The organism is bacterium (genome assembly GCA_021158245.1).
In the GTDB taxonomy this organism is placed as follows: Bacteria; Zhuqueibacterota; QNDG01; order QNDG01; family QNDG01; genus QNDG01.
The window spans coordinates 1-56,316 of record JAGGVB010000181.1 but is presented as its reverse complement, the minus strand read 5'-3'; the positions used below and the strand labels follow the sequence as shown (position 1 = coordinate 56,316).

The window sequence follows — 56,316 nt, the reverse complement described above, 5'->3', positions numbered from 1 at the left end:
AGATTTCTCTTGGCTTTTGCACTCACTGAACCGCACCGTTATACCCCTATATTTTTTGACGATAGCCAAAAAGAAGTTGATTTTTAGTATCGATAGTATTAACGTATTACGACAAGGGCTTTAATAAGGAGATTGAAAATGGAAGCAGTAAAAATTTCACCCAAATTTCAAGTCGTAATACCTAAGAATGTGAGAGAATCATTAAAGTTGCTTCCTGGCCAACGAATGCAAGTCATGCAATATGAAGACAGAATTGAACTTATCCCCGTTAGAAAGATAACTGATATGAAGGGTTTTTTAAAAGGAATTGACATCAATTTCGAAAGAGAAGGGGATAGAGTGTGAATATTGTAGATTCATCTGGGTGGCTTGAGTATTTCTCTGGTGGTAAAAATGCAAGTCAGTTTGAAGAACCACTTTCAAATGTAGAGTCATTAATTGTTCCCTCAATTACTATCTATGAGGTATTCAAAGTCATTCTTCGTGAAAAAGATGAAAATAGTGCACTTCAAGGTATTGCTTTAATGAAACAAGGGCAAATTGTTGATCTAACATTAGAAATTGCAATGTCCGCAGCTGTTATTAGTTTAAGAAATAAAATCCCAATGGCAGATAGTATTATTCTGGCAACAGCAAATAAATTTGAAGCTATAGTTTGGACACAAGATAATGATTTTCAAAATATGCCAAGAGTAAATTATTTTGCCAAGTAGATAAAGGGCTGGCATATCCCCATGGCTGCTGCCGGATGCGGCTGTAACGGTTTTTTCCCATTTTTCATCTGCTTTTGACGGTTTTCGCCGTCCATGAAAAGAATAACTGTGCGGACATTATCGTACCTTTATTCTTACATCAAACATGGCTTCTGGATGGCATTAGTTGGCCGCACCTCAGAGCCAAATGTTAGCAAAATAATTATACTTGACTTTTTTGTTTTTGTTGTATATACTTTGGATATACTGCTAATTGTCTAAAGAGGAAATATTATGATTACTAAAATACAAAAATGGGGTAATAGCCAGGGAGTTCGTTTTCCTAAAGATATTCTTCGTAAAGTACACGTAGCAATCGGTGATGATGTAGATATTTCTATACATAATGGTAAAATTGTTGTAAAACCGACAACTGTAAATCGTGGAAAATATAAATTAAAAAGTCTTCTTTCTCAAATGCCTGAAGACTATAGGCCAGAAGAAATTGATTGGGGCAAACCAGTTGGAGGAGAAGTTTGGTAATGGAACAATATATACCGAAAAAGGGAGATTTTATCGCCTTAACATTTGATCCTCAATCCGGACATGAACAAAAAGGCAGAAGGCCTGCTCTTGTAGTTTCTAATACAATCTTCAATCAAAAAACGGGACTTTCATTTGTTTGTCCAATAACAAACACCAATCGTAATATCCCTTTACATGTTAAAATTCCTGAAGATGGTATTATCTCAGGTGTTATTATGGTAGATCAGATGAAATCAGTTGATTACAGATCAAGAAAGGTAAAATTTATAGATAAAGCACCTATAGGAGTACTAAATGAAGCACTCTCTATTCTTGATGCAATTATTTATGATGAATAATTGCTAACCCAAAAATGCACTAAATGAAAACGCTTGCTTCTATTTTCACTTTTCAATTCGGCCAACGCATGTTAAGGGCGTTGATGTCAATTGCTTCAATTGGGTGTAGTGCTTTCTTTCAAGTTCATTCTTTTCCGGTGTTCCGTTTGGTTGTCGGTTGTTTTTACTGGTGATTTTGCAGTTATTTTTGCATATGGTAATTGCGAATAGGAGGAGTGATGTCTTACCAAAAAATCACTATAGGGATTCTTATTTCTGCGGTTTTCTTCACTGGGTGTTTCCATCTTGTTTCGAAGAAGAGGTTTTTATTGCCAACTGACTGTGTTGCAGTCACAAATATCGTCAAGTCAAACACACTGAAGATTCAGAAAAAGCCCAATAGCAAAATTGAGACATTACAATTTGCGGATGCCATAATTGAAAACAAAGGGACGAAAAAAGAAAATAAATGTCTCTGCCAGGCTGTGTGTTTCCGCGTGTCTCAGCTGGCCACACAAGCCTGGGAAGATAATGTGTTCCGAACGTATGAGGTCAAGCGCATACGAACCGGCTGGAATACAGACGGTCCCTATGAGTTTTTTTCAGACAGGGAACTAAACGGCGAGATCGGTGACCTTGAAATACCAGCAGAAAAAATAGTAGTTGAGAAAAGAAACGGTGATAAAGCGACCTCACCCAAAGATCTAACCATCGAGGACAGTTGGTATGAAATTACCTTCACCAACAACCTGGTACTATTCTTTCAGGTCAAAGAAGGGGAAAACGGCGTTTATCCGGCAGGTTTTCTAACTTTACGAAGTAAGATGAAAAACGGGGATAAGAATACAGAGAAACCTTTCCTATTGGAAATGAAAAAGACCCTATCCGGTATTGCCGAGCTGCCTTTTAAAGGGATCATCGTAGAAAAGGTCGGCACTATAAAATAACAATGCCTTCCACCGGACGGCTAACTGCGGGGTTTATGGGTTATAAGGTTAATGAATAAATTACAACTTTCCCCTTGACAAGTACGTAGTCTATGTGTTAAATTTATACGTACAAAGAGGAGGTTAGCATGAATTCAAAATTGACATTACAACTTGATCATGATGTGATTGAAAAAGCAAAACATTACGCTCAATTGAAAAAACAAAGTTTATCAGGACTAGTTCAGAATTATTTTACTTATTTGACAGAGAGTCAAAATATTGATGATATTGAAGTATCACAAAATATAAAAGAGATTTCAGGTGTCATTCAATTAGAAGACAATTATGATTCAAAGTCAGAGTATAAAAAACATATTATGGAAAAATATTCATAATGCACAAAATATTTTTAGACTCAGATATAATTTTGGATGTATTGGCTCAAAGAAAACCATTTTATAACTCCGCAGCGAAATTATTTACCTTAATTGATCAAGAACAAATATTAGCTTTTACATCTCCAATTGTTTTTTCTAATATTCATTATATCCTTACCAAAAAAACTTCTAATGAATATGCTCTTCAGAGTCTTCGCAAATTAAAATCATTAATATCAATCTTGCCTGTTACTGAAAAAATTATCGAATTAGCTTTAGATTCCAACTTTACTGATTTTGAAGATGCTATTCAATATTATACTGCAAAAGCAAATGAAATAAAGTTTCTTATTACAAGAAACACTCAAGATTATAAAAAGAGTAAAATCCCTATTTGTACTGCCGAAGAATATTTGAAAATATGGGCATCAAAGCCGGAATAAATAATACCTTATAACCATCGCATGAACTCGGATAAACCCGCTTGTCACAGCCCTTGCATGGCAAGGCCAGTGTCAATTCAGGTTTACCGATTATGCTATGCCCTTAGATGTGTTTTTGATTAGAATTATAATTTTATGCGTATTCCGGCCGAAGGTTGCCATGTACTCGGGTGAAAGCTGCTGCCTGATTTATAAATAAACCCGCCTAATTTTGATAATTTCCTTGACATTCATGTAAAAAATGTTAATACTTTATAAAATTAGTGACAATTTTGTCATATTATTGTCAATTGGATAGTGCAGTCAAAACATCTGTTTCAAAAAGGTAGAGAGAGAAAAATGAGAAAGTGTTTTGCAGCATGTCTGATAATTTTAACATTGCTTGGTGCAAGGGGAAATTTATTTTCGCAGGAATCGGTAAGCCAGACAATCACAATCAGAATTATACCGGTTCGCAGCAGCGCAGTACTGACAGGGACTCAGTATTTTGAAGAGATGATCAGAGGACGGAATATCTCTTATAATACTTTATCAAACAAGGTTACTGTTTCTTTTCCGCAAGCAGGTGCTGTGAAGTTATCAGAAGAGGAATTGGCATCAGAAAGGCCTGTTGCCAGAGATTTTAACAACTTTTCACAAATCGGAATGGCAAATCTGAAAAAAGGCAGAGGTACAAGTGTTCCGCTGCTGTTCACGCTTTTAGATAATAATTAAATGTTTATTAAAAGTTTGTTGGAATTTATTAGAGAACTCTTCATGGGAATGTAGCTGCGGAATTGCCTTCTCAGGAGGTTTTTCTTCGCCGGGGTTTTCTGCCTCGGCTGCATCAAAATACACAAACCTGCCATTGTGATTCCGGCTTGCCCAAAGAAACAATTTTCTGAATTCGTGCACAATTCAGAAAATTGCAGCGGTTATATGAACATATTTAATTGATAAACATCAATTTCTTTAATACGGGCCATGGCTTTATCATTTGTAATCAGGGCAGGTGATGAGTACTGCATGGAAATTGCCGCTTGAATCATATCCGGCAAAGGAAGATTATACGCTGCTTTTAAAGCACCTGCAAGTTCACCTGCTTTATATGAAAAATCAACTATTGTAATATTTTTAAACCTGTGCAGTGCATTGCGGCACCTGTCGGCTAAATCCGGCCGGTTAAGAGATAATGGCTTAACAATAATTTCAGCAACAGTAACAGGTGTTATTACAGCTTTAAAAATATTATTTTCAATCTGTTCAATAATATATTCGGCAATCAGGCCATATCGGGGATGATCTTCAAACAGATAAATAAAGACAGTGGTATCAATCACTACACCGTCCCGTTTTTGCAGACCTTCGGGGATTTTCATCGGCGCGTATTCCATTCATTTCTTAATTTATTAATATAAGCTGCAGCATCAGTTCCGTCATTAAGTTCCCGGGTAATACCGCGGAGTGATTGTGAACCTATAGGTTCGACAATTATACAATCCCGGTCAGCTGTTACATTAACTTTCTGATTAGGTTTTAATCCGATACGTTTTCTTTCCTTTGCCGGAATTACAATTTGATATCGCGCACCGACAGTTGCAATAGACATAACAGCCTCCTGATTATTTCATACGATATTTAATAAATCATATATAATCTATGTAAATCATACAAATTAATCAAGCGTTTTTACATAAAATCTGGCACCCCCCCAAAAAAAATACCGGCTGCTGAGGGGCTGTATCAAAAGTCGATTTGAAGTCATTACGAGGAGCAAAGCGACATGGCAATCTCAGGAATTGAGCACGAATTGAAGAGATTGCTTCGCAAAAAGACGCTCGCAATGACAGGGTTAGGGCTTTTGACACAGCCCCCTACATCGCATTTTCGGGCGGAGATTTGCAGATGCCGGTAATCCTTCTGCTTAATACTAAAACAAACCGGAGAGTCATTCAATAATATCCTGCTTAATGTTTCTTAACAATAGAAAATTTATCAATTACCGAATTATCCTGAGTTAAAGCTTTTATATTAAGAGTGTCTCCTGAAACCTCAACGAGAACATAGTGCAATCCGCTGTAGCTTGTATCAATAAACCAGCCTGTGCCGGCTTTATCTAAGGGAGCGCCTGCACCGCCGGTAACTATCTGGCATCTGCCCTGGTAGGGTAAACTTCCATAGGAATCCACACCTTCTGTAAAAGAGATATTCCGGTTAATGGGAATTGTCCTCTGATAGTTGTGAGTATGTCCGTTGAAAATTAAATCCACACCGTAATCATCAAATGCTTTCCACCATGTGCCGAAGTATTTATCCATTTCACCTTCGTGAGACGGGCTTGTATAAAAAGGCCTGTGGAACCATACAAATTTCCATTTTACGGATTTATTGTTTTCCAGTGTTCTTATGAGCCATTTGTATTGAGTTGAATCTTGTGCATCTTCACTGTTCAGGCAGATAAAAATTACTTTTCCGAAATGGAATGAATAATAAAAGTCATCATTATCGGAATTTCCTGGAAAAGTAAACAGATTTAAATAATTATCATTATGAGGGTCTCCGTAATATTCATGATTTCCTGGTGTGTGATAAACGAGGTTCTGGCTCAAATATTTTTTACCGTAATTAAACCAGTTATCCCATTTTTGGATACTTCCCCCTTTTGAAACTATGTCGCCAACAAATATTGAAAAATCCGAAGGGCAAACAGCAGACGATAAGCTATGCCAGTCATTCAGATGGGTTCTGCTGTCTCCGAGAACAGTAAAGGTAAAATGCTTATTTCCAGATGCAGCTGCAGTAATAAATTTTTTTCTGTCAGCCCAGTGCCTTTGGAAAGAGTTATATATTGAATAGTAAATTGATGTGTCAGGAAGCAAATCCGGAAAAGTATAACTAAAAAGGTTTAAATGATAATGGGAATTAACTTTTCCGCAAAATGTTCCTTTGCCGAATGTCTCAGTATATCCCCACTTAATACTGTCGGTTTGTCCCGGGCTTCGCCATGTTATTGTCAGCCCTTTAAGAGGTGAATTTTTTGAACCGAAATGGATTTGGCCCAAAGTATCTCCTGGAGCGTCAGTCCTGGCATTAAGGGAGCATGCAATGGATAGAAAAATAAAAATGGCTGCTGTTTTTCTCATTGTAAAATATCCTTTTTTGTAAATTTAATCGGTTGAGTAATATGTGAATAATGATGTATTATTGTATGAATTATTTAGTCATTTGTCAATAAAATTTTAAATAAAATGAACTTCTGACAGAGTCAGCGGCTGCTTTGTCAGTGCTACACAGTATAAAGTAAATTGAATCAATCCCCCCTGTACAAATAGCGTGCCAGATTTCATTAAAGCTTGACAATATGAGGGTGATGCTGTATATTAAACGTGTTGTTAATACATATTTCATATGCCTTAAACAAAAGTTGAGATGAAGAAAATATTGATAATATTATCCGGATATGAAAAATTATACAGTACTGCAATGCTTGGTGAATATGAATCTGTGAGCAAGATTAAGAGAAATCAGTGCTTATTTTTTATTTTAAAAGCCGAAGGTTTCGGAGATGAATAAAAAACCTGAAATTGCAGGCATAATACCAGCACGATATGGTTCCACGAGGCTTCAGGGCAAACCTCTAGTTGATATAGGCGGTAAGCCAATGATAGTCAGGGTGCTGGATCAGGTAAGGAAATCAAAGTACCTGTCTCGGGTTATTGTTGCTACTGATGATGAGCGGATTATTGCTGCTGTTGAGCAGGCAGGAGGCGAAGCAGTTATGACGCCTTCGGATCTTCCGTCGGGAACTGACAGAGCAGCATATATTGCGCGTGAAAGAGAAGCGGATATTTTTGTAAACATACAGGGTGATGAACCGTTTATTTCCCCTGCTGATATTGACCGGGTCGCTATGATTCTAGTTAATGATTCAGATGCTGATATGGGTACACTTGTAAAAAGAATTCAATTAAGTTCAGAGCTGAATGACACTAATACAGTCAAAGTAATTACAGACAAGAACAGCAGGGCGCTTTATTTTTCCAGAAGCCCCATACCATTCTACAGGGACTGCCGGGATGTATCGAAACAGATTAAAGAATATAAGTATTTAAAACATATAGGAATATATAGCTATCGCAGAGAATTTTTAATCAGATTGAGTGAGATCGGACCTTCTTCATTGGAAATGACTGAAAAGCTTGAGCAGTTAAGGGTTCTGGAGAACGGTTTTACAATAAAAGTTGCAGAAACAAACAATGAACCCTTAAGTGTGGATACTCCTGAAGATCTCAGCAGGGCCCGAGAATATCTGGATGTGAATTAAACGAGGAGGGGATAGTTGTCCAATAAAACAGTAAAGACGATATTTATTACAGGTGGAGTAGTTTCATCTCTCGGAAAAGGGATTGCTTCATCATCACTCGGGCTGCTTCTTAAACAGCGGGGGCTTCGGGTTACAATTCTTAAGCTGGATCCTTACCTTAATGTTGATCCTGGAACGCTAAGCCCGTACCAGCACGGAGAGGTTTTTGTAACTGAGGACGGAGCTGAAACTGATCTTGATTTGGGGCATTACGAACGTTTCCTTGATATTAACCTGAGTCAGAACAACAATTCCACAACAGGCAGGATTTACCATAATGTTATAGAAAGAGAGCGCAAAGGCGAATATCTTGGGAAAACTGTTCAGGTAGTTCCTCACATTACAGATGAAATAAGAAAAGCAATAGACAGAGCTGCATCTTCTGTTGAGGATTTGGATGTCCTGATTGTAGAATTGGGAGGTACGGTAGGTGATATTGAAGGGCTTCATTTTCTTGAAGCAATCAGACAGTATAAACTTGACAAGGGCAGAGATAATGTAATTAACTTACATCTGACTCTTGTCCCATACATAAAAACAAGCGGTGAGATTAAAACAAAACCTACTCAGCACAGTGTTCAGAAGCTGAGAGAGATTGGTATCCAGCCGGATATAATCCTTTGCAGAACAGAGCGTGCTTTGCCGGATGAAGCAAGGCGCAAAATAGGGCTTTTCTGCAATGTTAGTAGCGAGGCTGTTATAGAAGCAAGGGATGCCGAATCTATTTACGAAGTTCCTGTTCTTTTTGAAGAGGAGGGGTTGGCAAAACAGGTTATTGACCTTCTGAAACTTAATCAAAAGGAAGTTGACCTTAAAGAGCTTAAAGACCTGATTTTTCATATCAAGCATCCTGAAAAAAAAGTAAGAATAGCTGTTACCGGAAAATATGTTGAATTGAGAGATGCATATAAAAGTATAATTGAATCCTTTATTCACGCAGGCGTGGCAAATAAGGCGGTTGTGGAACTTTTATGGGTGGATTCGGAAGAAGTTGAACACGGCAAAGCGGAAGATTTACTGAAAGATGTATCAGGTCTGTTAGTTCCCGGAGGCTTTGGAGACAGAGGGATTGAAGGGAAGATAAGTGCAATCAAGTATGCAAGAGAGAATGATCTCCCTTTCTTCGGAATTTGTCTCGGCCTTCAATGTGCTGTTATTGAATTCGCGAGGTCAGTTTGCGGGCTTGAGCATGCAAACAGCCGGGAGTTTAATCCGAATTGTGATGAATTTGTTATAGATTTTATGGAAGAGCAGGTCGGAGTTACACGCAAGGGCGGAACAATGCGGCTTGGCGCGTATCCGTGCGTATTAAAAGAGGGTACACTTGCCCGCTCAATTTATCAGGTACCGCAGATAAGCGAGCGTCACAGGCATAGATTTGAAGTTAACAATAATTATAGAGACTGTCTTGAAAAACATGGGATGGTAATAAGCGGAACCTCACCTGATAACATGCTTGTTGAGATGGTTGAACTGCCTTCAAAACGGTGGTTTCTTGCAGGACAGTTTCATCCGGAGTTTAAAACCAGGGCATTAAGAGCGCATCCGCTTTTTAAATCTTTTGTAAAAGCGGCTCTTGATTATCAGGAAGAGACAAAGTAAAAGGGGAATAGATGAGAACTATTAAAATTGATTCATTTGAAATAGGAGGCGGAAATCCCCTTGCATTAATTGCAGGGCCTTGTGTAATAGAAGAGGAAAGCCTTGTGTTATCCACTGCGGAAAAGATAAAGAAAATTGCATCAAAGTATGATATGCCGCTGATTTTCAAATCATCTTTTCTTAAGGATAACAGATCTTCAACTGATAGTTATCAGGGCCCGGGGCTTGATAAGGGGTTGAAAATACTTGATAAGGTAAAGAGAGAGGTAGGCATTCCTGTTCTTTCAGATGTACATCAGGAGAGTCAGGTAAAGCCTGCAGCTGAGGTTCTGGATGTAATTCAGATACCGGCTTATCTTTCAATGCAGACAAGTTTGAGTGTCGCAGCAGCAAAAACAGGTAAGGTGATTAATGTTAAAAAGGGACAGTTCCTCCATCCTGAAGATATGAAAAATATAATCGGTAAGATTGAAGGAGAAGGAAACAGCAACATTATGCTGACTGAAAGAGGCGCGTGCTTCGGCTACAGGAATTTAGTTGTTGATATGCGCTCTTTTCAGATAATGCGCAGCTTCGGCTATCCGGTTGTATTTGATCCCACACATTCAATACGTATTTACGGAATATCAAGTGCGGATGCAAGAGGAGGAGCCCCGCAGTTTGTGCCAGGCCTGTCCAGGGCTGCTGTAGCAGCAGGTATTGATGTGATTTTTATTGAAACTCATCCTGACTGTAAAAATGCCTTGTGTGATGCTGCAAGTATGTGGCCCCTCAATCTTCTGGATCATCTGCTGTCTCAGATTGTTGAAATTGACAAGGTGAGGCGGAGCCAGCAGGAAATATTTCTTAAAATATAAAACGGAGAGAGATTGAACCCCCTGCGAATCAGAAAAAAGTTCTTGAAAATTAAAGTTCTGGCAATGGATGTTGACGGAGTACTGACTGACGGCGGTATAATTCTGGGCAGTGGCGGAAATGAGTACAAAAGCTTTAATGTCCAGGACGGGATGGGAATTACTCTTGCCCGAATGGCCGGGCTTAAAACCGCTATAATAACCGGAAGGTCATCTGATTCAGTTACGAAGCGAGCAGGAGAACTGAAATTTGACGCTTTGTTCCAGGGTGCAAAGAGAAAGAGAGACGCATTCCGGAAAATGAAGCAGCAGTTCGGTGTTTCATCTGAAGAGGTCTGCTATATAGGCGATGACCTCCTGGATTTGGAAGTAATCAGGCTTGCAGGTGTGGGAGTTGCAGTTGCAGATGCAAGAGACTATGTTAAGAGAGAAGCCGATTTTGTAACAAAGGCTTCAGGAGGAAGAGGAGCGATAAGAGAAGTTGTCGAGAAAATTTTAAAAATTCAGAAAAAATGGCAGCGTACATCTTCCGGGTTTTAAATATCAGGGCGAATAAGTATTTGTAAATTTAAATTAATAATATTTCAGGAGGATTAATGAAGATTTTTGTTGATTCTGCAGATATAGATCAGATAAAAGAGGCAAAGGCTCTTGGATTGGCTGACGGAGTTACTACTAACCCTACTTTAATTATGAAATCCGGAAGAGGGCTGGAAGAGGCAATACGGGATATCGTAAAAATTGTAGAGGGGCCTGTTCTTGCGGAAGTTATTAGTCGGGACAGAGAGGGCATTGTCAAAGAGGGAAGAGAGTTTGCAGGCTGGGGAGAAAATGTGGTAGTAAAGATTCCAATAACCACACAGGGACTGGAAGCAGTAAGAATATTAAGTGGGGAAGGAATTAAAACAGCTTTTACACTTATTTTTTCAGCAACCCAGGCAATCCTTGCTGCAAAAGCAGGAGCAGACTATATCTGCCCCTTTGTTGGAAGAATTGATGATATGTCAAGCAGCGGTATGGATCTGATAAGTGAGATTGTTGAGATATACTCAAATTATCTTGATATTTCTACAGAGGTTATTGTGGCAAGTGTGCGCAGCCCAAACCATGTTGTTGAGAGCGGGCTCCTCGGGGCATACGGAGTTACAGTCCCTCTTAAAGTTATAAAACAGATGGCAGAACATCCTCTTACTGATATCGGAATAAAACGATTTCTTGATGATTGGGAAAAAGCAAAGGCGGACTTGAAGTGACGATTATTGAGACCGGGAAAAATGTCGTAAGAATCGAAGCTGATGCAGTAAAGGGCCTGATTAACAGTATTGATGAGAATTTCCGGAAAGCGGTGGAAATCCTCTTAAACTGCAAAGGCCGTGTGATAATTACAGGTATCGGCAAGTCTGGAATCATTGCAAACAAGATTGCATCCACTATGACCAGTACAGGCACAGTTGCATTTTTTCTTCACCCTGCCGAGGGAGTACATGGTGATCTTGGTGCGGTTCTTAAAGGTGATGTAGTGATATGTATATCAAAAAGCGGTAATACAGAAGAGATTATGCGGATTATGCCTATGTTCAAGCGCCAGGGCGTGCCGATTATTACTCTTACAGGCAACATGAATTCCGAGATAGCAAGACGAAGCGATATTGTCCTTAATGTCAGCGTAAAAGAGGAAGCCTGCCCCTTTGACCTTGTACCTTCTGCAAGTACTACAGCCACTCTCGTAATGGGAGATGCCCTTGCTCTTGCCCTTTTTCAGGAACGCGGGTTCAGTGTGGAAGATTTTGCCATGTATCACCCGGGCGGGAATATAGGTAAGAATCTTCTTCTGAGGGTTGATGATGTAATGCGTACCGGCAATGATATCCCTTTTGTAGCTGAAGAAGATACACTGACACATGTCATTCTTACTATTACATCAAAGCGCCTGGGCGCTGCCTGTGTGATTAATAAAGAAAATAATTTATGCGGGATTATTACTGACGGGGATTTAAGGCGGCTAATTGAACAGAATCATGATATCTGGCATCTCAAGGCAAAGGATATTATGAGCAGGAATCCCATCTGTATATCTTCAGGTGTACTTGCTGCAAAAGCTCTTAATGTGCTGGAAGGCAATTCAATAAATGTACTGATTGTTACAGATGGAGATGATAATCCGGTCGGCATGGTCCACATTCATGATTTATTGAAAGCGGGATTAGCTTAGCATGAGGAGTGTCAGACAAAAATTTTCGCAAGCAGTCATTTTTATTCTGCTTACTGTACTATCTGCTGTGGTTTCAGTAGGATGCAGTAAAAAGAGCGAATCTGATGTCTCGACCATTTCAGAAAAAAGAATTCCTGTTCAGGAAGGGTGGAATTCACGGCTCTATGTTACAAGGGAGGGAAACAGGCAGGCTGTTGTCTGGTACGGTCATATGGTTAAGTATGATTCCACTGCATATGTGGATTTTGACAGGAAAATCAAAGTGGATTTTTATAACAGGGACGGCAGCCATGTATCCCGCTTGTCCTCTGCAGGAGGAAGATATAACGAAGATACTGAGGATGTTATGGCTATCGGCAGTGTTATTGTAAAATCAGACAGCGGGATTACTCTTTATACCGAGAGGCTTAGGTGGGATAACAGAAAAGGAAAGATAATTTCCGATACACTTGTTATGATAACAACTCCTCAGGCAGACACAATATGGGGTGTGGGATTTGAATCGAATGCGGATTTGAGCAGAAGAGTAATTACAAAACCGTGGGGTGTGGGCAACAGGCGTGTGGATTTAAGCAGGGTTGAAAAAGAGTTTGCCAAACCTGAAAATGCAGATACTTCAGCCGGTGTTTTAAAACGGGAACAATCGGAATGAGGCCGAAAATGGTTGCCCGTGTATTTAATTTTATTGTTCTTTCTCTTATTTTAACATCAGGTTCTGTTTCCATTGCACAGCAAAGGCAAGGCAGCAATAGCGACAGGATAAAACTTGTTTCAGCAGACAGCCTTGTAAGTATCACAAAAGGTAAAGAGACAATAACCATCTTAACTGGTAAAGTAAAACTAATTCAGGGGGAAGCCCTGATTACTTGTGATAATGCAAGGTTTAATGACAAGAAACAGACTGCTGAACTTAAGAATAATGTCACAATATTTGACGGAGAAAGAACTCTGAAAGCTGATTTTGTTTTCTATAACGGTATAACACACGTGGAAACAGCGAGAGGCAATGCCGAGCTTCTAATGGGAAGCAAAAAGCTGAGTACTCCATACCTTGAATATAATCAGGAAGATAAGGTTGTAAGCGTTTATGATACTGTTACAATTAAGGATATAATTAAGGGCATTATTCTTTCCGGCAGAAAGGCAAAGTATTATAGAGAAAAGAAATATGCTTCGCTGTGGGGGGGGGTAAATGTCGTAAAAACGGATTCAGCTGCCGGCGATACAATCCTGATTAATGGAAAAAGTGCAGAAGCTTGGGAGGATAAAAAACAGATTGTTATTTCTGACAGTGTAAGTATCATAAGAAATAATTTGAGAGCTGTATGCGGCAGTGCATGTTACACAGATGACCCGCCTTCTTTAAAGCTTTCTGAGAAACCTGTTGTGTGGGTGGAGAATCAACGCCTTAAAGGAGAAGAGATTTTACTCAGACTTAAAGGCCTTTCTTTTCAGGGCGGTGTGGTTACAGGCAATGCTGAAATAACTGTTAAAGATTCAATTTCCGAAAAGAATGATTTTATGAGCGGAGATACGATATTTATAGAGGCTGAGAACGATACTATTCAAAAACTGGACATTCGGCATCAGGCGGTCAGCATCTACCATGTGACTGATAAAGAGGGTGAACCGGGGGTTAACAATGTAACAGGTGACAGGATTGAGCTCTATTTTGATTCAAAGCAGAAACTGGAGCGGGTACTGATTTTAAGCAGTCCGGGAGTATGTTCGGGAAAATATTCTCCGGAAGCTGCAGGCAGCAGAAAGATCAGTACAAAAGCGATTAAAAAGATGAAGAAACGGGAGAAAGTTTTTTAGGGAGCGTAGTTTTTTGGTGAATAATTGTTATATTGTTGTATGAAGAATTTTTATCGGAAGTAATCAATTTTGGAATTAAGTGTGGAACATAAAGAGAAAACAGATAAGCAAACTATACGGACTGAAAATATCGTAAAGATTTACAGAGGGAAGCGTGTTGTAAACCGGGTGTCCATTGAAGTAAATCCAAACGAGATTGTCGGCCTTCTTGGCCCGAACGGAGCAGGTAAAACAACAACGTTCTACATGATAACAGGTATGATTCGTCCCAACGAGGGCAGGGTATTTTATAAAGGCATGGATATAACAAATCTGCCAATGTACAAGAGAGCGAGAATGGGCATTGGCTATCTGCCCCAGGAAGCATCGGTTTTTCGGAAACTGACAGTTGAAGAGAATATTATGGCTGTTCTTGAGACTTTAAAAATAGATAAAGAAGAACGGGCAGAAAGGCTCAGGCAGCTTCTTGAGGATCTTTCCATAACACACATTGCATCGCAAAAAGCCTATACCCTGTCAGGTGGAGAAAGACGCAGGGTTGAAATTGCAAGGGCACTGGTGACAAGGCCTGATTATATGCTTCTTGATGAACCATTTGCCGGTATTGATCCAATTGCAATTGAAGATATTAAAAATATTGTAATACACTTAAAAGATAAAGGTATTGGCGTCTTAATAACGGATCATAATGTTTATGAAACTCTTTCAATAACAGACAGGTCATACCTCCTTTACGAAGGCAGGATCCTGAAAGCCGGATCTTCCGAATCACTTGCTGAGGATGATGAAGCAAGAAGGATATACCTTGGGAAAGAATTTAAACTGAACAGGTAACAGGCAAACGGAGTAGAATAGTTTATGATTCAAATGAGCCAACGGCTCTATTTACAGCAGAAACAGAGCCCTCAACAAGTTTTATTGTCATCCCTTTTACAGCTTCCTGTTCTAAGGCTTGAGCAGCGTATTACACAGGAGCTTGAGCTGAATCCTCTGTTGGAAGAAGATCTTGATATTGAAGAAATTGTTGATATGAATGAGGATACTGAAGAAAAGGAAGATTCAGAAGAAGAGGAACCCGAAGAAGAGGAAATTGACTGGGATGAGATACTTAATGATGAAGATAACTATGAAATCAAGTCTCCGAGAGAACGCCCGGATGAAGAACAGAACAGAATAGAGCCCTCTCCGGTTACTTTTATGGATTATCTTATGGACCAGCTCTATCTTGCGCCTCTTGACGATAAAGGCAAAGAGATAGGAAAATACATACTCTGGTGCCTTGATGATGACGGTTATCTTGTATGCGATATTGAAGCAATAGCCGAAAATTTTGAAATAACTCCGGACAAGGTTGAAAAAGTCCTTAGCGTTATTCAAAAATTTGATCCTCCGGGAATTGCTGCACGAAATCTTCAGGAGTGTCTGCTGATTCAGCTCAGGGAAAAGAAGGATGCAGATGAACTTGCAATAAAGATGGTTGCTGAATATTTTGAAGATTTTACGAATAAAAGATTTGAAAAGATTTCCAAAAAACTTGAAATTCCTTTAAATGAAGTTAAAAGGATAATGGATTTTGTCGCCAAATTAAACCCCAAACCAGGGTATAGATATATTTCTGAATCTGAAAGTTATATAATACCTGACGTTATAGTTAAGAAAGAAGACGGTAAATTTACAATTTCATTAAATGATTATAATATTCCACGGCTCAGGATAAATAATACTTACAAAAATCTGCTGAGGGATAAAAAGAATGTAAGCAAAGATACGCGTGATTATATACGCCAGAAACTGGAGTCTGCAAGATGGCTGATTAATTCGATTTATCAGCGGCGTTCTACAATCCTGCGTGTCATGGAATCAATCCTTAATCATCAGAGAGCGTTTTTTGATAAGGGCAAAGAATATCTGCGGCCAATGATTCTTAAGGACATTGCAGAGGAAGTAGGTCTTGATATTTCAACTGTCAGCAGGGTTACGAGCGGTAAGTATGTACAGACGGATTTTGGTATCTTTGAACTGAAATATTTTTTCAGTGAACGCCTTGAGACCGATTCAGGTGAAAGTGTATCAAATAAACTTATAAAGTCGAGAATTAAGGAGATAATTGAAAAAGAAAATCCTAAAAAACCTTTTAATGACCAAAAAATATCAGAGATGTTAAAAGAAGACGGATACAGAGTAGCACGGAGAACAGTTGCTAAATACAGAGAGCAGATGATGATACCTGTTGCCCGGTTGAGAAGAAAAATTTAAACTGAAAGCAGGAGGAAGTTATGGTATTAAAGAAAAGAACATTCAATGTAGGGGGAGAAGAAGTTGAGCTTCCTATGGCATTTAACAGAAAAAACGGAGTTATTGCAGTACTGATAATTATCGGATTAATTCTTCTGTTTTCGGGATTTTATACTGTCGGGCCGGATGAACAGGGGGTGATTCAGAGATTTGGCAAATATACAAGAACAACTGAATCCGGCCTGCATATGAAAATGCCTTTTGGAGTTGAAAGCGTCAGAAAAGTAAAGGTAAAATATGTGTTTAAGGAGGAGTTCGGATTCCGTACACTTAAAGCAGGAGTACGTACAATCTATTCTAACAAACAGTATACAGATGAATCCTTAATGCTGACAGGTGATTTGAACCTTGCAGTTGTAGAGTGGATTGTTCAGTTTAAAGTTAAAGATGCAAGAGATTATATCTTTAATGTAAGGAACGCAGATGAAACTCTGAGAGATATTTCCGAAGCTGTTATGAGAGAAGTGGTGGGTGATCATAGTGTTACGGAAGTATTAACGACAGGCAGGATAGATATTGCAAACAAAGTTGAGGAGCGGTTACAGTCAATACTTGATTATTATAAATCAGGTATTAATATTGTAACTGTAAAACTGCAGGATGTTAACCCTCCAGATATTGTAAAGCCTGCATTTAATGATGTTAATGAAGCAAGGCAGGAAAAAGAGAGAATGATTAATCAGGCATGGCAGGCGTATAACAAAGCGATACCTCAGGCTAAAGGTGAGGCAAAACAGAGAATTCAGGCGGCAGAGGGGTATGCTTTGAATAGAATTAACCGGGCACAGGGAGATGCTGCTAATTTCATTGCTGTTTGGAAAGCCTACAGGAATGCAAAAGATGTAACACGTAAAAGACTTTACCTTGAAACTTTAACTGAGGTCCTGCCCCGTGTTAATAAAAAATATATTATTGATATAGACCAAAAAGGTATATTGCCCTTCCTTGACTTACAGAAGGAACAGAAAGGGGGAGTAAAATGAAGAAGAGAAATATTATACTCACAGTAGCAGGAATTATTTTCCTTCTGGTTCTTTTTAATGGGTTCTACACTGTTTCTGAAACTCAGCAGGTAGTTATTACACAGTTCGGCAAACCCATAGGCGGTGCAGTTACAGAAGCAGGGCTGCACTGGAAGTCCCCTTTTATACAGGATGCTCATTTTTTTGAAAAGAGAGTTATGGCATGGGACGGCGATCCGAATCAGATTCCCACAAAAGATAAAAAATACATCTGGGTTGATCTTACGGCAAGATGGAGCATTATAAATCCGTTGACTTTTCTGCAGTCTGTAGGCAATGAAACAGGTGCTCACGGCAGGCTTGATGATATAATTGATGCGGTAACCAGAGATTTCGTGTCTGATAATTTATTAGTTGAAATCGTACGGAATTCAAATCGTGAATTTGAGGCTAATGATACTGAATTACTTGGTGATTCCACTATGACTGTCAGCTCTATAAATTTGGGAAGAGATGTTATAACAAGAAAGATATTCGAGAATGCAAAAGAGCAGGTTGAAAAATACGGCATTAAACTTGTAGATGTAAGGATTCAGAGAATCAATTATGTTGAGCAGGTAAGGAAAAAGGTGTATGAGAGAATGATCTCTGAGCGCAAACGTATTGCAGAGAGATACCGTTCAGAAGGTATGGGGCAGATGGCAGAGATTCAGGGATTAAGAGAAAAAGAGATGCAGAGAATTACTTCGGAAGCATACAAAAAGGCAAAGGAGATTCAGGGAGATGCAGATGCAAAGGCAACAAAAATTTATGCTAGGGCATATAATTCCGATCCCGATTTTTTTGCATTTCTGAGAACTCTTGAAACTTACAAAACATCAATTGATTCGGCTTCAACACTAATTTTGACGACAAAGTCGGATTATTTTAAGTATCTGAAGAGAATTAAATAAAAAGAAATAGCGGAATTTTGAAAAATTGTCAGAGTTTTTCCAGTACAGGGAACAAATTTTTAAAGGTTTCGTACTTATAGAGAACATATTATAATAAAAAAGCAGAGAATTCTATGGAAACAGTTTTTCATGCAACAACAATACTAGGTGTAAAAAAAGGAGCAACTGTAGCAATCGGAGGCGACGGCCAGGTTACATTCGGCGATTATGTCATGAAAGAGAAGGCTCTCAAAGTCAGAAAGCTTTATAATGATACTATGGTTGCAGGATTTGCAGGAGCTGCAGCAGATGCATTTGCTCTTTTTGACAGATTTGAAAAGGCAATTGAACAGTGGAACGGCAATCTGCCGAGAGCAGCAGTGGAACTTGCAAAAGAGTGGCGGACTGACAAGTATCTTAGGCAGCTTGAAGCTCTTCTTGCGGTTGCTGACAAGAAAAATATGCTGATAATTTCCGGAACCGGTGATGTAATTGAGCCTGATGATAACATAGTTGCAATTGGTTCAGGAGGGCCATATGCTCTTGCTGCTGCTAGAGCACTTGTTAAATACAGTGAGCTTGACGCTGAGGAACTTGTCCGTGAGTCGCTGAAAATCGCATCAAAGATATGCATATATACAAATGATAAAATTAATGTGGAAGTTTTATAACAGAAGGGTTTTATATTGAAAAGGCAGAATAAGGATAATGCAAATTTCTGTATGACTCCGAGAGAGATTGTTGCAGAACTTGACAAATACATAATTGGCCAGGATAACGCCAAAAAGATGGTTGCAATAGCCCTGAGAAACCGCTGGAGAAGACAGCAGGTAAAAGATGACCTTCGTGATGAGATTATGCCTAACAATATAATCCTTATAGGCCCTACAGGAGTGGGTAAAACAGAGATAGCACGCAGGCTTGCAAGGCTGGCAGGTGCACCTTTTATCAAAGTAGAAGCATCAAAATTTACCGAAGTGGGATATGTCGGAAGGGATGTTGAATCAATTATCCGTGATCTGACTGATTTTGCAGTTTCTATGGTAAAGGAAGAACACACACTTAAGGTACAGGGCAAGGCAAAGGAGGCTGCTGAGGAGAGGCTGCTTGATATACTTTTTCCGACAGATAATACAGCCGATGAAAAAGCAATAGATTTCTCAAAGGATGTTTTTTCAGAAGAGAATTCTGAAAGGAAGGATGAGGAAAGATTCAGCAGAACCAGGGAAAAGTTAAAAAAACAGCTTGAAGAAGGAAAACTTGAGAATAGAACAGTAGAAATTACTACTAATTTTGATTCACACCCCATGATGCAGATATTTTCTCCAATAGGCATTGAAGAGATGGGCCTCAACATTCAGGACCTCTTTGGAGGCATGATGCCGAAGAAGAGGAAAAAGAAGAAAATGAAAGTTGCAGAGGCGCGGCAGGTGCTGATTGCAGAGGAGACTCAAAAGCTGATAGATATGGAGAAGGTAATTGAAGATGCCATCTCGAGGGTGGAGCAGTCCGGCATAGTCTTCCTTGATGAAATCGATAAAATAGCAGGAGAAGAGGACGGCAGCGGAATAGATGTTTCAAGGCAGGGCGTACAGAGAGATATTCTGCCTGTTGTTGAAGGTACCAATGTAGTGACAAAATATGGAATGGTTCGTACGGATCATGTGCTCTTTATTGCATCGGGTGCATTCCATGTATCCAAACCGTCAGATCTTATTCCCGAGCTTCAGGGCAGATTCCCAATACGTGTTGAGCTTGATACACTTTCAACGGAAGATTTTATTCGTATTTTAACAGAACCTGAAAATGCCCTTGTCAAACAGTATACTGCATTAATTGAAACTGAGGGAGTAAAGGTCGTTTTTACGAGGGGTGCTATAAAAGAGATTGCAAGAACCGCAACAAAAGTAAATGAAAGGGCGGAAAATATAGGGGCGAGAAGGCTTCAGACTATTATGAGTACGCTTCTTGAGGAGATACTCTTTAATATCCCTGATGAAAATATGAAGAGCGTTAAGCTTGCTGCTGAAGATGTGAAAAAGTGCCTGAGCGATATTGTAGAAGATGTAGACCTTTCAAAGTATATTCTTTAATTAAAGATTGCTTGACTTTTTAAAATAAAAGAGTTAATATCATCTCAAATGAATTGGAGTGTTCCCTTAAAGGGAAACGTTAAAAAATAATATGGAGGAGGTATGAAGAAGGATTTTCTTGCGATTACTGATCTTACAACGGAAGAAATTCATGAAATGTTTAAGCTTGCAATTGATATTAAGACAAAGCTGAAAAAAGGCCAGTTTTTTCACGTGCTTGAAGGCCAGACCCTGGCAATGATTTTTCAGAAACCGTCTGCAAGAACAAGGGTTTCATTTGAAGTAGGTATGTTCCAGCTTGGCGGGCATGCACTGTATCTTTCCCCCAATGATATAGGGATAGGTAAACGTGAAGCTGTAAAAGATATTGCTCAGGTGTTTTCAAGATACAATGATGGAATTATGGCCAGGCTTTTCGGGCATGAACATATTATTGAGCTTGCTGAGAATGCGACTATTCCTGTTATTAACGGTTTGACTGATCTTCTTCATCCATGTCAGGTTATGGGCGATATGCTGACAGTTCTTGAGCACAGGGGTAATTTTGACGGATTAAAACTTGCATTTGTGGGTGACGGAAACAATCTTGCAAATTCATGGATTAATATGGCTGCACGTATTCCTATGACTTTAAATCTTGCAATCCCGGAAGGGTATGATCCTGACCAGAAAATTCTTGCAGATGGCAGGAAAGCGGGAATCAGCGAGATTAACATAATTCGTGACCCTCTTGATGCGGTAAAAGATGCTGATGTAATTTATACGGATGTCTGGGCAAGTATGGGGCAGGAGAAAGAAGCTGAAAAGCGTAAAAAGGTGTTCGCTGCTTTTCAGGTGAACCAGAAACTTGTTGATCTGGCAAAGGATGATGTAAAGGTTATGCACTGCCTGCCAGCTCACAGAGGCGACGAAATTACAGATGAAGTTGTTGACGGAATTCATTCTATTGTATTTGATGAGGCAGAGAACAGGCTTCACATGCAGAAAGCAATAATGGTTGCTTTAATGAAAAAATAAAGGTTGTCTATTATTTTAATTGAAAAATACAATCGGGATTTAAGCGGGTGGTGGGATAAATTTGTATGGAAAGCAAATAACGGTACTCTGTTCCACACCCGCAGATTCCTTTCATACCACGATGAAGGAAAATTTCAGGATCACTCATTAATCTTTTCCGAGGGTAGCACGGCTTGCGCTCTCTTTCCTGCTGCTTTACGTGTAATTGACGGTAAAAGAGTGCTTTCTTCACACTGCGGAGCTTCTTACGGAGGCTTTGTGTATGATGAAAAAACGTCGATACGTACTGCTTTTGACCTCGTTGAATCTTTGCTGGAACATGCTGAAAAAGAGAAGATTGACAGAATTGAGATGACTCTGCCTCCTCTTATATACCTTGCACGGCCGAGTAACTATATTGATTTTGCCCTTTATAAAAACGGATTTATATATAAAAAACGAGAAGTTTCAAGTGTAATCCCTCTGGATTTCAACACCGGGGATATTTACCAACAGTTTAAACCTGAAGCCCGCACAGCAACAAGAAGATCACAAAAATTAGGTGTCAAGATAAAAATAAAAGAAGATTTTAGCCAATTCTATCCAATACTTAAAAAGAATCTGAAATTAAGGCACAATGTAAATCCTACCCATACGCTGGAAGAACTGCTGAGGTTGAAAAAGCTCTTTCCTGAAAGAATCCTGCAGTTCGGAGCATATCTTGAAGACAAGATGATTGCAGGTGTGACAAATTTTTTATGCAATGATCGTGTTGTGCTTGCATTTTACATCAGCCATGATGAAGATTACCAGAAATACAGGCCCGTTAATTTCCTTTTTTATGAGATTATCAAGTGGTCAATTGAAAAAGGGTATAAATTTCTTGATTACGGGATTTTTACTGTTAATGAAGACCCTAATTGGGGGCTTGGCAAATTTAAAGAGAGTTTCGGTGCAAGAGGAATTTTAAGAGAAACATTTCAGAAAGATTTAAGATAGCATAAAAACTCAAATGTACTATGCCCGGATCTAAATCTGAGATAATCCGTAAAAAATAATTTGTGTTTTATTTAGTGCATGATTTAATTAATGCAATCGGGAGTGCTGCTTGACAAAGTCAGATAAGTATCTGGCGTCTTTCAGGGAGATAGAAATTCGTCTGAAAAAGAATGGTGAGCTTATATCCGATTTGGGTAACACTGCTGCTGTTTTAAAGAAGAGACTGAATTATTTCTGGGCCGGCTTTTATTTTGTTAAAGATAACAGGCTTGTGCTGGGCCCTTTTCAGGGGACTCCTGCATGCGTTTATCTTTCTGCTGATTCCGGAGTCTGTGCCGAAGCAGTCAAAATTGGTGAAACTGTAATTGTTGAAGATGTTAATAAATTTCCGGGACATATTGCATGTGATCCGAGTTCAAAATCTGAAATTGTTGTACCGATGTTTGATTCCAATGCTAATATAAAAGCAGTGCTGGATGTTGATGATGATTCCTTTGGCAGTTTTGACAGAGTAGATAAAGAGTGGCTTGAAAAGATTGCCGGGCTTTTTTCAAAAAGGTTGTAAACAATTGTCAGATTTAATAAAAGGCTGATGCCTTAAACCCCCGGACAGCGGCAGGGCACTTTATAACTTTACAACTTTATAACTTTACAACTTTATAACTTTCAACACGGATTTTATTGCCTGATTATATCATTTCTTTTACCGGGGACAGAATAACATCATTTATACTTTTTTTGTCCAGTAAAAGCATAAGCAGCCTGTCAATACCAAGTGCAATTCCGCTGCATTCGGGCATGCCGGTCTTTAGTGCTTTAATCAGATCAGTATCAATCGGCAGGTTCCCCGGCCTTGATTGCTGCTCTTTTTTAAATCTTTTTAAAAGTTCTTTCCCGTCTGTAAGTTCAGTGTATCCGTTTGCAAGTTCAATTCCTGCGATAAAAAGTTCTGCTCTTTCCACGTAAGCAGGGTCGGAAGCTTTAAGTTTTGCCATAAGAGGGTTTTTTGCAGGATAGTCTGTTACAAAAACCGGCCTTTTAAGTCCTAATTCAGGCTCTATTTTTTCCATAAAAATTCTTAAGAATATGGTATCCCAGTCGTCATTATCTTCACAATAGACAGAGGTTTTTACTGCTGCTTTCCGCATTAAATCAAGAGACATGCATTTGTCAAGATCAAGGCCTGCCTTATTTAAAAACAGTTCTTTAACTGAAATTCTGTCCCAGGGTGAAGACAGGTCAATATTTTTTCCCTGAAAGGAAATGTTAAGTGAACCTGTTACTTTTTCTGCACAATAGATAATTAACTCTTCTGTTTCGTCCATTATTTCATTGTAGGCTGCTCCGTTTTTGTACCACTCAGCCATTGTAAATTCAGGGTTGTGCAGTTCTGTTATTTCCGCATCTCGAAAAACTTTTCCCAGGAAGAAAATGTCCCCTGACCCTGCTGCAAGAAGCTTTTTCATTGCGTGTTCCGGAGAAGTATGAAGAAAAAGTTCGGAAGGATTCCCGTTCATATCGTGAATTCTTACTTTAACAGAATCAATATTTGAATCCAGGGTAGGCCACGGCGATGCAGTTGGGGGATCGACTTCAAGGAAATCCCTGTTTATAAAAAAGGACCGGACAGCCTGCATAAGTTCGGCCCTTTTTTTAAAGATTTTCCATTTTAAATCATTATCTGCAAGACGCTGCCAGTTTTTTTTGGTTTCAGACATGGCTGATTATTGTTTACCAGGTCTGAAGAGCAATGTGTGCAAAAATTCGTGCATCTTCCAGTACATTTTTAATTGAGCAATATTCATTGGGAGCGTGAAGTGTGTCGTCAAGAGTACACCAGCATACTGCAGGGAGATTTGCTCTTCTGAAGTAGGCGGCAACAGTTCCTCCGCCTATCCCTATTGTTACAGGTTCCTTTGACCTCAGTTCTTTTATAGCTTTTTTAAGTGCTGCAGCAGCAGGAGCATCAGCAGGAGTAGCAGGAGGCGCTGATTCCAATTGCGGATATGTAAGAGTAATTGTTACACCGAATTCCTTTTCAATATCATCTGCCCACGACCTGATTGTTTTTTGTATATCTTCTATTGAGTAGTCGGGAAGAATCCTGCAGTCAAAATAAAATACATCGGAACCGGGAATAGTATTTATATTATCAACATTTTTTTCCTTTTGTGTCGGTTCAAAAGTTGATATCGGCGGATCGTAAAGCGGATCATTTTTATCATATTTTTTATAAAGCTCATTCATCTTTACAATAAGATGTGCTGCAGCCTTGTGGGCATTTTTCCCTTTTTCAGGAGTTGATCCGTGGGTCTGTTTTCCCTGTGTCTCGCATTTTACCCAGAGGATTGATTTTTCAGCTACTTCTATTGTGATACCTTCAGGATCTCCCGCATCAGGAATGATGATTAGATCATCAGGTTTGAAAATTTCTTTCTTTTCTTTAATAACATGCTGAATGCCGTATTTTGATCCTGATTCCTCATCAGCTACTACAACGAGGCCGATGTTATGTTCAGGTACGACACCTTCTTCAATAAGAGCCTTTACTGCAAGAAAGGACGAAACAAAACCCTGCTGATCATCTTCTGTGCCTCTTCCGTATATTTTGTCTCCTTTGACTACAGCTTCAAAAGGTTCGGTATCCCATTTCTCCCTGTCGCCTGTTGGTACAACATCCATGTGGCTCATAATCCAGATTGTCTGCGCTGTGTCTTTCCCGTTCATAATTGCTATTAGATTTGGCCGGTATCCTGCAGGTACCCTATCATCAGGAGCATCAACTTCTTCAATTGAGTCAAACCCAAGTTCCGTAAGAAGTGATTTTATATAGTCAGATTTTTCTTTTTCACCTGTACCTCCGTTTTCAGGGCTAAGAGCCGGTATAGCAGTTAAACCTTTCTGGATTTTTATTACTTCTTCCTCGTATGAGTCTATTTTCTTTGAAACTTTGTTAAAAATAGTTGTATCCATAAAAACCTCCTCAAAAACAGAAATGATATTTGTCGTGTTTTAAATAATACAAAACAATATTCAGGAAAGCAAGCCGATTTAAAGTATTTATTATTTTAAAAAAATCTTGCCTTTTTAAACTAAGTTTAATAAATTATTTGACAGGTAGTTTTAAGCTGCCCCAGTAGCTCAGGGGATAGAGCACCGGTTTCCTAAACCGGGTGTCGTAGGTTCGATTCCTACCTGGGGTACTTCAGGCGGTTTTTAAGTGCAGCTGTTGTAAGCTCTTCATCTGAGTAGTTCTTTTTAAAAACAGGTTTATTTTAAGAAGAACAGTAATCAGGAGAGAATTAGAGATACCCCGATAATATGTAAATTAATACCTTTGAAGGGGGCCAGGATGAAAGAAAAAATTCTTGTTGTTGATGATGTGGATACGATTGCCCGCGTATATGCGCGATTTCTTGAGCGTCAGGGCTATGATGTCAGAATGGCTTTTAACGGAGAAGATGCTCTGTCTGAGTGGGAGAGATTTCATCCGGATCTTGTGATTACTGACATTCGTATGCCCACTATGTCCGGATTTGAGCTTGCAAATGAATTACGCAGAAGAAACCCGGAACAGAGAGTAATACTTATGACAGGGTATGCAGATGAAGCGGAAGTGCTTCAGCAGCAGCATGATCATGGGTTCCCATTTTTTACAAAACCTGCGGATCTGCAGACCACTGTAGCTAAGATTGTAAAAGAAGTACTGAGCGGAGAATATAAACAATAATTTTATTACTTATGGAGCATTTATGCTGAAACCGAGAAAGAGAATTGCGAAGAAGGAAATCAAAGAAGATCCGATAGTAACTCTTTATGTTAATTTTCAGAAATATTTGAGAAAGCATTCTAAATATATAAATATTGTGATAGGTTCTGTTGCTGTTATTCTGCTTATTGTATTGTTTTCAGTTAAAAGCAAAAAAAGGGCGGAAATGGCTGCTGAAGGACAGTTGGGTGTTGCAGAGCAATACTACTATCAGGGAGCTTATGACCGTGTAATTCAGCAAATGCCTGCCATTGTTGATAAATACGCAGGTACACGTGCAGCAGGAGAGTCGGCTTTTTTTATTGCAAACTCTTATTATGATAATAAGGATTATGATAATGGTTTAAAGTACTATCAAATTTGTATAAAAACGATTTCGTCTGATCCTGTTTATACTCCGGCAAGTTATGCGGGGATGGGTGATTGTCTTGAGATGCAGAAGAAATATAAAGAAGCTGCTGAAATGTATGAAAAAGCTGCCAACAAATTTGAAAAATTATTTTCAGCACCTTTTTATTTAAAGAGTGCTGCACGCTGTTATGAAGAGGCAGGTAATTCTGCTAAAGCAAAAGAAATTTTACAGGCGTTGCTTGACAACTACCCGTCATTTGAATATAAATCGGAAGTTGCGTTCTTACTTAATACTCTAAATCATAACTGATCCTGCGTTAAGATTATTGTTTCTGTATATTTTCCTTGCAAAAGAGGAAAATATTTCATATATTATATGCTGAAGTGGGTCAAATACCCACTTTTTTTAATGGGATATTGTATGAGCAGTTTAAAAGAGAAGATAATTAGTGCAGTTACTCCAGTTATTGAGGAGGAAGAAGCTGAACTGATAGACGTTGAAATTATCGGAGGGCCTTCGAACAGAATTTTCAGATTTTTTGTTGATACCAAAAATGGGATTACAGTTGGCGAGTGTGCAACGATAAACCGGAAAATATATTCGCTTATTAACAAAGAGTCTCTTGCCGCCCCGGATTCCTATAGAGTGGAAGTGTCTTCTCCCGGCCTTGACAGGGCGTTGAAGGAAAAGAAAGATTTTTTAAGGAACATGGGGAAGAAGCTGAGGATAGTATTTCGGGATGAGGACGGGGCAAAGCAAAAAGTTGAAGGCTTTCTTGAGGATGTATCTGAAACGGAAATCAGGATCGTTGATAAAATGGATAGTTTGACTATCCCGTATAAAATTATTTTAAAAGCGAGACGGGCAATAGAGTGGTAAATTGAGGGATAAACTTCAATGAATGTAAATATTGTTGAGGCAGTAACACAAATAGCGAAAGAGAGAAACATTTCAAAAGACTCAGTGAGTGAAATTCTTGAGTCCATGTTTTTTTCAATGATTAAACGGAAGTACGGAAAAACGGATAATTTTGATATATTCGTTAACATGGAAAAAGGTGAAGTGGAGATATACCAGATTAAAACAATAGTTGCTGAGGTAGAAGATCCTATATCTGAAATTGCTCTTGATGATGCAAAGAAGACTGAACCTGACCTTGAATTGGGTGATGAGTTTGTAGAAATTATTGATCCTTCGGCATTTGGCAGAAGATTAATAACGTCTGCAAAACAGACACTCACGCAAAAAATCCGTGAAGCCGAAAAAGAGATTTTGTTCGAAGAGTTTAAAGATCGTGTCGGTGAAATTATTGTAGGTGACATCCGTCAGATCAGCAGAGACGAAGTTTTGATTTCTGTAGAGAATATGGAAGTGGCGTTGCCTAAATCCGAACAGATACCAAGTGAAAGGTATTATAGAGGCGACACTCTGAAAGCTGTAATCAGGCATGTAGCCAGAACAAACAGAGGGCCTGAGGTTATTGTGTCCCGGATTGCGCCTAAACTTCTCATAGGGCTTTTTGAAATAGAAGTACCGGAAATCTATGATGGTATTATAGAGATAAAAAGTGTCGCGCGTTTCCCGGGTGAAAGGGCAAAAGTTGCGGTATCCTCAAATGATAGCAGAATAGATGCTGTAGGAGCGTGTGTTGGGCTTAAGGGTGTAAGGATTCAGGCTGTAGTTAAAGAGCTTAATAACGAGAAAATAGATGTTATTAACTGGAATGGTGAGCCTGAAATTTTTATTGCACGGGCCTTAAGCCCTGCGAAACCGGTACAGGTAATTGTCAATGAAGATGAAAAGAGTGCTGTTGCAGTGCTCCCTGATGATGAGATATCCCTTGCTATAGGACGCGGCGGCCAGAACAGACAACTTGCATCAAGGCTCACAGGTTATGAGATTACAACTGTTAAACAGTCTGAGTGGGATGCGGAACATGCAGAGGAAGAAAAACTTCTTCTTGAAGATATTCCTGAACTGACGAAGATAATATATGATAAACTTACATCTGCCGGCTATGAAAATGCCGATGAAGTACTGGATGCCGGTAAGGACGTGATTTCTGATATAAAAGGATTTGGCAGTAAAACAGTTGACAAGTTATTTGAGATTCTTTCTTCTTATTATGAAGAAGAATCTGACGAAACCGAATAATGGCCTTATGTTTTAAAGTGATAATTTAGGCTAAAAACAGGAAAAAGGGTAACATTGACTAGTAAAAAAAGAGTATACTCCGTAGCAAAAGAATTTAACATGTCGAACGAGACTCTTATTGAGTTCTTGCACAAACAGGGCGTTAAGGTGCGGAACCACATGGCACCGGTGAGCGACGAAATGTATGCTCTGATTAATGAAAATTTTCAAAGAGCTGAAGACCTTGAATCTAAAGAACCTGATTTTAGAAAAAAAATACAGGAAAAAAAGATTGAAGAGGAGAAGCGCAGAGAGACTATTCGTGAAGAGATAAATGAAATTCTTGAGCGCTCTAAAGGAAGTGAACTTGAACCTGTTTCAACTACTGGCAAAAAGAGGGCAAGGAAACGTTCTGAAGAGGCTGCAAAAAAAGCTCTTAAAGTTACAGAGCCGCCGAGAGAGAAACCGAAAGCTGAGCCTGTAGCCCAAAAAGAAGAGAAGAAAGCAGAAACCACAAGTGCAGGCCAGAAGCATGGTGCTGCACAGGTAATTGATGTTGATAAGATACCTCCTGTAGAAAAGCCGAAGCGTTCGTTAAAGAAAGCGGCAAGAAAACATCATGAAGAAAAAAATGAAGAGGAGAGAACCCGCTCTAAAGAGAAACATAAAAAACAGGCTGATGTAGAAGAAGAAATTCCGCAAAAAAGGCATCACCATAAAAAGCAGGAAGAGACTTTTATTGCAGAAGGCGGAGAGGGGTCAAAAAGTTCGAATAAAAAGAGGCGAAAACGTAAAAAACGTAAAAAAGGGCCTCAGGTTAAAATTGATGAGAAGGAGATAGATGCTTCCATAAAAGAAACTCTAGCCAAGATGAGTGATACTACCAAAAAGAGGAAGCATAAAAAGGATAAAATAAAAGACGAAATTGAAGAAACAGAAGAGAATGTAATTAAGATTACTGAATTTGCTTCAGTATCAGAACTCGCTAATTTATTAGATGTTGAAGCAAATGAAGTGATAAAAGCATGTATGTCTCTCGGCCTTATGGTTACTATAAATCAGCGTCTTGACCGTGAAATAATTATGATGGTGGCGCATGAATTTGAGTATGATGTTGTATTCCTTACGGAGTTTGGAGAAGATACGGAAGACCAGGTAATTTTTGAAGAGGAAGAAGATGAGTCCAAACTTCATCCGAGAGCCCCTGTAGTAACTATTATGGGCCATGTTGACCATGGCAAGACCTCTCTTTTGGATTTTATTAGGGAAAGCAATATAATATCTCATGAATCAGGAGGCATCACTCAGCATATTGGTGCTTATGAAGTAATAACTAATGATAATGCAATTACATTTCTTGATACTCCTGGCCATGAAGCTTTTACTGCAATGCGTGCCAGAGGTGCACAGGTTACTGATATGGTTGTACTTGTTGTTGCGGCAGATGACGGTATTATGCCTCAGACAATTGAAGCGATTAACCATTCCAGGGCTGCTAATGTGCCTATTGTTGTTGCAATTAATAAAATTGACAAATCAGGTGCAAATATAGATAGAATAAAGCAGCAGCTTTCCGAACATAATGTGCTTGTTGAAGACTGGGGAGGCAAGGTTCAGTGTGCAGAAGTTTCCGCTAAAACAGGGGAAGGAATTGACCGGTTACTGGAGATAATACTTCTTGAATCTGAAATACTTGAACTTAAGGCCAATCACGAGGCAAAGGCAAGGGCTGTAATTCTTGAAGCGCGTAAGGATAAAGGCAAAGGTATTATCGGAAATATATTAATCCAGAGAGGTACTTTAAATATTGGAGATATTTTCATTGCAGGCCCCTTCCATGGAAGAGTCAGAGCAATGATTGATGACAGGGGAAATAAAGTTAAACATGCAGGGCCATCTACGCCTGTGCAGGTGATGGGCTTTTCAGGTATGCCTCAGGCCGGAGATATTTTTGTAGTTGTTGACAGTGAACAGGAAGCACGTGATATAAGCAACAAGAGGCAGCAGTTAAAACGTGAACAGGGCTTCAAGCAGATAAAACGCCTGACTCTTGATCAGATATCAAAGAATATTGCTGAGGGAACTGTTAAGGAACTTGCAGTTATTATCAAGGGAGATGTGGACGGATCTGTTGAAGCGTTAAGTGATTCTTTGATGAATTTAGCAACAGATATGGCAAGTGTTCGTATAGTTCACAAAGCAGTTGGTGCTATTAATGAATCAGATGTGCTTCTTGCCGAAGCGTCTGAAGCTGTAATTATAGGTTTCCATGTGCAGCCGAACGGTAAAGCAGTGGATCTCGCCAAGGCAGAAAATATTGATATCCGTTTATACGAAGTTATATATGATGTAGTAAATGATGTTAAACTTGCACTTTCCGGGCTTTTGGAGCCGGAACTTATCGAAGAAGTAACCGGAGAAGTGGAAATCCGCGATATATTCAAAGCTTCAAAAGTAGGCATGATAGCGGGTTGCTATGTTCTTTCCGGTAAAGTATTGAGAAACAGCATGGTACGCGTTATTCGGGATAAAGAGATAATTCATGACGGAAAGATATCTTCTCTTAAACGTTTTAAAGATGACGTTAAAGAAGTAGCTGCCGGTTATGAATGCGGTATTACTCTTGAGGGATTCAGAGATATAAAAGCAGGTGACATGTTTGAGGTTTACATTATTATTGAGAAGGCCAGGGAGCTTTGATAAATGTTAGTAGGGACTTTGCAGGTAGAGCTGCATATTTCCGGTGCACAGTCTCTTAAAGAAAAGAGATTTATTTTGAAAAGCATAATTACCCGTTTAAGAAATAATTTTAATATTTCAGTATCGGAAGTGGATTATCAGGATAAGTGGCAGAGGGCATGTATCGGTATTGCATCAGTATCAAATAGCCGGAGATTTATTGATTCTGTTTTTACCAGGGTCATGAATGCTATTATTAAAGATAATCGTGTTGAACTGATAGATAATATTATTGAGATTCTATAGAGATAATAAGTAATATGGCAGGCCAGAGACAAAAACGAGTATCAGGTATGATCCAGCTTGAAATAAGCGAGATACTCAGGACTAAAATGAAAGATCCGAGACTGGGATTTGTCACAGTTACTCAAGTTGCTTTGTCTGCAGATTTGCGTAATGCAAGAGTATATGTTAGTATACTCGGCAGCGATGAGGAGAGGGCGGCTTCAATGCATATTCTGGAAGGAGCTACTTCATTTATACAAAGTGAACTCGGCACCCGTATTCGTTTACGTTATCTGCCTATGATTAAGTTTTTTCTTGATACGAGTTTGGATTACATGGAACATATTAATGAAATTTTTAATGAGATACATTCTTCGGATAAAGATACTATAGGCTGACTTTACATGACAGAAAACAGGATGCAATATAAAGAGGATAATGAAATCAGTAAAGGCTTTTCAAGGGTTTCGCAGGTTTTAAAAGAGAAAGATGATTTTTTAATAACAGCACACATTAATTCCGACGGAGATTCGATTTCGTCAATTCTTCTGTTTGCGTCAATTGTTAAGCATCTTGGTAAACGGTTTTTAATGTGTATTGATGATACTGTTCCCGGGAAATTTGATTTTCTGCCTGATGTGGATAGTATCGTTTCTTTTGAGAAAATAGATTACGATTTTACTCCGGAAGTTTGTGTTGTTCTTGATGCTTCAAATCTTGAGAGAATAGGCAGAGTCAACAGCTTAATTCCTGACAACAGTACTATAATAAGCATTGATCACCATCCGAGCAATGTTAATTTTGGTAAAATTAATGTTGTGGACCCAAAAGCAAGCAGTACGTCTGAAATTGTTTATCAGTTGATTTCTGCTTTGGGTATAGATGTTACAAAAGCAATGGCAACTTATGTTTATAACGGGATTGTCTGTGATACTGGAAGTTTCAGCTTCCCAAATACTACAGATAAATCTCTTTATATATGTGCAGAGATGGTCCGCTGCGGAGCGGATCCGGGGTTTATTGCAAGAATGCTTTATCAGCGTTCTTCTCCTGATACTCTTCGTGCACTATCTTCTGCTCTGTCCACTCTTGAGTTCCATTTCGATGGCAAGGTTAGCTGCATGTATCTTGTAAACGGATTTGTATCTGAGGGCAGTAATGTTGATACTGAAGGTTTTGTTGATTATCTTCTTGCTATTGACGGGACAGAAGTAGAATTTTTTATGATTGAAGAAAAACCCGATTATTTTCGGATAAGTTTGCGCTCAAAAGAGTATGTAGATGTGAATGCAGTTGCAGGAGAATTTGGGGGTGGGGGCCATCAGCGTGCAGCAGGGTGCAGAGTTGCCGGAAAAGCTGATGAGGTAAAGGAAAAATTAATAAAAATACTTGAATCATTTGTTTAATGAATAGTGCAGCTGTTAAAATAAGTTCTTTGGATTTTAATGCAGGAGCAGTATTAAATATTGATAAACCTGAAGGAATAACTTCATTCGGTGTTGTTAAAAAGATAAAAGCCTGGACAAAATGCAGGAAGGTCGGTCATGCAGGTACTCTTGATCCAATGGCTACAGGTGTTCTGCTTGTAGTTACAGGCAGGGCAACAAAGGGAGTAAGCAGCCTTGTAGGTATGGAGAAAGAGTATAAAGGTATTATTACACTCGGGATTAAAACAGACACAGACGATGCTGAAGGCAGGATCATAGAAAAGAAAGAAGTGGAATCTTTTCCAGTGCAGGTAATTGAAGATGTACTGAAAAATTTTAATGGTGAGATAGAGCAGATTCCTCCGATGTATTCAGCTATCAAAGTTAAAGGACGCCCGTTATACCGCCTTGCGAGAAAAGGCGAGGTGATAGAGCGAAGCCCGAGGAAGGTTGTTATATTTTCAATTTTGCTTGATGAGTGGGATCCGCCGTTTTTAAAATTAACTGTCAGGTGTTCAAAGGGAACATATATAAGGGCACTGGCACGAGATGTAGGGGATATGTTAGAGACGGGGGGGCATTTAAGCTATCTAAGGAGAACAAAGATCGGAGATTACAAAGTTGATGATTCTTATCAACTGCAAGAGATCAGGGAAGCATTAGCAGTATAATTATGAAAATTTATAAAACTTTTAATGATGTCCCCTATAAAAAGAAAAGTTGTGTTACAGTAGGTTCTTTTGACGGGATTCATCTCGGGCATAAAAAGATCATTGACAAAATCGTAAGTCTTGCAAAAAGTACAGATTCAAGAAGTGTGCTGATTACTTTTGATCCGATTCCGAAAAGAGTTGTCAGAAGCACTGAAGTACCTGAATTACTGACGACTCTTGATGAGAAGCTGTGTCTTATTGAAGAAAGAGGAGTTGATGCTGTTTGTATAATTCCTTTTGACAGAGAAGTGGCAAAAACCGGAGCGGAAGAATTTATCAAAAGAGTTGTTGTTGAAAAAACAGGTGTTCTGAATTTCGTTGTTGGTTATAACCATACATTTGGAAGAGGAGCTGAGGGGACACAGAAACTTCTTCAGCGTATGAGCTCTGATTATGATTTTTCCATTCATGTGGTTGATCCTGTAAAAGTTAATGGAGAATTTGTAAGCAGTACGCGTATAAGAGAACTTGTCAGAAAGGGGCAAATAAAAAGTGCTGACACTATGTTAGGGCACGAATTTCTGATGCATGGACAAGTTGAGCAGGGTAAGAAATTAGGCCGTGAGCTTGGATTTCCTACTGCAAATTTAAAAATTAAAAAAGAGGGGAAGCTTATTCCTGAAAATGGAGTTTATGCAGTAAGGGTTAGAGCACTGGATGAGGAGTTCGGAGGTATGGCATATATCGGAAATCGGCCTACACTTAACGGTAATGAGCAGAAAATAGAAGTACATTTGCACGGCTTTAAGGGTGATTTATATGATTCGGAACTGGATATTTTTTTCCTGGAACGAATTCGCGGGGAGAAAAAATTCTCAACTGTTGACGAGTTGAGAGAAAATATAGAACAAGATAAAAAGAAATCATTAGCAATTTTATTGAAGACCAGTAGGAGGTATTAATGGGCTTGACTAAAGAGAAAAAGAGCGAGCTTATCAAAAAATTCGGTGATAATGAGCGCGATACAGGTAAAGCGGATGTTCAGGTTGCTCTTTTAACAGAAAGAATCAATCAACTGACTGAACATTTCAAAGTGCATAAGAAAGACAACCATTCACGCCGCGGGTTGTTAAAAATGGTGGGCAGGCGGCGCAGGCTTCTTGATTATATCAAAACAAAAGATATTGAGAGATACAGAGCCGTAATTAAAGAATTAGGACTCCGACGCTAAATTTAGCTACAAGAGTTGTTGTCGGTATCCTGATAGAAAAATCAGGTTTATAGAGCAGTAGTTAAATATTTTATCTACTGCTGTTAGGAGAAAAGAATGATAGTAAGAAAAAGTATTGAACACGGAGGCAGGGAACTTACCTTCGAAACCGGACGTATGGCGAGACAGGCTGACGGAGCTGTGGTAGTACAGTACGGAGGAACTGTAATACTTGCTACTGCAGTTGCATCAAAAAAGAGAGCTGATTACAGAGGGTTTTTCCCGCTTTCTGTTGAATATCGTGAGAAGGCCTATGCTGCAGGTAAGATCCCGGGCGGCTTTTTTAAACGTGAAGGAAGGCCTCAGGAAAAAGAGATATTAAGTGCGCGGTTGATTGACCGCCCGATTCGCCCTCTTTTCCCTAAAGAATTTTATAATGAAGTACAGGTTGTTATTTCCGTACTCTCATCAGACAAAGAGAATGACGCGGATGTACTTGGTATAACCGGTGCATCAGCAGCGCTTTCAATTTCAGACATACCTTTTGCAGGGCCTGTTGCCGGAGTGAGAGTAGGGCGCATAGGCGGAGAATTGATTATTAACCCTACTTTTGCACAGCTTGAAGAGAGTGATATTGATGTGGTTCTTGCAGGTTCTGAAGATTCAATTATAATGGTTGAAGGTGAAGCAGGCGAAATTTCAGAAGAGGAGATGCTGACTGCGTTGACCTTTGGGCATGATGCAATTAAAGGTATAATTGGTATTCAGAAGGAACTTGTCAAAGAGGCAGGCAGGGAAAAAATTGTTCCTGATCCGCCGGAAATAGATGAGAGCCTTGTTGAAAAAGTGCGCAGTATTGCCGGTGAGAAGCTTCCGCAGGCCCTGAAGATAAAACCTAAAATGGAAAGACAGGCTGCTCTGCGTGCAATCGGAAATGAAGTACAGGAAGCCCTGGCTGAAGAGTATCCTGATAAGGAAGTATTTATCTCGGAAGTTATACAGAATATAGAAAAAGAGATTGTCCGTGATGAGATTGTGAATAAGAAAGTTCGTATTGACGGCAGAGGATGGGATGATATCCGCCCCATTACCTGCGAGGTATCAGTATTGCCGAGAACACACGGATCTGCACTGTTTACAAGAGGTGAAACTCAAAGCCTTACAGTTACGACTCTCGGCACCAAATCCGATGAGCAGAAGATAGAGCGGCTTGAAGGAGCTTCATGGAAGAGTTATACGCTTCATTACAATTTCCCTCCTTTCAGTGTTGGTGAGGCCAAGATGTTCCGCGGTACATCGAGAAGAGAAATAGGCCATGGAAATCTTGCAGAGAGAGCTCTTAAGCCTGTTATACCAAGCGAAGATGTCTTTCCCTATACTCTGAGAGTAGTTTCGGATATTCTTGAGTCCAACGGATCATCGTCAATGGCAACTGTCTGTGCAGGTTCAATGTCCCTTATGGACGCAGGGGTACCTGTTAAGGATGCTGTTGCAGGTATTGCCATGGGATTAATAAAAGAAGGTGATGAAACAGTAATACTTACAGATATCCTTGGTGATGAAGACCATCTCGGCGATATGGATTTTAAAGTAGCAGGAACAAAAAATGGTGTAAATGCATTCCAGATGGATATCAAGATTGCAGGTATTTCAAGTGAAATAATGAAAACAGCTCTTGAAAAAGCAAGGATTGCACGCCTTAAGATACTTGACATTATGAATGAGGCAATAAGTAAACCAAGAGAAAATACATCTCCCTATGCACCCCGTATTATGAATATGCATATTGATGTCAAAGATATCGGAACTGTTATTGGCCCGGGTGGAAAGATGATAAGGGAGATTGTTGAAAAGTCAGGAGCTGAACTTAATATTGAAGATGATGGAACAATTCAGATTGCAGCTGAGGACGAATCAGCATGTAATGCTGCAATTGAAATGGTAAAAAATCTTGTTAAAAAGCCTGAGAGAGGCATGATTTACACCGGTAAGGTAAAGAAAATTACAAATTTCGGTGCATTTGTTGAGATACTTCCGGGAAAAGAGGGTTTGCTTCATATTTCCGAAATTGCAGATCACAGAGTACGCAGTGTTGAAGATCACTTGAAAGTAGGACAGGAAATAAAAGTTAAACTTCTGAATATTTCACCTGAAGGCAAACTCGATCTCAGTATGAAAGCTGTTGCGGCAGAAGAGAAATAAGATATCTGATATAATTTTACTTAGAAAGGTAAAGTAGATTATGGATAGCCTGAGAGTTTCAGAACGCGGGTCGGCTACACCCTGGTCGCCTATTCGTAAATTAACTCCTTTTTCTGAGAAAGCTGAGGAGGATAATGTAAAGGTGTTTCATCTGAATATCGGACAGCCTGATATTTTAACACCTTCTGAATTCTATAGTGCTGTTAAGGAATATTCGCAAAAGGTACTTGCTTACGGGCCTTCCAACGGACTTCCTCGAATTCGTAAAAGCTTTCTTGATTATTATCATAACTGCGGCTACAGCCACATCAGAGAACCTGATCTCATGGTTACAACTGCAGGAAGCGAAGCAGTGGTTTTTTCCATGATGGCTGTTGCTTCGCCGGGTGATGAGATCATTGTGTTTGAGCCGTTTTATCCAAATTATAATGGATTCGCTGCAATGGCAGGAGTTAAGCTTGTACCTGTCAGTACTGACCCTGAAACAGGTTATCATCTGCCTGATGCGGAAATTATTGAAGAGAAAATAACACAGAAAACAAAAGCCATATTAATATGCACTCCGAATAATCCGACAGGTACTGTCCTCAGAAAAGAGGAGATGGAAACAATTGAGAGTATTGCACTCAAACACAATCTTTTTGTGTTGTCAGATGAAGTATACAGAGAGTTTGTATTTGACGGAGAATATACGAGTATTCTATCTTTTCCCGAGCTTGAAAAAAATGCTGTTTTAATGGATAGCATATCAAAACGGTACAGTGCGTGTGGTGCCCGAATAGGATGCATAATAAGCAAAAACAGAGAGATAATGGATACTGTTATGAAATTCGGGCAGGCAAGACTATGTCCTCCTACACTCGAACAGGTAGGTGCAAGCGCTGTAATCGCAACAGGTGATAAATATTTTGCTGATATGATTGAGGAGTATAAAATAAGGCGTGATTTTGTTTACGAAGCATTAACAAAAATTCCCGGAGTTGAATGCAAAAAGCCTCAAGGCGCATTTTACATGATGGTAAGGTTCCCTGTTGATGACATAGAAGATTTTGCAAAATGGCTTCTTACGGATTTTCGTGCAAATAGTTCTACAACTATGATTGCACCAGGGCCGGGTTTTTATGCAACACCAGGCAAAGGCGGGCAGGAGGCTCGTATTGCCTATGTGTTAAATACTGATGATCTTGATAGAGCCGTGGAGATCCTGGAAAAAGGACTGGAGGTTTACAATCGCAGGAAAATTGGTGAATGAAAAAAACGCTGAACCTGTACCGATAATTACTTTTCATAAAGTTGATCCTTCTTTTGAGTGGGGAGTTACCAGGGTTACACCCCGCCAGTTCAGAAAAATTGTTTCCAATCTTGCTGATTGCGGTTATAAGACTGTAAGTCTGGATGATGTTTTTACGGATTCTGTTTCTATGCCTGAAAAACCAGTTGTCCTGACTTTTGATGATGGTTACGAAAGTATTTTAGATTATGCCGCGCCAGTCCTTGAAGAGTTTAATTTTACAGGCACAATTTTTATTATTACAGGATTTGTAGGAAAAGAAAATAAGTGGGACGTGAATTTAGGAGGCCTGAGATTTAAACATCTTTCGTGGGCGCAGATTGACAGCCTGAAAAAGGCGGGTTTCGAGATAGGATCCCATACAATCCACCATTCTGATTTAACACGCATAAACCGTAAAGAGATAGAAAATGAAGTATTTGAATCCAAACAGGAACTGGAGCGGAAAACCGGAGATAAAGTGAAATTTATTTCGTTTCCTTTTGGCAGATACAATACTGAGGTTATTGATCTATGCGTAAAGGCAGGTTATAAAGGCGGGTGCACATACTGGATACACAAAAAAGATAAAGAAAATCCTTTTCTTATGGGAAGAAGAGCCTGGTATCTGTTTGATCCGTGGTTTATGATGCAGGCAAAACTCGGGAATGGTATTGCAGGCAGGATTGAAGAAGCAAAGCTCAGGGCGATAAATTTTTTCTCGCATGGTACAGCGCTTTTAAAACCTGCAATAAAAGATTAAGGCCGATAATCCCGGGGGATAAAGATTAAAGAGGTCAGTATGGATGGCCCTAAAATCAAACGCCTCTACTATTCAACCCGAGACGTTAGTGAGAAAGCAGGCATTGACACTCAGTTGCTGAGGTCATGGGAAAAGAAGTTCAGTTTTCTAAAGCCGATTAAAAGTAAAACAGGAAGAAGGCTATACAAACCTTCCGACCTGAATCTTGTAATAAAAATAATAGATTTTAAAAAAAACGGACTTACTGACGACCGTATTGAATTCCTTCTTAAACAGGGAACAGAGGCCGTAGAGAAAGTTGATAAAAGCTACGACTATTCCAAAGAGAGGGAATTGCCTGTTCATGAAATAATTGCCACACTACAAGAGATTGTCAGAATTCTGGACAGCAGAGATTCCTGAACTTTATATTAATTCATGAATGTAAAAATCATTTCAATCGGGAGAAAACGAGCCGAAGAGTACATGCGGCTTGAACAAGAATATCTTAAAAGATTGACCCCTTTTATGAAGATATCCCAGATACTTCTTAAGCCTGTAAAATCCGGTTCAAATATTAAACCTGATTCATTGATGTACAGGGAAGGCGAGGAGATACTTAAAAGAATTCCTGATAATAGTTATGTGTGCGCTCTTGACAGAAAAGGCAAAATGTTATCTTCCGGAGAATTTTCAAATTTATTAAATAATTTACAGAGAAAAAGTATTGGGGAGACTATATTTGTTATCGGAGGCGCTGCAGGGCTTGGAGAAAATGTTATAAATAGGGCAGATTATAAACTTTCTTTTTCGCTTATGACTTTCCCCCATGATATGGTTCCGCTTATACTTTTTGAACAGCTTTATCGTGCCAATTCAATTCTGCACGGCAGTAAGTATCATAAATAAGGAGCTGATGCATGTCTACTAAAAGGGTTATACAATGCCCCCATTGTTCGGCTGATATTATTGTTTATAAAAACCCCGTACCAACGGTTGATATTATAATTGAAACTGACGGCGGAATAGTATTAATTGACAGACAGAACGCTCCGTTTGGGTGGGCAATACCCGGCGGTTTTGTAGATTACGGAGAATCCGCTCCGACAGCGGCAAAACGTGAAGCAAAAGAGGAAACTTCTTTGGACGTTGAGCTGGTTGCAGTGCTGGGTGTGTATTCCGATCCCTCAAGAGATCCTAGACAGCATACAATCTCAACGGTTTTTGTGGCCAAAGCAGAAGGAATTCCATCTGCTGCTGATGATGCTAAAGATGCTGCTGTTTTCAGAAATAAGGAAGATCTCCCGGATAATATTGTTTTCGACCATTTAAAAATTATTAATGACTATTTTAAATGGAAAGAGTTAACAGCGGATAAAAAGCAATGGAACGGCTTATTTTTCACGTAGACATGGATGCATTTTTTGCCTCTGTGGAGCAGTCTGATAACCCTTCGCTTAAGGGAAAACCGGTTGTTGTAGGTGCTGATCCGGGGCACGGCATGGTGAGAGGTGTTGTATCAGCTGCATCTTACGAAGCGAGAAAGTATGGAATCCATTCCGCAATGCCGATATCAAAAGCCTATAGATTATGTCCTGATGCTGTTTTTTTGCCGGTACGCATGAAAAGATACAAAGAAGTCAGCAGAGAAATTATGTCAATTCTCAGAGATTTTTCTCCGATTATTGAGCCTGTAAGCATTGATGAGGCATTTCTTGATATGACAGGTACAAAAAGGCTTTTGGGAGACCCGATAAAAGCAGCGGAAGAGATTAAACTGAGAGTAAAGAGAGAACAAAATATTACAGCTTCTGTTGGTATTGCGCCTAATAAATTAGTTGCTAAAATTGCTTCTGACATCCAAAAACCGGACGGCCTTGTTTTTGTCTCTCAAAACGGGATAAAAGATTTTCTTAATCCCCTTCCAGTGAGCAGGCTGTGGGGTGTAGGTATAAAGACGAGAGAAATTCTTGACAGTCTCGGAATAAAAAAAGTTGAAGATATTGTACGTCTTTCTGAACAGGATATTTGTTCCTGTTTTGGTAAAACAAAGGGGATGTTTCTTTACCGAACCAGCAGAGGTATTGACAGCAGGCCTGTTGAATATTCTTCTCAGGCAAAGTCTGTCAGTAATGAGATAACTTTTCAGTATGATGTTGATGACACAGGTTTTTTAAAAGAAAAGCTGCTGTTTTTATCTGAGAAAGTTTCATTCCGCATGCGTAAACAGGGGTATTGCGGACGTACGGTGTATTTAAAAATAAGATTCAGTGATTTTACTACATTTGTAAGAAACCGTACTGTAAATAATCCTGTGTGTATAATAGATGATATTTATTCAGAGGCCTGTATACTTTTTGATGAAATAGATATTTCGGAGAAAAGAGTCCGCTTATTGGGAGTAGGTATTACAATGCTTGTTTCAGCAGACTCAGTGCAGCAGAAATTGCCCTTTGAGAAAAGTGATAAAAGGGAGAAAGCTGCAGTAGTTGTAGATAAAATTAAAGAAAAATTTGGTGAAAAGATCATTGGGAGGGGAAAGAGTAGTTAGTCTTTTTCTTTAAAAAAAGATTAAAAACAAAAAATATGCTTGATTTAAAAAGAATCATTTTTTATATTCTTTTCTCATTGATATGGTGGGTATAGCTCAGCTGGTTAGAGCGCCAGGTTGTGGCCCTGGAGGTCACGGGTTCAAATCCCGTTACTCACCCAAAGGGCCAAAATGAAAATAAAATGTCCCCATCGTCTAGTGGCCCAGGACTCAGGATTTTCATTCCTGCAACAGGGGTTCGACTCCCCTTGGGGACGCAAAAAGAGGCTGTTCTTTAATACAGGAACAGCCTCTTTGTTTACTAATATAGAGATTTTAAAACAAAAGTTTGAAACAGCGCAAGCAATATTATAAATGAAATTATTTGCTATTTAAAAATATTGATTTTTTACTTCTTTTTGTTATATTTAATTTAATCAGAAAATTATTAAATCTAAATCAGGAGATGCGATATGAAATATTCAATTTTTACAGCAGTTGGTGTTGTCCTGTTGATGATTATTGCAGGCTGTTCCCAAAACAGCAGCAACCCGCTTTTACAGGAGTTCAATACTCCGTTTCAAACTCCTCCTTTCCGGAAAATAAAAGTTAAACATTATATGCCGGCTTTTAAGGAGGCCATTAATCAGCATAATGAAGAGATAGAAACAATTGCAGAAAATAAAGAAGAGCCTTCTTTTAAAAATACAATTGTAGCCCTTGATAACAGCGGGATTCTTCTATCAAAAGTCGGCGGAATTTTCTATAATCTGCTTGCAGCTAATACTAGCGATGAGCTGCAGAAAGTTGCAGAAGAGGTCTCTCCTCTGCTGTCAAAACATTCAGATGACGTAATGCTTAACAAAAAGTTATTTAAACGTATTAAATCAGTATATGAAAAACGTGAAAAACTTAATCTCTCTACTGAAGACAGAACACTTCTTAAAAAGACATATAAAAATTTTGTCAGGGGCGGAGCGAATTTAAATGAAGAGGAAAAAACAAGACTCCGTGAAATAAATAAAAAATTATCGCTTCTTTCATTGAAGTTCGGTAATAACATTCTTAAGGAGAATAACAGGTTTGAACTGGTAATTGATAAAAAAGAAGACCTTTCCGGCTTGCCTCAGACAGTAATTGATGCTGCTGCCCATGCAGCAAAAGAGAAAGGATACGAAGGTAAGTGGCTTTTCACACTTGATAAACCAAGCTTGATTCCTTTCCTGCAGTATTCTGATAAACGGAATCTCAGAGAGAAGATGTTTAAAGGCTACATAACCAAGGGTGATCATAACGATGAACTTGATAATAAAAAAATAGTTAAGGAGATAGTTGATCTGAGATTAGAGAGGGCGAACCTTCTTGGATATACTACTCATGCTGATTATGTTCTTGAAGAGAATATGGCAAAAAATCCGGCTAATGTTTACAAACTTCTTGACAAAATCTGGAAACCTGCTCTTGCCAAGGCCAAAAAAGAGGAGATAATGCTTCAAAAAATGGCAGGCAAAGACGGAAACCATTTTACTCTTCAGCCGTGGGATTGGTGGTATTATGCTGAAAAACTTAAGAAAGACAAATACGATCTTGATGAGAGCAAACTTAAGCCCTATTTCCAGCTTGAGAATGTAAGGAAAGAGGCTTTTAAAGTAGCACACAATCTCTATGGAATAAGTTTTGTTGAACGTAATGACATCCCGGTATATAACGATGATGTGAAAGTTTTTGAAGTAAAAGACAAAGACGGATCTCATATTGGGATTTTATACACTGATTATTTTTTCAGGAAGAGCAAACGCGGCGGTGCATGGATGGATGCATACAGAAAACAGTACCGTATTAATAGCAAGAATGTAACGCCTGTGATATGTAATGTCTGCAATTTTGCCAAACCAACAAAGGATACACCATCTCTCTTAAGTTATGAAGATGCACAGACGCTTTTCCATGAATTCGGACATGCACTTCACGGCCTTCTTTCAAACTGTACATACAGAACTCTTTCCGGCACGTCAGTAGCACAGGATTTTGTTGAACTGCCGTCGCAGTTTATGGAAAATTTTGCACGTGAACCTTCTATAATGAAGGAGTATGCAAAACACTACAAGACCGGTAAAGTTATTCCTGATAAATTAATAAAAAAGATAAAGAAAACAGGGACGTTTAATCAGGGCTTTGCTACAACCGAATACCTTGCTGCATCTTATCTTGACATGGACTGGCATACAATAACAAAACCTGTGACAATCGGAGTAAATGAATTTGAAAAAGCTTCTATGGACAGAATAGGGCTCATTCCGCAGATAGTTGTCAGGTACAGAAGTACATATTTCAGCCATATTTTTTCAGGCGGATATTCGGCAGGCTACTACAGTTATGTATGGGCTGAAGTACTTGATGCTGATGCATTTGAAGCATTTAAGGAAGCCGGCCTGTTTGATCAGAAAACAGCAAAGAAATTCAGAGATAACGTGCTGTCCAGAGGCGGGACAGAAGATGCCATGGTTTTATATAAGAGATTTAGAGGTGCAGAACCAAAGATAGATGCCCTGCTTGAGAGAAGGGGCCTTAAATAATAAAATGTTTCATTCTAATTTGTAGAGGAGATCTATTAAAATGGCTTTTACATACAGAGAATTGAAAAAAAAGACTCATGCAGAACTTGAAGAGATTGCAAAAGACCTTGATCATGAAGCTGTTCAGGGATATACACAACTTAATAAAGACCATCTGCTTGAAGCAGTGTGCAAGGCATTAAATATTGATATGCATGAGCATCATGAGGTTATAGGAGTTAACAAGGCTGAAGTTAAAGCTCATATCAAAAAACTGAAAGCACTCAGAGACAAGGCTTTTAAGGAGAAAGACCTTGAAACTGCAAAAAAAGCACGCAGCAGGATTAAAAGATTAAAAAGAACTCTGCACAAAGCAGCTATTTAGACATTGTAATATAGTTATGATTTCTGCGGAAGAACAATTCCAGTGTATGTAGCAGAGGGAATTGTTCTTCTGCTAATAGAAGGGGTTAATGACAGACAAGATAGAAAAGATGGGATTCGGCAGGAGGGCTGTTACTTTCTTAAGGGATTTATCAGTTGAAAATTTATCCCTTATTTTTGAATTCGGCATTCCCCGGCGAATGGGGACAATCTTTACTTTGCGGGAGACATCGTTCGGAGAATTGAACAGGCCGGTATTTTTCCTTTCAACAGGCAGGTGCGGTACTAATTGGTTCCAGGCTCTTTTGAGTCTTGATAAAAACCTCAAAGTAGTTCATGAGCCTCAGCCGAATCTTGCTTTTCAAAATAAATTTGCCCGCAGGATTCTGTCGCTTGCCGGAGATGCAAATGAGATATCTGAAGAATTGGCGTTGGAGGCAATGAAGGAAATTTTTACTGCAGGAAGGGAAAAATATTTAAGATACTGCTACAAAACAAAGAGGCGGTTTGTTGAAACCAATCACTACCAGACTTTTTTTGCTCCTGCAATTGCGCAGTTGATACCTGATTCCATTTTTGTCCATGTGTACCGGCACCCCGGCGAATTTGTAAGATCAGCAATAAGAAGAGGCTGGTATACGTCGGATAATATGAGTTCTCCTGCATTTCCGGAACCCTTTCCCGGTACTTATGATTATAAAAAATGGCAGTCGTATTCTTTGATTCAGAAAAATGCATGGCTGTGGCGTGAAACAAATATGTTTATTGAGAATTTTAAAAAGAGAACAGGACAGGAAAGAGTGTTCACTCTTGATTTTTCAAACTTCAATATAACCAATATTTTAGGCCTTGTTGATTTTGCAGGTGCAGATATATCCCATTCTCGTATTAAAAAACAGATGAATAGAAAAGTAAATGTCCAGAAAACAGGAGATTTCCCAAAATATAAGGATTGGAGTAATTTGCAAAAAAAAGAACTTGCCGATATCTGTACAGAACTGGCATTAACTTACGGGTATAAATTAAGTGCTGATTAATGGATAGAAAAGAAACCATTATGCTGCAGCTCCTGAAGAAAACTTTGAAACACTCGGTGATTTACAGCTTTGGCAATATTGCTGCAAAATTGATTGGCATTGTTCTGCTTCCTCTCTACACTTCCCATATAACTCTTAAGGATTATGGCGTCCTTGGCATAGTAGAAGTCACCATTCTGATTATGTCACAGGTTCTTATGCTTGGGCAGAATCAGGCTTACATGCGTTTCTATGATTCTGAAGAGTATAAGGAGAACAGAAAAGAACTCCTGTTTTCTTCTTCGCTGCTGCTTCTGAGTGTCGGCCTGGTGCTTAATACCGGCGGAACAGTGCTTCTGAGCAGTTTTATCCATGATGCGCAGATGCTGTTGTATTTGCGCCTGGCTTTTATTGTAATAGGCCTCAGGATGCTGACGACACTGTTTTTAAGCGTGCTGCGGTCGCAGGAACGATCTTCAATTTTTGTAATCAGCAACGTTCTGAAATTAACAGTAACTCTATCCTTTAATATCTATTTTGTAGCTTTTATAAAATTGGGTGTCACCGGGATATTATACTCAATGGTCATTGGAGATGCTGTTTTATTTGTTATTCTTTTGCCTGTAGTGGCAAAGAGCATGAAGGCAATATTTTTGAGCGCGCCTGTAAAGGCTTCAATGCTGTTCGGGCTGCCTCTTGTGATAAATTCTCTCGCAGGCATGATCCTGAATATGGGTGACAGATATGTACTTAAAATTTTAGTTGATTACAGGGAAGTAGGCCTCTATAATTTGGGATATAAGATTGCAGGTGTACTTAACATGGTTTTTATTCAGTCGTTCTCTTTGAGCGTTCTTCCGATCGCATATAAAATTTTCGGACATAAGGGAGATAAAAGATTTTACAGCAAGATAATGACTTATATCGTTTTTATCCTCCTGTGGGCAGGCCTTGGTATGGCTGTATTCAGCAGAGAGATTGTACATCTGTTTGCACGTTCATCTGATTATTGGCCTGCTTATAGAGTTGTCCCGTTAATAATATTGGCATATATTTTTAGCGGAGCACGTTCGGTAGTTAATATAGGATTGCTGTTGCAGAAAAAGACATCTGCTCTTGCAACTGTAACAGTGTGTGCGGCAGTTTTGAATATAGTGCTTAATTTTATTTTAGTTCCCAAATTTAAAATGTTCGGAGCTGCATGGGCGACAATTATCTCCTTTGTTCTTCTGTATATTGTTACTCTTGTACTTTCAAACAGGGGTTATCATATTTCATACGAATATAAAAAGTTGATTATTATGCTGTTTGTCGGTTTGCTGCTTTTCGCTGCTGCAGGATATGCAAATTTTGCAACAGTTTACAATTTGATATTTAAGGCATTATTGGTATTGATTTTTCCTGCAGTGCTTTTTATTCTAAAATTTTATGAACCCATAGAAATTGAGCGGATCAAAGGTATCTTAAAAAGATCCATGTAGCTCTTTCATCTTTTGCCCCGGAGACTTGCAACATGAAGAACAGAGGGAAACTATATGCAGTATCAGCATATCTTATGTGGGGATTTTTCCCGATTTACTGGAAAGCTATTCAGAATATAAGAGCGTACGAAATAATCTGCCACAGAATCCTCTGGTCTTTTTTACTGCTTCTTGCCGCTCTGCTTTACAAAAATAAAATTAAAGATATACGGCCTGAATTAAAAGTATCTCATGTATTTCTATATGCAGGAACAGCACTAATGCTTGCATTGAATTGGACAACCTATGTCTGGGCCGTGAATTCCGGTTACATTGTTGAAGCAAGCCTGGGGTATTTTATTAATCCTTTAATAAGTGTGTTCCTCGGAGTATTGATTTTAAAGGAGAAACTTCGCTTAACGCAGTGGGTTGCAATTGGTATTGCGTTTGTCGGGGTTTTGTATTTGACTTTTATTTACGGAAGTTTCCCGTGGATTTCAATCATCCTTGCATTTACATTCGGATTTTACGGGCTTATACATAAATTAGGGCCTCTCGGTTCTATGGAAGGGCTGTTTGTTGAAACAGGGATTTTACTTTTACCTGTTATTGTTATTCTCGGTTTTTTTGAGAGTAACGGTACCGGTGCATTTGGCCATGTGTCGGGTTTTCAGACGATGCTGCTGATTTTTACAGGCGCTGCTACTGCAATACCTCTGGTTCTCTTTACAGAAGGGCTTAGAAAAATACCTCTTTCCACTATAGGAATATTACAGTATATAGCCCCGTCTTTACAATTTCTTGTCGGAGTTATAATTTATAATGAATCTTTCTCTTTGAACAGATTAACGGGATTTGTTTTTGTATGGTGTGCACTTGTAATCTACACTGTTGATGGTATAAAGACGCACAGAAAAAATAAATCTTGATTATTTTTGCCTGCATCCGATTGATTCTATAATAAAATATCACGTTAATAAAAAAACACTTGCTATATATGAGAATACTTTGTATATTCAGATATATGAATATGCGAATACTTAGATGTCTGTAATATTAAGGAGAACAATGAAAATGGCTGATTTTGATCTTTTAATCCTTGGAGGCGGCCCTGCAGGGCTGACTGCGGGAATTTATGCCGGAAGAGCGCTATTGAATGTTACAATGGTAGAAAAACTCGTTCCAGGCGGGCAGGTAGCTCAGACAGATTGGGTTGAAAACTATCCTGGCTTTGAAAATGGTGTTGCAGGTTTTGATCTTGTACAGAACATGGAGAAACAGGCAAGGAAATTCGGCTTAAAAGTTCTTTCAGGAGAAGTAAATGAAGTGGATTTTAAGGGCCCGGATAAAATTGTAAAAGCGGCGGGCAAGGAGTACTCTGCAAAAAGCGTAATAATTACAACAGGAACAGAGCCGAGGATGCTTGAAATCCCCGGAGAAAAAGAATTCAAAGGACATGGAGTTTCTTACTGCGGTACTTGTGATGCGCCATTTTTTAAGGATAAAAATGTATTTGTAGTGGGAGGCGGAAGTACAAGCGTGCAGGAAGCTCTCTATATTACAAAATTTGCAAGATCAGTCAAGCTGATTTCGCGGCGCGAGACAATGGAAGAGCTTAAGGCGGAAAAAATACTTATTAACAGGGCTTTGGCAGAACCTAAACTTGAGTTTATTATGCATCACAGGCTTACTGCAATCAAAGGAAGCGACCGTGTAGATTCTGTGACAATGGAATATATAAAAACCGGAGAGAAAAAGGATTATGATGTAGATGGAGTATTTATTTTTATCGGATATATTCCTAATACGCATTTTCTTGAAGGCAGAGTTGATATGGATGAACAGGGTTATGTTAAAACAGATGAAAATATGGAAACATCAGTGAAGGGGGTTTATGCAGCGGGTGACGTAAGAGCGGGAAATATTAAACAGATAACAGCAGCGGTCGGCGAAGGCACTGTGGCTGTTGAACATGCTATAAAGCTAATTGATTCAAAAGAGTAATATGGTAAACAAGAAAAAAAAGAAGAATCAAAATTACAATGAACGTGCAAGATTGCTGAAAGCTCTTGCAAATCCGACAAGGCTCCAGCTTTTGGAATTGATCAGAGACACAAGCCCTTGTGTCCGGTCAATGGAAGAGGAGCTTGGTATGGCTCAGCCTACTGTTTCACAGCATCTTTCAATATTGAGAAATCTCGGGATTGTTGAGTCACACAGGGAGGGCCATCTGGTTTGTTACAAGATTAAGAATGATTGTGTACTGAAATTGTTGGATTCAATGATATAACTTAAAGGTAAAAAGGAGGTTGGTTTATGGCAGCAGAAATAATCTTAGATGATAGTAATTTTCAAAATGAAGTAATAGAGTCTGATGTTCCTGTAGTTGTGGATTTTTGGGCGCCCTGGTGCGGCCCATGCAGATTGATGATTCCCATTATGGAAGCATTGGCAGAAGAGTATGACGGCCGCGTAAAGATTGGGAAATTGAATACAGACGAGGCTCCGGAAATTACCGGAGAATACGGAGTTATAAGTATCCCGACTACAATTATTTTTAAGGACGGAAAAGCGGTTGATCAAATTATCGGTGCGGTTCCGAAAGATGTAGTTGTAAAAAAGCTTGAAGCTGCGCTTTAATGGCAAAATGGAGAAAAAAGAAAATGCTTAATATGCTTATAGGTGTTATTATAGGCGGCCTTGCAGGTTTTTTATACTATAAATTCGTGGGATGCCGTTCAGGTTCATGCCCTATAACAAGTAACCCTTATATAAGTATTCTATATGGAGCCGTAGTTGGCGGGCTTTTTGCATACGGCGGTAAAAATTAAGGAGTTTGATATTATGAAAAAGAGTGCAATTATTTTCGCAGGACTTATTCTCTTAAGCGTTGCAGGTATTAACTGCAATGGTGGCCAGAAAAATAACACTAAGCAGGCAGCAACGCAGGTAAAACAAACTAAGCAGACAGAAAAAACAGCGCAGAAAGAGACATCAGCTCAAAATTTAGCGCCGGATTTTTCCTTAAAAGATATTAACGGAAAAACAATTACGCTTTCAGATTACAGGGGCAAGGTTGTGATTATTGATTTCTGGGATACCTGGTGCCCGCCGTGCCGCAGAGGAATTCCTGCTTTTATCGAGCTTTATAATGATTATAAGGATAAAGGCCTTGTAATTATCGGGCTTGCTTTTGGCAGGGAAGGTGAACAGAAAGTTAAAGATTTTGCAAAAGAGTATGGAATGAACTATCCAGTTGCGGTTGCTACGAGGCAAGTCGGAGAAGCATACGGCCCGATTCGATCCATACCCACTGCTTTTATCATAAGCAAAAAAGGTGAAGCAATGAAAAGATATATCGGGCTTCGCCCAAAAAGTGAATTTGAGCATGATATCCAATATCTTCTTGATTTAAAGTAGAATAATTGAATAGCAAATATCAAATTGGAACTGCAGGGACAGATAGCAATAAGTGCTTTGTCCTTTTAGTTCAATAAAATGTACGGAGAAAATAGATGAAAGTCAGAATAAAGCGTATTGAAGGATTGACGCTTGCTGCAATAAGTGAATCAAACCATTGGGTTGTTGCTGATACTGTTGAAACTCTTGACGGCAGCGATGGCGCAGCACGTCCAATGGAGATGGTTTTGATGGCTCTTGGAACATGCACAGGTATGGATGTATTATCAATTATAAAAAAAATGCATATTGAGCTTGATAATTTTGAAATGCGCATTGATGCAGAAAGAGCTCCGGAGCACCCGAAAGTCTACACTAAAATAACTTTAACTTACCAGTTTTTCGGTAAAGATATTGATCCTGAGAAGGTAGCAAAGGCAGTGGATCTTTCACAGAATAAATATTGTGCTATATCTGCAATGCTAAAAAACAGTGTTGAAATTATTCCGTTAATTGAAATAAATCCGGAATAGAGGATTCTGTAAACCATGAAAATATCAATTTTTCAGATGCAGGCCGAAAAGGGTGTGCTTGAAAAAAATTTAGACAAAGCGGAACATGCGGCCAAAGAGGCTTCAGGCCTTGGAAGTAATATTTTAATTCTTCCTGAATACTGGGCTACTGGTTATGATCTGGGAAAATTATCAGGATTAGCTACTCCTGTTAATAAGGGCGTATTTTCAGAAGTGGCTCGTATATCAAAAGAAAATAAAATTGCAATTATCGGAGCATCTCCCTCTGTTGAGAAAGGAAGAGTATACAATACTGCTTTTTATTATAATAAAGATGGTGTGCTAAAAGAAAAATATCATAAAATGCATCTTTTTAATATAATGCATGAAAATGACTATTTTTATGCAGGATCAAGGCATTCTGTTTTTAGTACTGAGTGGGCAAAAGCCGGCATGGCAACTTGCTTTGACCTGCGTTTCCCTGAGCTTTTCAGACGCATAACTCTTGACGGGGCAAAGATTGTATTTGTGCCTGGTTTCTGGCCTGAACCGCGGTTAGAACACTGGAGGACACTTCTTAAAGCAAGGGCAATTGAGAATCTTGTCTTTGTTGCAGGATGCAATAGTGCGGCTCTTTCCGATAGTACAGAATTAGGTTTTTCAGCTTTAATTGGCCCTCGGGGAGATGTTATTCTTGAAGCAGCGAAGGATGAAGTGCTTCTTCATGCCGAGATTGATATAGATGAAGTCGATAAATATAGAAAAGATTTTCCTGTGCTTGAACAGAGGCGTAGCGGAGAGTATGGTGAATTTTAATAATTAGTGAGTAGTTCGTTTAATTTTTTAAAATAATAAATATATCCCAGGAGGATTTAATGTTAAGAGATGAAGATAAGGTAGAGATAAGAAAACGGCTGGAAGATATGAAGAATCCGGTAAAAATGGTACTTTTTACACAGAAGGTAGCAGCAGAATGTCAATATTGTTCGGAAACTGAGACTCTGCTTAATGAAGTAACAGAACTTTCCGATAAGCTTGAACTGGAAGTTCTTAGTTTTGTAAGTGATAAAGAGGCTAAAGAAGAGTATAATGTTGATAAGATACCGGCTTTAATAATCAGAAATGAAAAGGATTATGGTATCCGTTATTACGGAATACCTTCAGGCTATGAATTTGCCACACTTCTTGAAATGGTTCTTGCAGTTTCAGAAGGGAGCTCAGGGCTTTCAGATGATGCAAAGGAAGCGATTAAAAAAGTTAACAAACCTCTGCACATTCAGATTTTTGTTACGCCAACGTGTCCTTATTGCCCGAGAGCTGCGATTATGGGTTATTTCCTTGCAATGGAGAATGAATTTATCACTTCTGATACAATTGAAGTCTCCGAATTCCCGCAAATGGGGCAGAAGTATGAAGTCATGGGAGTACCGAAGATTGTAATGAATGAAGATCACAGCTTTGAGGGTGCATTGCCGGAGCCTCAGTTTGTTGAGCAGGTAGTGAATTCTGTAAGCTGAAAAAGATATGAGTAAAATGTGCGCAGCAGTATTTTATCTGCTGTGAGGATTTTTTCTCAAAGATAGAGGCCTAATTGAAAAATTAAGGGGCATGGTGATACGCTGTGCCCCTTAATTTATATTTCATTGTTTTACCTTGACTTTTAAGTATAATCTATTTATTATAGAATTGGCTCCTCTGGTAAATGCTTTATATTGTGCCCCAGTTCAACAAAAAAGAAGTGTTTCCAAAAGAGGTGGAGGTAAAACGGGGATATTGATTAATAAGAATGAATGTTGCTCTGTTTAATATGTAGCTATGAAATAATAGAAGAGGGGGACTTTTTGAAAAAGATATATTTTAGCAGGCATGCTAAAAGACAGATGAAATGGAGGGAAGTTTCTGAAGAAGATGTTATAAGCACAATTTTTGATCCGGAAGATGTACAAAATGCTATAAAGGGAAGAGAAAATGCATACAAGCAGATAAATGAAAAGTGGATTAAAGTAACTTTTAAAAAAGAAGATGATAAACTTATTATAATTACTGTAATAGATAAAAATAAATAGGAGACAGTGAGATGAAGATAGAATACGATCAGGAAGTAGATGCTTTATATATAAGAATTCAAGAAAAAGTCGTATCCCGAACAAAAGAATTAGAAGAGGGCATTAATATTGATTTTGATGAGGATGGAAAAATTATAGGTTTAGAAATAATAGGTGCTAAAGAACGATATAGTAATGAAGATATTTTAAATATTTCAACTGAAAATTTGATATTAGAAAAAGCTGTATAATAAATTTGACTAATTTTGAAAAATATTTACACTCTGACTCGAGTTACGTGGCTGTATGAAAACGTTAAAAATGCTTCATATAGAAAAGCATAAAAATAATTCGTGCTAATTTGTGCAACTGTGTCCGGCTTTTGACGGATTAGTGGAAGAATCAAAGATTCGCTGGCATAGCAAATTTTAACCTTATGTACAATCTGTACCCTTTATTCACAATAAATAAAAAAACCTTGACAAAGCGATAAAAAATTCTTATCATGTTAGTGAATGTTAACTAACATTGAGGGCTTGGTGGAAAACTATACGGAAAGACAGACGGAAATAATTGATAAGTCTATAAAAATTATTTCGGATATGGGGATTCAGCACCTTACAATTAAAAATCTGTCAAAAAGTATGGGTTTATCTGAGCCTGCTATTTACAGACATTTTGAAAGCAAGATAGATATTCTTCTTGGTATTCTTGATTATTTCTCAAAAGTTCCGAAAAAATTGCATTCTGCACTTGAAGGCAAAAAATTTCCCTTAGCAGCCCTGACGGAAATATTTTTGGCACATGTCAGGTATTTTTCGGAAAACAGCGCCCAGGCAGCAGTAATATTCTCCGAAGAAATTTTTCAGAATGATAAAAGACTTTCCGAAAAAGTGTTCTCAATAATGAATGAGAATGAGGAAAAAATACTTAAACTGATTAAAGAAGGACAGGAACAAAAAAAGATCAGAAATGATATCCCTGCCGAGCAGATGGCAACAATTATAATAGGGTCCCTGAGATTTTTAATTACAAAGTGGAGGCTGTCAAATTTCTCATTTAATCTTGAAGAAAAGGGAGGGATTGTCTGGAATTCAATATCAGAGATGATCAAGGAGAGCAGTTATGAAAATAGCTGATGCAAAAAAGGTTCAGCCCATGGAAAATGTTCACAATGTCAAAGCGTCAGAACTCTATAAGACTGAGCATGCAGTTGCTGTACACATTACTCTAAAACCAGGGGAGAAGTTAAAACCTCATATCACTCCTGTTGATGTATTTTTCTATATCTTAGAGGGAACTCCTGATATTATGGTGGGAGAGGAGCGGGAAACAGTAAAAGCGGATATGCTAATCGAAAGCCCCGCAAATATTCCTCACTGTATTTACAATCCAACGGAAAACAGAGCAAGAGTTCTTGTTGTAAAGGTACCAAAACCGAAAAAGGCCACAAGGCTGCTTTAATATCCGGAATAAAATTATATTCATAAATTAAAGGAAAATCAAATGGAAAATCTGCTGAAAAAATTGTTTGGAAAACCGCATCTCGCTCTTGTACTGATTCTTTTATTTTCAATTGCATTTTTTGTTGTAATGAAAAAGCAGAGCAGAATGGAGACAGACCTTGATAAGTACATGCCGCAGAAACATCCTGCTTTTGTGTACAGCAATCAGGCTGAAGAAAAGTTTAATATCCGGGACGGTATTATCATAGCTGTTGAAAACAAAGAGGGGGTTTTCAATTACAGTACACTTAAAAAAGTTAAGGATCTTACAAAAACTCTGGGAAAAATGAAGGAAATTAACAAAGACGATGTTACTTCCCTTTACACTGCGGATAATATTATCGGCACAGAAGACGGGATGGACGTAAAAAGCTTTTATAAAAAGGTCCCCGAATCTCCCGAAGCTCTGAATAAAATCAGAGACAATGTTCGAAGTAATGAAATGATTTACGGAAGGCTTGTTTCCAAGGATGAAACAGTTACTGTAATTATTGCAGAGATAAACGACGATGTTTTTTCCCAGAAATTTTATCATGAAATTTTGAATCTGGTAAAAAAATATGAAGGACCTGAAAAACTCTACGTGGCAGGCAGGCCTATTGTTGAGGGTACAATGGCGTATCTCGGTCCAAAGGATATGAAGCGGATGGTTCCCATTGTCATACTTGTAATTATTTTTGTGCTGATTGCTGTTCTGCGAAGTTTTAAGAGTACATTTTTTACATTACTTGTAGTACTTTTTGCCACTGTATGGACTTTCGGGCTTATGGCTTTACTAAAAGTACCGATTTATGCAGTATCAACAATGATACCGGTTATGCTTATAGCCATAGGCGTTGCAGACGGAATACATATTTTCAGCCACATGCATCTTTATATGAGGAATAATCCGGGGGCAGGCAAAAAAGAAGTGGTAATGAATATGATACATGAGATGTGGAAGCCTGTTGTCATGACTTCAGTTACCACTGCCGTAGGGTTTATCTCGCTTTTAACTTCACAGGTCTATCCCATCAAATACTTTGGAATATTCACTGCTTTCGGAGTGATGATGGCAATGGTGTTTTCTCTTGTTCTTCTGCCTGCAGGCATAATGGCGTTCGGGCTTCCGGGATGGAAAGATAAAAACAGAGAAGATAAAGAAAAGGAGAAACAGCAGAATAAATTCAGTTCACAATTTATCCGTAATTTATTAAAGTATAAATATATTACTATTATTGCAACAGCTATTGTCATTGCCGTATCAATTATCGGTATTCAGAAGGTGTGGATAAATTCCAGTTTTCTCGACAAATTTGAAGAAAACAGTGATATAGTACAGACTGATAAATTTATAAACGAGCATTTCGGAGGGACTTCAACCCTTAATGTTATTTTTGAATCAAAAGAAAATGACACTTTTAAACAGCCGGAGGTCTTAAGAGCTATTGACAAACTTCAGAGTGATGTTGACTCCTCCCTTGCAGTTGTAGGGAATTCCTTTGCACTGACCGATTATCTTAAGAGAATGAACAAAGTCATGCATGCGGATAAGGAGGAGTTCAACAGAATTCCCGATTCGCAGGATCTAATTGCCCAGTATCTGCTTTTGTATGAGATGTCCGGTGATCCTGATAATCTGTGGAAGGTTGTTGATTACGGATACAGAAGCGCTAACCTTACATTCCAGCTTAAGAGTGATAATTCCAAAGCATTAAACAGCGCAATAAGTGTGATAGAAAAATACATTCCGCAGTTTAAAAAGATGGGTATTTCAGTCCATTATGCGGGCTCAGGGTA

Annotated in this window: 66 protein-coding genes and 3 tRNA genes; 64 read left to right on the top strand and 5 right to left on the bottom strand. The window is 38.8% G+C overall.

Annotated elements, in window-relative coordinates; translation table 11 throughout:
* Positions 1-138 precede the first annotated feature (138 nt).
* The 8 genes from J7K93_10545 to J7K93_10510 all read left to right on the top strand — a co-directional run bounded on the left by J7K93_10545 (position 139) and on the right by J7K93_10510 (position 4,018).
* Entirely contained in the window at positions 139-345 is a 207-nt protein-coding gene (locus tag J7K93_10545) for an AbrB/MazE/SpoVT family DNA-binding domain-containing protein (protein MCD6117443.1), read from the top strand.
* The gene (locus tag J7K93_10540) at positions 342-713 is read left to right on the top strand and encodes a type II toxin-antitoxin system VapC family toxin (GenBank protein MCD6117442.1); all 372 of its coding nucleotides are present in this window, start codon (positions 342-344) and stop codon (positions 711-713) included. The genes J7K93_10545 and J7K93_10540 overlap by 4 nt, the downstream gene beginning before the upstream one ends.
* Positions 714-986: 273 nt before the next feature.
* A complete protein-coding gene (locus tag J7K93_10535; GenBank protein MCD6117441.1) occupies positions 987-1,235 on the top strand; it encodes an AbrB/MazE/SpoVT family DNA-binding domain-containing protein in 249 nt (82 codons plus the stop codon).
* Positions 1,235-1,576 (top strand): type II toxin-antitoxin system PemK/MazF family toxin, encoded by a 342-nt coding sequence (locus tag J7K93_10530; protein MCD6117440.1) that lies wholly within the window; start codon positions 1,235-1,237, stop codon positions 1,574-1,576. Before J7K93_10535 ends, J7K93_10530 begins: the two co-directional genes overlap by 1 nt.
* Positions 1,577-1,794: 218 nt before the next feature.
* Complete coding sequence (locus J7K93_10525) at positions 1,795-2,502, top strand: hypothetical protein (protein ID MCD6117439.1); 708 nt, start codon at positions 1,795-1,797, stop codon at positions 2,500-2,502.
* 128 nt (positions 2,503-2,630) lie between these two features.
* The gene (locus J7K93_10520) at positions 2,631-2,879 is read left to right on the top strand and encodes a hypothetical protein (protein MCD6117438.1); all 249 of its coding nucleotides are present in this window, start codon (positions 2,631-2,633) and stop codon (positions 2,877-2,879) included.
* Positions 2,876-3,304 carry a PIN domain-containing protein gene (locus J7K93_10515; protein MCD6117437.1) on the top strand — a complete coding sequence of 143 codons (429 nt, stop codon included), beginning with the start codon at positions 2,876-2,878 and terminating at the stop codon, positions 3,302-3,304. Before J7K93_10520 ends, J7K93_10515 begins: the two co-directional genes overlap by 4 nt.
* A gap of 339 nt (positions 3,305-3,643) precedes the next feature.
* On the top strand, positions 3,644-4,018 hold the full coding sequence (locus J7K93_10510; protein ID MCD6117436.1) for a hypothetical protein: 375 nt from the start codon (positions 3,644-3,646) through the stop codon (positions 4,016-4,018).
* Positions 4,019-4,218: 200 nt separating this feature from the next.
* Here J7K93_10510 and J7K93_10505 read toward each other — a convergent pair whose 3' ends face one another.
* From J7K93_10505 to J7K93_10495, 3 genes are all read right to left on the bottom strand, one after another.
* Positions 4,219-4,662 carry a PIN domain-containing protein gene (locus J7K93_10505; GenBank protein ID MCD6117435.1) on the bottom strand — a complete coding sequence of 148 codons (444 nt, stop codon included), beginning with the start codon at positions 4,660-4,662 and terminating at the stop codon, positions 4,219-4,221.
* On the bottom strand, positions 4,659-4,892 hold the full coding sequence (locus J7K93_10500) for an AbrB/MazE/SpoVT family DNA-binding domain-containing protein (protein ID MCD6117434.1): 234 nt from the start codon (positions 4,890-4,892) through the stop codon (positions 4,659-4,661). Before J7K93_10500 ends, J7K93_10505 begins: the two co-directional genes overlap by 4 nt.
* A 358-nt stretch (positions 4,893-5,250) precedes the next feature.
* Positions 5,251-6,426, bottom strand: a complete 1,176-nt coding sequence (locus J7K93_10495) for a metallophosphoesterase (GenBank protein MCD6117433.1) — start codon at positions 6,424-6,426, stop codon at positions 5,251-5,253.
* Between the two features lie 422 nt (positions 6,427-6,848).
* Here J7K93_10495 and kdsB point away from each other — a divergent pair, with 422 nt between their 5' ends.
* The 17 genes from kdsB to J7K93_10410 all read left to right on the top strand — a co-directional run bounded on the left by kdsB (position 6,849) and on the right by J7K93_10410 (position 22,974).
* Positions 6,849-7,607, top strand: coding sequence for a 3-deoxy-manno-octulosonate cytidylyltransferase (gene kdsB / locus J7K93_10490; GenBank protein MCD6117432.1), 759 nt, complete (start codon positions 6,849-6,851; stop codon positions 7,605-7,607).
* A 15-nt stretch (positions 7,608-7,622) separates the two neighbouring features.
* A complete protein-coding gene (locus J7K93_10485) occupies positions 7,623-9,248 on the top strand; it encodes a CTP synthase (GenBank protein ID MCD6117431.1) in 1,626 nt (541 codons plus the stop codon).
* Between the two features lie 11 nt (positions 9,249-9,259).
* Entirely contained in the window at positions 9,260-10,105 is an 846-nt protein-coding gene (gene kdsA / locus J7K93_10480) for a 3-deoxy-8-phosphooctulonate synthase (GenBank protein ID MCD6117430.1), read from the top strand.
* A gap of 63 nt (positions 10,106-10,168) precedes the next feature.
* The gene (locus J7K93_10475; protein MCD6117429.1) at positions 10,169-10,642 is read left to right on the top strand and encodes an HAD-IIIA family hydrolase; all 474 of its coding nucleotides are present in this window, start codon (positions 10,169-10,171) and stop codon (positions 10,640-10,642) included.
* A gap of 56 nt (positions 10,643-10,698) precedes the next feature.
* On the top strand, positions 10,699-11,355 hold the full coding sequence (fsa, locus tag J7K93_10470; GenBank protein ID MCD6117428.1) for a fructose-6-phosphate aldolase: 657 nt from the start codon (positions 10,699-10,701) through the stop codon (positions 11,353-11,355).
* The gene (locus J7K93_10465) at positions 11,352-12,314 is read left to right on the top strand and encodes a KpsF/GutQ family sugar-phosphate isomerase (protein MCD6117427.1); all 963 of its coding nucleotides are present in this window, start codon (positions 11,352-11,354) and stop codon (positions 12,312-12,314) included. Before fsa ends, J7K93_10465 begins: the two co-directional genes overlap by 4 nt.
* A 1-nt stretch (position 12,315) precedes the next feature.
* Entirely contained in the window at positions 12,316-12,966 is a 651-nt protein-coding gene (gene lptC, locus J7K93_10460) for an LPS export ABC transporter periplasmic protein LptC (protein ID MCD6117426.1), read from the top strand.
* Between the two features lie 8 nt (positions 12,967-12,974).
* Positions 12,975-14,132, top strand: coding sequence for a hypothetical protein (locus J7K93_10455; protein ID MCD6117425.1), 1,158 nt, complete (start codon positions 12,975-12,977; stop codon positions 14,130-14,132).
* Positions 14,133-14,246: 114 nt separating this feature from the next.
* Positions 14,247-14,966, top strand: coding sequence for an LPS export ABC transporter ATP-binding protein (gene lptB / locus J7K93_10450; protein MCD6117424.1), 720 nt, complete (start codon positions 14,247-14,249; stop codon positions 14,964-14,966).
* 24 nt (positions 14,967-14,990) lie between these two features.
* Positions 14,991-16,388: an RNA polymerase factor sigma-54 gene (rpoN, locus tag J7K93_10445; GenBank protein MCD6117423.1), complete on the top strand. Its 1,398-nt coding sequence runs from the start codon at positions 14,991-14,993 to the stop codon at positions 16,386-16,388.
* A gap of 20 nt (positions 16,389-16,408) precedes the next feature.
* The gene (hflK, locus tag J7K93_10440) at positions 16,409-17,410 is read left to right on the top strand and encodes an FtsH protease activity modulator HflK (protein MCD6117422.1); all 1,002 of its coding nucleotides are present in this window, start codon (positions 16,409-16,411) and stop codon (positions 17,408-17,410) included.
* Complete coding sequence (hflC, locus tag J7K93_10435) at positions 17,407-18,342, top strand: protease modulator HflC (protein MCD6117421.1); 936 nt, start codon at positions 17,407-17,409, stop codon at positions 18,340-18,342. The genes hflK and hflC overlap by 4 nt, the downstream gene beginning before the upstream one ends.
* 113 nt (positions 18,343-18,455) lie before the next feature.
* Positions 18,456-18,992, top strand: a complete 537-nt coding sequence (hslV, locus tag J7K93_10430; protein ID MCD6117420.1) for an ATP-dependent protease subunit HslV — start codon at positions 18,456-18,458, stop codon at positions 18,990-18,992.
* Between the two features lie 51 nt (positions 18,993-19,043).
* A complete protein-coding gene (gene hslU / locus J7K93_10425) occupies positions 19,044-20,414 on the top strand; it encodes an ATP-dependent protease ATPase subunit HslU (protein MCD6117419.1) in 1,371 nt (456 codons plus the stop codon).
* Positions 20,415-20,516: 102 nt separating this feature from the next.
* Positions 20,517-21,431 carry an ornithine carbamoyltransferase gene (gene argF / locus J7K93_10420; protein MCD6117418.1) on the top strand — a complete coding sequence of 305 codons (915 nt, stop codon included), beginning with the start codon at positions 20,517-20,519 and terminating at the stop codon, positions 21,429-21,431.
* Positions 21,432-21,440: 9 nt separating this feature from the next.
* A complete protein-coding gene (locus J7K93_10415) occupies positions 21,441-22,409 on the top strand; it encodes a GNAT family N-acetyltransferase (GenBank protein ID MCD6117417.1) in 969 nt (322 codons plus the stop codon).
* Positions 22,410-22,518: 109 nt separating this feature from the next.
* Positions 22,519-22,974: a GAF domain-containing protein gene (locus J7K93_10410; GenBank protein ID MCD6117416.1), complete on the top strand. Its 456-nt coding sequence runs from the start codon at positions 22,519-22,521 to the stop codon at positions 22,972-22,974.
* A 124-nt stretch (positions 22,975-23,098) separates the two neighbouring features.
* On the opposite strand, the gene genX is transcribed toward J7K93_10410, so the two are convergent.
* Positions 23,099-24,127, bottom strand: a complete 1,029-nt coding sequence (genX, locus tag J7K93_10405) for an EF-P lysine aminoacylase GenX (protein ID MCD6117415.1) — start codon at positions 24,125-24,127, stop codon at positions 23,099-23,101.
* Between the two features lie 13 nt (positions 24,128-24,140).
* The gene (locus tag J7K93_10400; GenBank protein ID MCD6117414.1) at positions 24,141-25,382 is read right to left on the bottom strand and encodes a M20 family metallo-hydrolase; all 1,242 of its coding nucleotides are present in this window, start codon (positions 25,380-25,382) and stop codon (positions 24,141-24,143) included.
* A 157-nt stretch (positions 25,383-25,539) separates the two neighbouring features.
* On the opposite strand from J7K93_10400, the gene J7K93_10395 reads away from it, so the two are divergent.
* The 39 genes from J7K93_10395 to J7K93_10205 form a co-directional block, all read left to right on the top strand.
* Positions 25,540-25,612 (top strand) — tRNA-Arg (locus tag J7K93_10395).
* Between the two features lie 149 nt (positions 25,613-25,761).
* Entirely contained in the window at positions 25,762-26,139 is a 378-nt protein-coding gene (locus tag J7K93_10390; GenBank protein MCD6117413.1) for a response regulator, read from the top strand.
* Positions 26,140-26,161: 22 nt separating this feature from the next.
* Positions 26,162-26,839: a tetratricopeptide repeat protein gene (locus J7K93_10385; protein ID MCD6117412.1), complete on the top strand. Its 678-nt coding sequence runs from the start codon at positions 26,162-26,164 to the stop codon at positions 26,837-26,839.
* 111 nt (positions 26,840-26,950) lie between these two features.
* The gene (locus J7K93_10380; protein MCD6117411.1) at positions 26,951-27,409 is read left to right on the top strand and encodes a hypothetical protein; all 459 of its coding nucleotides are present in this window, start codon (positions 26,951-26,953) and stop codon (positions 27,407-27,409) included.
* A gap of 18 nt (positions 27,410-27,427) precedes the next feature.
* Complete coding sequence (gene nusA, locus J7K93_10375; GenBank protein MCD6117410.1) at positions 27,428-28,684, top strand: transcription termination factor NusA; 1,257 nt, start codon at positions 27,428-27,430, stop codon at positions 28,682-28,684.
* 54 nt (positions 28,685-28,738) lie between these two features.
* Positions 28,739-31,363 carry a translation initiation factor IF-2 gene (gene infB / locus J7K93_10370; protein ID MCD6117409.1) on the top strand — a complete coding sequence of 875 codons (2,625 nt, stop codon included), beginning with the start codon at positions 28,739-28,741 and terminating at the stop codon, positions 31,361-31,363.
* Positions 31,364-31,366: 3 nt separating this feature from the next.
* Positions 31,367-31,648: a DUF503 domain-containing protein gene (locus tag J7K93_10365; protein ID MCD6117408.1), complete on the top strand. Its 282-nt coding sequence runs from the start codon at positions 31,367-31,369 to the stop codon at positions 31,646-31,648.
* 14 nt (positions 31,649-31,662) lie between these two features.
* Positions 31,663-32,025 (top strand): 30S ribosome-binding factor RbfA, encoded by a 363-nt coding sequence (gene rbfA / locus J7K93_10360; GenBank protein MCD6117407.1) that lies wholly within the window; start codon positions 31,663-31,665, stop codon positions 32,023-32,025.
* 6 nt (positions 32,026-32,031) lie between these two features.
* On the top strand, positions 32,032-33,033 hold the full coding sequence (locus J7K93_10355) for a bifunctional oligoribonuclease/PAP phosphatase NrnA (GenBank protein ID MCD6117406.1): 1,002 nt from the start codon (positions 32,032-32,034) through the stop codon (positions 33,031-33,033).
* A complete protein-coding gene (gene truB, locus J7K93_10350; protein MCD6117405.1) occupies positions 33,033-33,725 on the top strand; it encodes a tRNA pseudouridine(55) synthase TruB in 693 nt (230 codons plus the stop codon). Before J7K93_10355 ends, truB begins: the two co-directional genes overlap by 1 nt.
* Positions 33,726-33,727: 2 nt before the next feature.
* Positions 33,728-34,669 (top strand): bifunctional riboflavin kinase/FAD synthetase, encoded by a 942-nt coding sequence (locus J7K93_10345; protein ID MCD6117404.1) that lies wholly within the window; start codon positions 33,728-33,730, stop codon positions 34,667-34,669.
* Positions 34,669-34,938 carry a 30S ribosomal protein S15 gene (gene rpsO / locus J7K93_10340; protein ID MCD6117403.1) on the top strand — a complete coding sequence of 90 codons (270 nt, stop codon included), beginning with the start codon at positions 34,669-34,671 and terminating at the stop codon, positions 34,936-34,938. The genes J7K93_10345 and rpsO overlap by 1 nt, the downstream gene beginning before the upstream one ends.
* Before the next feature lie 96 nt (positions 34,939-35,034).
* Positions 35,035-37,119 (top strand): polyribonucleotide nucleotidyltransferase, encoded by a 2,085-nt coding sequence (pnp, locus tag J7K93_10335; protein ID MCD6117402.1) that lies wholly within the window; start codon positions 35,035-35,037, stop codon positions 37,117-37,119.
* A 40-nt stretch (positions 37,120-37,159) separates the two neighbouring features.
* The gene (locus J7K93_10330; protein MCD6117401.1) at positions 37,160-38,371 is read left to right on the top strand and encodes a pyridoxal phosphate-dependent aminotransferase; all 1,212 of its coding nucleotides are present in this window, start codon (positions 37,160-37,162) and stop codon (positions 38,369-38,371) included.
* Positions 38,364-39,152 carry a polysaccharide deacetylase family protein gene (locus J7K93_10325; GenBank protein ID MCD6117400.1) on the top strand — a complete coding sequence of 263 codons (789 nt, stop codon included), beginning with the start codon at positions 38,364-38,366 and terminating at the stop codon, positions 39,150-39,152. The genes J7K93_10330 and J7K93_10325 overlap by 8 nt, the downstream gene beginning before the upstream one ends.
* Before the next feature lie 39 nt (positions 39,153-39,191).
* Positions 39,192-39,554 (top strand): MerR family transcriptional regulator, encoded by a 363-nt coding sequence (locus J7K93_10320; protein MCD6117399.1) that lies wholly within the window; start codon positions 39,192-39,194, stop codon positions 39,552-39,554.
* A 15-nt stretch (positions 39,555-39,569) separates the two neighbouring features.
* Positions 39,570-40,040, top strand: coding sequence for a 23S rRNA (pseudouridine(1915)-N(3))-methyltransferase RlmH (locus J7K93_10315; GenBank protein MCD6117398.1), 471 nt, complete (start codon positions 39,570-39,572; stop codon positions 40,038-40,040).
* An 11-nt stretch (positions 40,041-40,051) separates the two neighbouring features.
* Positions 40,052-40,540 carry an NUDIX hydrolase gene (locus tag J7K93_10310; protein MCD6117397.1) on the top strand — a complete coding sequence of 163 codons (489 nt, stop codon included), beginning with the start codon at positions 40,052-40,054 and terminating at the stop codon, positions 40,538-40,540.
* Positions 40,516-41,682, top strand: coding sequence for a DNA polymerase IV (locus J7K93_10305; GenBank protein MCD6117396.1), 1,167 nt, complete (start codon positions 40,516-40,518; stop codon positions 41,680-41,682). The genes J7K93_10310 and J7K93_10305 overlap by 25 nt, the downstream gene beginning before the upstream one ends.
* Positions 41,683-41,767: 85 nt before the next feature.
* A tRNA-His gene (locus tag J7K93_10300) sits at positions 41,768-41,841 on the top strand.
* Positions 41,842-41,866: 25 nt separating this feature from the next.
* Positions 41,867-41,939, top strand: a tRNA-Glu gene (locus tag J7K93_10295).
* Between the two features lie 195 nt (positions 41,940-42,134).
* Positions 42,135-44,237 carry a M3 family metallopeptidase gene (locus J7K93_10290; GenBank protein MCD6117395.1) on the top strand — a complete coding sequence of 701 codons (2,103 nt, stop codon included), beginning with the start codon at positions 42,135-42,137 and terminating at the stop codon, positions 44,235-44,237.
* A gap of 40 nt (positions 44,238-44,277) precedes the next feature.
* Complete coding sequence (locus J7K93_10285; protein ID MCD6117394.1) at positions 44,278-44,601, top strand: hypothetical protein; 324 nt, start codon at positions 44,278-44,280, stop codon at positions 44,599-44,601.
* An 88-nt stretch (positions 44,602-44,689) separates the two neighbouring features.
* Positions 44,690-45,637 (top strand): sulfotransferase, encoded by a 948-nt coding sequence (locus J7K93_10280; GenBank protein ID MCD6117393.1) that lies wholly within the window; start codon positions 44,690-44,692, stop codon positions 45,635-45,637.
* Positions 45,637-47,097, top strand: coding sequence for an oligosaccharide flippase family protein (locus tag J7K93_10275; GenBank protein ID MCD6117392.1), 1,461 nt, complete (start codon positions 45,637-45,639; stop codon positions 47,095-47,097). The genes J7K93_10280 and J7K93_10275 overlap by 1 nt, the downstream gene beginning before the upstream one ends.
* A gap of 32 nt (positions 47,098-47,129) precedes the next feature.
* Positions 47,130-48,005, top strand: a complete 876-nt coding sequence (gene rarD / locus J7K93_10270) for an EamA family transporter RarD (GenBank protein MCD6117391.1) — start codon at positions 47,130-47,132, stop codon at positions 48,003-48,005.
* A 139-nt stretch (positions 48,006-48,144) separates the two neighbouring features.
* Positions 48,145-49,080: a thioredoxin-disulfide reductase gene (trxB, locus tag J7K93_10265; GenBank protein ID MCD6117390.1), complete on the top strand. Its 936-nt coding sequence runs from the start codon at positions 48,145-48,147 to the stop codon at positions 49,078-49,080.
* 1 nt (position 49,081) lies between these two features.
* On the top strand, positions 49,082-49,366 hold the full coding sequence (locus J7K93_10260) for a winged helix-turn-helix transcriptional regulator (GenBank protein ID MCD6117389.1): 285 nt from the start codon (positions 49,082-49,084) through the stop codon (positions 49,364-49,366).
* A gap of 26 nt (positions 49,367-49,392) precedes the next feature.
* Positions 49,393-49,716: a thioredoxin gene (trxA, locus tag J7K93_10255; protein ID MCD6117388.1), complete on the top strand. Its 324-nt coding sequence runs from the start codon at positions 49,393-49,395 to the stop codon at positions 49,714-49,716.
* Positions 49,716-49,907 carry a YtxH domain-containing protein gene (locus J7K93_10250; GenBank protein ID MCD6117387.1) on the top strand — a complete coding sequence of 64 codons (192 nt, stop codon included), beginning with the start codon at positions 49,716-49,718 and terminating at the stop codon, positions 49,905-49,907. The genes trxA and J7K93_10250 overlap by 1 nt, the downstream gene beginning before the upstream one ends.
* Positions 49,908-49,920: 13 nt before the next feature.
* Positions 49,921-50,496, top strand: a complete 576-nt coding sequence (locus J7K93_10245; protein MCD6117386.1) for a TlpA family protein disulfide reductase — start codon at positions 49,921-49,923, stop codon at positions 50,494-50,496.
* Positions 50,497-50,591: 95 nt separating this feature from the next.
* Complete coding sequence (locus J7K93_10240; GenBank protein ID MCD6117385.1) at positions 50,592-51,008, top strand: OsmC family protein; 417 nt, start codon at positions 50,592-50,594, stop codon at positions 51,006-51,008.
* Between the two features lie 15 nt (positions 51,009-51,023).
* A complete protein-coding gene (locus J7K93_10235; protein MCD6117384.1) occupies positions 51,024-51,803 on the top strand; it encodes a carbon-nitrogen family hydrolase in 780 nt (259 codons plus the stop codon).
* 59 nt (positions 51,804-51,862) lie between these two features.
* Positions 51,863-52,504, top strand: coding sequence for a thioredoxin family protein (locus tag J7K93_10230; protein MCD6117383.1), 642 nt, complete (start codon positions 51,863-51,865; stop codon positions 52,502-52,504).
* A 324-nt stretch (positions 52,505-52,828) separates the two neighbouring features.
* Positions 52,829-53,053, top strand: a complete 225-nt coding sequence (locus J7K93_10225) for a DUF4258 domain-containing protein (GenBank protein ID MCD6117382.1) — start codon at positions 52,829-52,831, stop codon at positions 53,051-53,053.
* Positions 53,054-53,064: 11 nt separating this feature from the next.
* On the top strand, positions 53,065-53,283 hold the full coding sequence (locus J7K93_10220) for a DUF2283 domain-containing protein (GenBank protein ID MCD6117381.1): 219 nt from the start codon (positions 53,065-53,067) through the stop codon (positions 53,281-53,283).
* 288 nt (positions 53,284-53,571) lie between these two features.
* A complete protein-coding gene (locus J7K93_10215) occupies positions 53,572-54,171 on the top strand; it encodes a TetR/AcrR family transcriptional regulator (protein MCD6117380.1) in 600 nt (199 codons plus the stop codon).
* On the top strand, positions 54,158-54,496 hold the full coding sequence (locus J7K93_10210; protein ID MCD6117379.1) for a cupin domain-containing protein: 339 nt from the start codon (positions 54,158-54,160) through the stop codon (positions 54,494-54,496). The genes J7K93_10215 and J7K93_10210 overlap by 14 nt, the downstream gene beginning before the upstream one ends.
* 42 nt (positions 54,497-54,538) lie before the next feature.
* Positions 54,539-56,316: MMPL family transporter (locus J7K93_10205; protein MCD6117378.1), on the top strand; the 1,778-nt coding region annotated here is incomplete at its 3' end.

What these genes read in the sequence shown, in the direction of transcription:
- J7K93_10505 (MCD6117435.1), bottom strand. Translation starts at nt 4,662, where the DNA reads ATGAAAATCCCCGAAGGTCTGCAAAAACGGGACGGTGTAGTGATTGAT.
- hslV (MCD6117420.1), top strand. Translation starts at nt 18,456, where the DNA reads ATGGAAACAGTTTTTCATGCAACAACAATACTAGGTGTAAAAAAAGGA.
- J7K93_10525 (MCD6117439.1), top strand. Translation starts at nt 1,795, where the DNA reads ATGTCTTACCAAAAAATCACTATAGGGATTCTTATTTCTGCGGTTTTC.
- trxB (MCD6117390.1), top strand. Translation starts at nt 48,145, where the DNA reads ATGAAAATGGCTGATTTTGATCTTTTAATCCTTGGAGGCGGCCCTGCA.
- J7K93_10390 (MCD6117413.1), top strand. Translation starts at nt 25,762, where the DNA reads ATGAAAGAAAAAATTCTTGTTGTTGATGATGTGGATACGATTGCCCGC.
- rbfA (MCD6117407.1), top strand. Translation starts at nt 31,663, where the DNA reads ATGGCAGGCCAGAGACAAAAACGAGTATCAGGTATGATCCAGCTTGAA.
- J7K93_10250 (MCD6117387.1), top strand. Translation starts at nt 49,716, where the DNA reads ATGGCAAAATGGAGAAAAAAGAAAATGCTTAATATGCTTATAGGTGTT.
- J7K93_10455 (MCD6117425.1), top strand. Translation starts at nt 12,975, where the DNA reads ATGGTTGCCCGTGTATTTAATTTTATTGTTCTTTCTCTTATTTTAACA.
- J7K93_10275 (MCD6117392.1), top strand. Translation starts at nt 45,637, where the DNA reads ATGGATAGAAAAGAAACCATTATGCTGCAGCTCCTGAAGAAAACTTTG.
- J7K93_10355 (MCD6117406.1), top strand. Translation starts at nt 32,032, where the DNA reads ATGACAGAAAACAGGATGCAATATAAAGAGGATAATGAAATCAGTAAA.
- fsa (MCD6117428.1), top strand. Translation starts at nt 10,699, where the DNA reads ATGAAGATTTTTGTTGATTCTGCAGATATAGATCAGATAAAAGAGGCA.
- J7K93_10345 (MCD6117404.1), top strand. Translation starts at nt 33,728, where the DNA reads ATGAAAATTTATAAAACTTTTAATGATGTCCCCTATAAAAAGAAAAGT.
- J7K93_10500 (MCD6117434.1), bottom strand. Translation starts at nt 4,892, where the DNA reads ATGTCTATTGCAACTGTCGGTGCGCGATATCAAATTGTAATTCCGGCA.
- hflC (MCD6117421.1), top strand. Translation starts at nt 17,407, where the DNA reads ATGAAGAAGAGAAATATTATACTCACAGTAGCAGGAATTATTTTCCTT.
- hflK (MCD6117422.1), top strand. Translation starts at nt 16,409, where the DNA reads ATGGTATTAAAGAAAAGAACATTCAATGTAGGGGGAGAAGAAGTTGAG.
- J7K93_10290 (MCD6117395.1), top strand. Translation starts at nt 42,135, where the DNA reads ATGAAATATTCAATTTTTACAGCAGTTGGTGTTGTCCTGTTGATGATT.
- J7K93_10475 (MCD6117429.1), top strand. Translation starts at nt 10,169, where the DNA reads ATGGATGTTGACGGAGTACTGACTGACGGCGGTATAATTCTGGGCAGT.
- hslU (MCD6117419.1), top strand. Translation starts at nt 19,044, where the DNA reads ATGACTCCGAGAGAGATTGTTGCAGAACTTGACAAATACATAATTGGC.
- J7K93_10495 (MCD6117433.1), bottom strand. Translation starts at nt 6,426, where the DNA reads ATGAGAAAAACAGCAGCCATTTTTATTTTTCTATCCATTGCATGCTCC.
- kdsA (MCD6117430.1), top strand. Translation starts at nt 9,260, where the DNA reads ATGAGAACTATTAAAATTGATTCATTTGAAATAGGAGGCGGAAATCCC.
- J7K93_10320 (MCD6117399.1), top strand. Translation starts at nt 39,192, where the DNA reads ATGGATGGCCCTAAAATCAAACGCCTCTACTATTCAACCCGAGACGTT.
- J7K93_10520 (MCD6117438.1), top strand. Translation starts at nt 2,631, where the DNA reads ATGAATTCAAAATTGACATTACAACTTGATCATGATGTGATTGAAAAA.
- kdsB (MCD6117432.1), top strand. Translation starts at nt 6,849, where the DNA reads ATGAATAAAAAACCTGAAATTGCAGGCATAATACCAGCACGATATGGT.
- J7K93_10315 (MCD6117398.1), top strand. Translation starts at nt 39,570, where the DNA reads ATGAATGTAAAAATCATTTCAATCGGGAGAAAACGAGCCGAAGAGTAC.
- genX (MCD6117415.1), bottom strand. Translation starts at nt 24,127, where the DNA reads ATGTCTGAAACCAAAAAAAACTGGCAGCGTCTTGCAGATAATGATTTA.
- J7K93_10220 (MCD6117381.1), top strand. Translation starts at nt 53,065, where the DNA reads ATGAAGATAGAATACGATCAGGAAGTAGATGCTTTATATATAAGAATT.
- trxA (MCD6117388.1), top strand. Translation starts at nt 49,393, where the DNA reads ATGGCAGCAGAAATAATCTTAGATGATAGTAATTTTCAAAATGAAGTA.
- J7K93_10235 (MCD6117384.1), top strand. Translation starts at nt 51,024, where the DNA reads ATGAAAATATCAATTTTTCAGATGCAGGCCGAAAAGGGTGTGCTTGAA.
- J7K93_10545 (MCD6117443.1), top strand. Translation starts at nt 139, where the DNA reads ATGGAAGCAGTAAAAATTTCACCCAAATTTCAAGTCGTAATACCTAAG.
- J7K93_10280 (MCD6117393.1), top strand. Translation starts at nt 44,690, where the DNA reads ATGACAGACAAGATAGAAAAGATGGGATTCGGCAGGAGGGCTGTTACT.
- J7K93_10535 (MCD6117441.1), top strand. Translation starts at nt 987, where the DNA reads ATGATTACTAAAATACAAAAATGGGGTAATAGCCAGGGAGTTCGTTTT.
- pnp (MCD6117402.1), top strand. Translation starts at nt 35,035, where the DNA reads ATGATAGTAAGAAAAAGTATTGAACACGGAGGCAGGGAACTTACCTTC.
- J7K93_10260 (MCD6117389.1), top strand. Translation starts at nt 49,082, where the DNA reads ATGGTAAACAAGAAAAAAAAGAAGAATCAAAATTACAATGAACGTGCA.
- rarD (MCD6117391.1), top strand. Translation starts at nt 47,130, where the DNA reads ATGAAGAACAGAGGGAAACTATATGCAGTATCAGCATATCTTATGTGG.
- J7K93_10210 (MCD6117379.1), top strand. Translation starts at nt 54,158, where the DNA reads ATGAAAATAGCTGATGCAAAAAAGGTTCAGCCCATGGAAAATGTTCAC.
- J7K93_10240 (MCD6117385.1), top strand. Translation starts at nt 50,592, where the DNA reads ATGAAAGTCAGAATAAAGCGTATTGAAGGATTGACGCTTGCTGCAATA.
- J7K93_10245 (MCD6117386.1), top strand. Translation starts at nt 49,921, where the DNA reads ATGAAAAAGAGTGCAATTATTTTCGCAGGACTTATTCTCTTAAGCGTT.
- rpsO (MCD6117403.1), top strand. Translation starts at nt 34,669, where the DNA reads ATGGGCTTGACTAAAGAGAAAAAGAGCGAGCTTATCAAAAAATTCGGT.
- J7K93_10365 (MCD6117408.1), top strand. Translation starts at nt 31,367, where the DNA reads ATGTTAGTAGGGACTTTGCAGGTAGAGCTGCATATTTCCGGTGCACAG.
- J7K93_10510 (MCD6117436.1), top strand. Translation starts at nt 3,644, where the DNA reads ATGAGAAAGTGTTTTGCAGCATGTCTGATAATTTTAACATTGCTTGGT.
- J7K93_10230 (MCD6117383.1), top strand. Translation starts at nt 51,863, where the DNA reads ATGTTAAGAGATGAAGATAAGGTAGAGATAAGAAAACGGCTGGAAGAT.
- nusA (MCD6117410.1), top strand. Translation starts at nt 27,428, where the DNA reads ATGAATGTAAATATTGTTGAGGCAGTAACACAAATAGCGAAAGAGAGA.
- J7K93_10310 (MCD6117397.1), top strand. Translation starts at nt 40,052, where the DNA reads ATGTCTACTAAAAGGGTTATACAATGCCCCCATTGTTCGGCTGATATT.
- truB (MCD6117405.1), top strand. Translation starts at nt 33,033, where the DNA reads ATGAATAGTGCAGCTGTTAAAATAAGTTCTTTGGATTTTAATGCAGGA.
- lptC (MCD6117426.1), top strand. Translation starts at nt 12,316, where the DNA reads ATGAGGAGTGTCAGACAAAAATTTTCGCAAGCAGTCATTTTTATTCTG.
- J7K93_10380 (MCD6117411.1), top strand. Translation starts at nt 26,951, where the DNA reads ATGAGCAGTTTAAAAGAGAAGATAATTAGTGCAGTTACTCCAGTTATT.
- rpoN (MCD6117423.1), top strand. Translation starts at nt 14,991, where the DNA reads ATGATTCAAATGAGCCAACGGCTCTATTTACAGCAGAAACAGAGCCCT.
- J7K93_10385 (MCD6117412.1), top strand. Translation starts at nt 26,162, where the DNA reads ATGCTGAAACCGAGAAAGAGAATTGCGAAGAAGGAAATCAAAGAAGAT.
- J7K93_10400 (MCD6117414.1), bottom strand. Translation starts at nt 25,382, where the DNA reads ATGGATACAACTATTTTTAACAAAGTTTCAAAGAAAATAGACTCATAC.
- J7K93_10530 (MCD6117440.1), top strand. Translation starts at nt 1,235, where the DNA reads ATGGAACAATATATACCGAAAAAGGGAGATTTTATCGCCTTAACATTT.
- J7K93_10330 (MCD6117401.1), top strand. Translation starts at nt 37,160, where the DNA reads ATGGATAGCCTGAGAGTTTCAGAACGCGGGTCGGCTACACCCTGGTCG.
- argF (MCD6117418.1), top strand. Translation starts at nt 20,517, where the DNA reads ATGAAGAAGGATTTTCTTGCGATTACTGATCTTACAACGGAAGAAATT.
- J7K93_10285 (MCD6117394.1), top strand. Translation starts at nt 44,278, where the DNA reads ATGGCTTTTACATACAGAGAATTGAAAAAAAAGACTCATGCAGAACTT.
- J7K93_10305 (MCD6117396.1), top strand. Translation starts at nt 40,516, where the DNA reads ATGGAACGGCTTATTTTTCACGTAGACATGGATGCATTTTTTGCCTCT.